Annotated in this window: 57 protein-coding genes (1 of these 57 running past the window's edge); 14 read left to right on the forward strand and 43 right to left on the reverse strand. The window is 42.2% G+C overall.

The features are described 5' to 3' along the window. Positions 1–137: 137 nt before the first annotated feature. Positions 138–965 (reverse strand): spermidine synthase, encoded by an 828-nt coding sequence (gene speE / locus GXK58_RS17495; protein ID WP_160724461.1) that lies wholly within the window; start codon positions 963–965, stop codon positions 138–140. Positions 966–1,335: 370 nt separating this feature from the next. Here speE and GXK58_RS17500 point away from each other — a divergent pair, with 370 nt between their 5' ends. Next, the gene (locus GXK58_RS17500; RefSeq protein WP_160724462.1) at positions 1,336–3,402 is read left to right on the forward strand and encodes a transglycosylase domain-containing protein; all 2,067 of its coding nucleotides are present in this window, start codon (positions 1,336–1,338) and stop codon (positions 3,400–3,402) included. A gap of 144 nt (positions 3,403–3,546) precedes the next feature. On the opposite strand, the gene GXK58_RS17505 is transcribed toward GXK58_RS17500, so the two are convergent. Both GXK58_RS17505 and GXK58_RS17510 read right to left on the reverse strand, forming a co-directional pair. Beyond that, positions 3,547–4,059, reverse strand: a complete 513-nt coding sequence (locus tag GXK58_RS17505) for a YwhD family protein (RefSeq protein WP_160724463.1) — start codon at positions 4,057–4,059, stop codon at positions 3,547–3,549. 15 nt (positions 4,060–4,074) lie between these two features. Next, positions 4,075–4,725, reverse strand: coding sequence for a site-2 protease family protein (locus GXK58_RS17510; protein ID WP_160724464.1), 651 nt, complete (start codon positions 4,723–4,725; stop codon positions 4,075–4,077). Between the two features lie 186 nt (positions 4,726–4,911). On the opposite strand from GXK58_RS17510, the gene GXK58_RS17515 reads away from it, so the two are divergent. Beyond that, positions 4,912–5,097 (forward strand): 2-hydroxymuconate tautomerase, encoded by a 186-nt coding sequence (locus tag GXK58_RS17515; RefSeq protein WP_160724465.1) that lies wholly within the window; start codon positions 4,912–4,914, stop codon positions 5,095–5,097. Between the two features lie 117 nt (positions 5,098–5,214). Here the strand turns inward: GXK58_RS17515 and GXK58_RS17520 are convergent, their stop codons facing one another. From GXK58_RS17520 to GXK58_RS17530, 3 genes are all read right to left on the reverse strand, one after another. Next, complete coding sequence (locus GXK58_RS17520) at positions 5,215–5,718, reverse strand: YwgA family protein (protein WP_160724570.1); 504 nt, start codon at positions 5,716–5,718, stop codon at positions 5,215–5,217. A gap of 103 nt (positions 5,719–5,821) precedes the next feature. Next, positions 5,822–7,117 (reverse strand): HD domain-containing protein, encoded by a 1,296-nt coding sequence (locus tag GXK58_RS17525; RefSeq protein ID WP_160724466.1) that lies wholly within the window; start codon positions 7,115–7,117, stop codon positions 5,822–5,824. Positions 7,118–7,389: 272 nt separating this feature from the next. After that, entirely contained in the window at positions 7,390–7,611 is a 222-nt protein-coding gene (locus tag GXK58_RS17530) for a DUF1450 domain-containing protein (protein WP_160724467.1), read from the reverse strand. Between the two features lie 323 nt (positions 7,612–7,934). Here GXK58_RS17530 and GXK58_RS17535 point away from each other — a divergent pair, with 323 nt between their 5' ends. Beyond that, positions 7,935–8,714 carry an RsfA family transcriptional regulator gene (locus tag GXK58_RS17535; RefSeq protein WP_160724468.1) on the forward strand — a complete coding sequence of 260 codons (780 nt, stop codon included), beginning with the start codon at positions 7,935–7,937 and terminating at the stop codon, positions 8,712–8,714. Positions 8,715–8,979: 265 nt separating this feature from the next. On the opposite strand, the gene GXK58_RS17540 is transcribed toward GXK58_RS17535, so the two are convergent. Together GXK58_RS17540 and pta are read right to left on the reverse strand one after the other, a co-directional pair. After that, entirely contained in the window at positions 8,980–9,825 is an 846-nt protein-coding gene (locus GXK58_RS17540) for a lipoate--protein ligase family protein (protein ID WP_160724469.1), read from the reverse strand. Between the two features lie 101 nt (positions 9,826–9,926). Then, the gene (pta, locus tag GXK58_RS17545) at positions 9,927–10,898 is read right to left on the reverse strand and encodes a phosphate acetyltransferase (RefSeq protein WP_160724470.1); all 972 of its coding nucleotides are present in this window, start codon (positions 10,896–10,898) and stop codon (positions 9,927–9,929) included. A 249-nt stretch (positions 10,899–11,147) separates the two neighbouring features. Here pta and hemQ point away from each other — a divergent pair, with 249 nt between their 5' ends. Both hemQ and gerQ read left to right on the forward strand, forming a co-directional pair. After that, on the forward strand, positions 11,148–11,891 hold the full coding sequence (hemQ, locus tag GXK58_RS17550; RefSeq protein WP_160724571.1) for a hydrogen peroxide-dependent heme synthase: 744 nt from the start codon (positions 11,148–11,150) through the stop codon (positions 11,889–11,891). A 272-nt stretch (positions 11,892–12,163) separates the two neighbouring features. Beyond that, entirely contained in the window at positions 12,164–12,649 is a 486-nt protein-coding gene (gene gerQ / locus GXK58_RS17555) for a spore coat protein GerQ (RefSeq protein WP_160724471.1), read from the forward strand. Between the two features lie 59 nt (positions 12,650–12,708). On the opposite strand, the gene GXK58_RS17560 is transcribed toward gerQ, so the two are convergent. The 13 genes from GXK58_RS17560 to fdhD form a co-directional block, all read right to left on the reverse strand. Beyond that, on the reverse strand, positions 12,709–13,080 hold the full coding sequence (locus GXK58_RS17560) for a DUF423 domain-containing protein (protein ID WP_160724472.1): 372 nt from the start codon (positions 13,078–13,080) through the stop codon (positions 12,709–12,711). Between the two features lie 17 nt (positions 13,081–13,097). Continuing rightward, positions 13,098–13,403, reverse strand: a complete 306-nt coding sequence (locus GXK58_RS17565) for a YwdI family protein (protein ID WP_160724473.1) — start codon at positions 13,401–13,403, stop codon at positions 13,098–13,100. 175 nt (positions 13,404–13,578) lie between these two features. Next, positions 13,579–14,598, reverse strand: coding sequence for a thiazole biosynthesis adenylyltransferase ThiF (locus GXK58_RS17570; protein ID WP_160724474.1), 1,020 nt, complete (start codon positions 14,596–14,598; stop codon positions 13,579–13,581). A 206-nt stretch (positions 14,599–14,804) separates the two neighbouring features. Next, on the reverse strand, positions 14,805–15,038 hold the full coding sequence (gene moaD, locus GXK58_RS17575) for a molybdopterin converting factor subunit 1 (RefSeq protein ID WP_160724475.1): 234 nt from the start codon (positions 15,036–15,038) through the stop codon (positions 14,805–14,807). Then, the gene (locus GXK58_RS17580; protein ID WP_160724476.1) at positions 15,031–15,498 is read right to left on the reverse strand and encodes a molybdenum cofactor biosynthesis protein MoaE; all 468 of its coding nucleotides are present in this window, start codon (positions 15,496–15,498) and stop codon (positions 15,031–15,033) included. The genes moaD and GXK58_RS17580 overlap by 8 nt, the downstream gene beginning before the upstream one ends. Then, a complete protein-coding gene (locus tag GXK58_RS17585) occupies positions 15,495–17,432 on the reverse strand; it encodes a molybdopterin biosynthesis protein (RefSeq protein ID WP_160724477.1) in 1,938 nt (645 codons plus the stop codon). Before GXK58_RS17585 ends, GXK58_RS17580 begins: the two co-directional genes overlap by 4 nt. Before the next feature lie 12 nt (positions 17,433–17,444). Beyond that, the gene (locus tag GXK58_RS17590; RefSeq protein ID WP_160724478.1) at positions 17,445–18,677 is read right to left on the reverse strand and encodes a molybdopterin molybdotransferase MoeA; all 1,233 of its coding nucleotides are present in this window, start codon (positions 18,675–18,677) and stop codon (positions 17,445–17,447) included. Between the two features lie 27 nt (positions 18,678–18,704). Continuing rightward, complete coding sequence (gene mobA / locus GXK58_RS17595; protein WP_160724479.1) at positions 18,705–19,313, reverse strand: molybdenum cofactor guanylyltransferase; 609 nt, start codon at positions 19,311–19,313, stop codon at positions 18,705–18,707. 16 nt (positions 19,314–19,329) lie between these two features. Next, positions 19,330–20,139 (reverse strand): formate dehydrogenase accessory protein FdhE, encoded by an 810-nt coding sequence (locus GXK58_RS17600; RefSeq protein WP_160724480.1) that lies wholly within the window; start codon positions 20,137–20,139, stop codon positions 19,330–19,332. A 167-nt stretch (positions 20,140–20,306) separates the two neighbouring features. Further along, positions 20,307–21,020 carry a formate dehydrogenase subunit gamma gene (locus GXK58_RS17605; protein WP_160724481.1) on the reverse strand — a complete coding sequence of 238 codons (714 nt, stop codon included), beginning with the start codon at positions 21,018–21,020 and terminating at the stop codon, positions 20,307–20,309. Then, on the reverse strand, positions 21,013–21,837 hold the full coding sequence (locus GXK58_RS17610) for a 4Fe-4S dicluster domain-containing protein (protein WP_160724482.1): 825 nt from the start codon (positions 21,835–21,837) through the stop codon (positions 21,013–21,015). The genes GXK58_RS17605 and GXK58_RS17610 overlap by 8 nt, the downstream gene beginning before the upstream one ends. Positions 21,838–21,839: 2 nt before the next feature. After that, on the reverse strand, positions 21,840–24,815 hold the full coding sequence (gene fdnG / locus GXK58_RS17615) for a formate dehydrogenase-N subunit alpha (protein ID WP_160724572.1): 2,976 nt from the start codon (positions 24,813–24,815) through the stop codon (positions 21,840–21,842). A gap of 139 nt (positions 24,816–24,954) precedes the next feature. Further along, positions 24,955–25,716: a formate dehydrogenase accessory sulfurtransferase FdhD gene (gene fdhD / locus GXK58_RS17620; protein WP_160724483.1), complete on the reverse strand. Its 762-nt coding sequence runs from the start codon at positions 25,714–25,716 to the stop codon at positions 24,955–24,957. 246 nt (positions 25,717–25,962) lie between these two features. Between fdhD and pdxK the strand changes: the two genes are divergently transcribed. The 3 genes from pdxK (at position 25,963) to bshB2 (ending at position 28,069) form a co-directional block, all read left to right on the forward strand. Continuing rightward, entirely contained in the window at positions 25,963–26,802 is an 840-nt protein-coding gene (gene pdxK, locus GXK58_RS17625) for a pyridoxine/pyridoxal/pyridoxamine kinase (protein WP_160724484.1), read from the forward strand. A gap of 218 nt (positions 26,803–27,020) precedes the next feature. Then, positions 27,021–27,368, forward strand: a complete 348-nt coding sequence (locus tag GXK58_RS17630; RefSeq protein ID WP_160724485.1) for a YojF family protein — start codon at positions 27,021–27,023, stop codon at positions 27,366–27,368. A gap of 35 nt (positions 27,369–27,403) precedes the next feature. After that, a complete protein-coding gene (bshB2, locus tag GXK58_RS17635; protein WP_160724486.1) occupies positions 27,404–28,069 on the forward strand; it encodes a bacillithiol biosynthesis deacetylase BshB2 in 666 nt (221 codons plus the stop codon). 52 nt (positions 28,070–28,121) lie between these two features. Here the strand turns inward: bshB2 and GXK58_RS17640 are convergent, their stop codons facing one another. Both GXK58_RS17640 and GXK58_RS17645 read right to left on the reverse strand, forming a co-directional pair. Continuing rightward, entirely contained in the window at positions 28,122–28,976 is an 855-nt protein-coding gene (locus GXK58_RS17640) for a Cof-type HAD-IIB family hydrolase (protein ID WP_160724487.1), read from the reverse strand. Between the two features lie 114 nt (positions 28,977–29,090). Then, on the reverse strand, positions 29,091–29,759 hold the full coding sequence (locus GXK58_RS17645; protein ID WP_160724488.1) for a DNA alkylation repair protein: 669 nt from the start codon (positions 29,757–29,759) through the stop codon (positions 29,091–29,093). A 116-nt stretch (positions 29,760–29,875) separates the two neighbouring features. Between GXK58_RS17645 and GXK58_RS27065 the strand changes: the two genes are divergently transcribed. Then, entirely contained in the window at positions 29,876–30,031 is a 156-nt protein-coding gene (locus tag GXK58_RS27065; RefSeq protein ID WP_202171393.1) for a hypothetical protein, read from the forward strand. Positions 30,032–30,064: 33 nt separating this feature from the next. Here GXK58_RS27065 and GXK58_RS17650 read toward each other — a convergent pair whose 3' ends face one another. Then, on the reverse strand, positions 30,065–31,168 hold the full coding sequence (locus GXK58_RS17650; protein ID WP_160724489.1) for a PRK06851 family protein: 1,104 nt from the start codon (positions 31,166–31,168) through the stop codon (positions 30,065–30,067). Between the two features lie 119 nt (positions 31,169–31,287). After that, complete coding sequence (gene ybaK / locus GXK58_RS17655) at positions 31,288–31,800, reverse strand: Cys-tRNA(Pro) deacylase (protein ID WP_160724490.1); 513 nt, start codon at positions 31,798–31,800, stop codon at positions 31,288–31,290. A gap of 325 nt (positions 31,801–32,125) precedes the next feature. Here ybaK and GXK58_RS17660 point away from each other — a divergent pair, with 325 nt between their 5' ends. Then, entirely contained in the window at positions 32,126–33,934 is a 1,809-nt protein-coding gene (locus tag GXK58_RS17660; protein WP_160724491.1) for a TIGR04190 family B12-binding domain/radical SAM domain protein, read from the forward strand. Between the two features lie 423 nt (positions 33,935–34,357). Here the strand turns inward: GXK58_RS17660 and GXK58_RS17665 are convergent, their stop codons facing one another. The 11 genes from GXK58_RS17665 to GXK58_RS17715 all read right to left on the reverse strand — a co-directional run bounded on the left by GXK58_RS17665 (position 34,358) and on the right by GXK58_RS17715 (position 47,700). Further along, on the reverse strand, positions 34,358–35,065 hold the full coding sequence (locus GXK58_RS17665; protein ID WP_160724492.1) for an ABC transporter ATP-binding protein: 708 nt from the start codon (positions 35,063–35,065) through the stop codon (positions 34,358–34,360). Between the two features lies 1 nt (position 35,066). Beyond that, positions 35,067–35,846, reverse strand: coding sequence for an ABC transporter ATP-binding protein (locus GXK58_RS17670; RefSeq protein ID WP_160724493.1), 780 nt, complete (start codon positions 35,844–35,846; stop codon positions 35,067–35,069). Continuing rightward, positions 35,821–36,795: a branched-chain amino acid ABC transporter permease gene (locus tag GXK58_RS17675; RefSeq protein ID WP_160724494.1), complete on the reverse strand. Its 975-nt coding sequence runs from the start codon at positions 36,793–36,795 to the stop codon at positions 35,821–35,823. Before GXK58_RS17675 ends, GXK58_RS17670 begins: the two co-directional genes overlap by 26 nt. Before the next feature lie 17 nt (positions 36,796–36,812). After that, positions 36,813–37,691 carry a branched-chain amino acid ABC transporter permease gene (locus GXK58_RS17680; protein ID WP_160724495.1) on the reverse strand — a complete coding sequence of 293 codons (879 nt, stop codon included), beginning with the start codon at positions 37,689–37,691 and terminating at the stop codon, positions 36,813–36,815. A 351-nt stretch (positions 37,692–38,042) separates the two neighbouring features. Beyond that, on the reverse strand, positions 38,043–39,215 hold the full coding sequence (locus tag GXK58_RS17685) for an ABC transporter substrate-binding protein (RefSeq protein ID WP_160724496.1): 1,173 nt from the start codon (positions 39,213–39,215) through the stop codon (positions 38,043–38,045). 311 nt (positions 39,216–39,526) lie between these two features. Beyond that, entirely contained in the window at positions 39,527–40,732 is a 1,206-nt protein-coding gene (locus GXK58_RS17690) for an MFS transporter (protein ID WP_160724497.1), read from the reverse strand. Between the two features lie 181 nt (positions 40,733–40,913). Continuing rightward, complete coding sequence (locus tag GXK58_RS17695; protein ID WP_160724498.1) at positions 40,914–42,764, reverse strand: ABC transporter ATP-binding protein; 1,851 nt, start codon at positions 42,762–42,764, stop codon at positions 40,914–40,916. Next, on the reverse strand, positions 42,765–44,498 hold the full coding sequence (locus tag GXK58_RS17700) for an ABC transporter ATP-binding protein (protein WP_160724499.1): 1,734 nt from the start codon (positions 44,496–44,498) through the stop codon (positions 42,765–42,767). A gap of 126 nt (positions 44,499–44,624) precedes the next feature. Then, positions 44,625–44,972, reverse strand: a complete 348-nt coding sequence (locus GXK58_RS17705) for an ASCH domain-containing protein (RefSeq protein ID WP_160724500.1) — start codon at positions 44,970–44,972, stop codon at positions 44,625–44,627. A gap of 72 nt (positions 44,973–45,044) precedes the next feature. Next, complete coding sequence (locus tag GXK58_RS17710; RefSeq protein WP_160724501.1) at positions 45,045–46,760, reverse strand: GMC family oxidoreductase; 1,716 nt, start codon at positions 46,758–46,760, stop codon at positions 45,045–45,047. Positions 46,761–46,959: 199 nt separating this feature from the next. Beyond that, positions 46,960–47,700, reverse strand: coding sequence for a gluconate 2-dehydrogenase subunit 3 family protein (locus GXK58_RS17715; RefSeq protein WP_160724502.1), 741 nt, complete (start codon positions 47,698–47,700; stop codon positions 46,960–46,962). Positions 47,701–47,843: 143 nt separating this feature from the next. On the opposite strand from GXK58_RS17715, the gene GXK58_RS17720 reads away from it, so the two are divergent. Continuing rightward, positions 47,844–48,539 (forward strand): hypothetical protein, encoded by a 696-nt coding sequence (locus GXK58_RS17720; RefSeq protein ID WP_160724503.1) that lies wholly within the window; start codon positions 47,844–47,846, stop codon positions 48,537–48,539. Between the two features lie 185 nt (positions 48,540–48,724). On the opposite strand, the gene GXK58_RS17725 is transcribed toward GXK58_RS17720, so the two are convergent. The 4 genes from GXK58_RS17725 to GXK58_RS17740 are packed head-to-tail and all read right to left on the reverse strand — an operon-like array spanning position 48,725 to position 51,865. Further along, positions 48,725–49,522 carry an ABC transporter permease subunit gene (locus GXK58_RS17725; RefSeq protein WP_160724504.1) on the reverse strand — a complete coding sequence of 266 codons (798 nt, stop codon included), beginning with the start codon at positions 49,520–49,522 and terminating at the stop codon, positions 48,725–48,727. Between the two features lie 16 nt (positions 49,523–49,538). Continuing rightward, a complete protein-coding gene (locus tag GXK58_RS17730) occupies positions 49,539–50,336 on the reverse strand; it encodes an ABC transporter permease subunit (RefSeq protein WP_160724505.1) in 798 nt (265 codons plus the stop codon). A 7-nt stretch (positions 50,337–50,343) separates the two neighbouring features. Then, positions 50,344–51,225 (reverse strand): ABC transporter ATP-binding protein, encoded by an 882-nt coding sequence (locus tag GXK58_RS17735; RefSeq protein ID WP_160724506.1) that lies wholly within the window; start codon positions 51,223–51,225, stop codon positions 50,344–50,346. 16 nt (positions 51,226–51,241) lie between these two features. Next, on the reverse strand, positions 51,242–51,865 hold the full coding sequence (locus GXK58_RS17740) for a TetR/AcrR family transcriptional regulator (RefSeq protein WP_160724507.1): 624 nt from the start codon (positions 51,863–51,865) through the stop codon (positions 51,242–51,244). Between the two features lie 207 nt (positions 51,866–52,072). On the opposite strand from GXK58_RS17740, the gene GXK58_RS17745 reads away from it, so the two are divergent. Together GXK58_RS17745 and pepT are read left to right on the forward strand one after the other, a co-directional pair. Next, positions 52,073–52,993 (forward strand): nuclease-related domain-containing protein, encoded by a 921-nt coding sequence (locus GXK58_RS17745; protein ID WP_160724508.1) that lies wholly within the window; start codon positions 52,073–52,075, stop codon positions 52,991–52,993. A gap of 570 nt (positions 52,994–53,563) precedes the next feature. Next, positions 53,564–54,796 (forward strand): peptidase T, encoded by a 1,233-nt coding sequence (pepT, locus tag GXK58_RS17750; RefSeq protein WP_160724509.1) that lies wholly within the window; start codon positions 53,564–53,566, stop codon positions 54,794–54,796. A 40-nt stretch (positions 54,797–54,836) separates the two neighbouring features. On the opposite strand, the gene GXK58_RS17755 is transcribed toward pepT, so the two are convergent. Then, positions 54,837–55,775 carry a phosphotransferase gene (locus GXK58_RS17755; RefSeq protein WP_160724510.1) on the reverse strand — a complete coding sequence of 313 codons (939 nt, stop codon included), beginning with the start codon at positions 55,773–55,775 and terminating at the stop codon, positions 54,837–54,839. Positions 55,776–55,940: 165 nt separating this feature from the next. Here GXK58_RS17755 and GXK58_RS17760 point away from each other — a divergent pair, with 165 nt between their 5' ends. Beyond that, a complete protein-coding gene (locus tag GXK58_RS17760; protein WP_160724511.1) occupies positions 55,941–56,066 on the forward strand; it encodes a DUF4023 domain-containing protein in 126 nt (41 codons plus the stop codon). Between the two features lie 44 nt (positions 56,067–56,110). Here the strand turns inward: GXK58_RS17760 and GXK58_RS17765 are convergent, their stop codons facing one another. Then, the gene (locus GXK58_RS17765) at positions 56,111–56,716 is read right to left on the reverse strand and encodes a hypothetical protein (protein ID WP_160724512.1); all 606 of its coding nucleotides are present in this window, start codon (positions 56,714–56,716) and stop codon (positions 56,111–56,113) included. Positions 56,717–56,724: 8 nt separating this feature from the next. Beyond that, positions 56,725–57,671, reverse strand: the 3' portion of a protein-coding gene (locus GXK58_RS17770) for a ParM/StbA family protein (RefSeq protein ID WP_160724513.1). The gene runs 211 nt beyond the window's last position; only the last 947 of its 1,158 coding nucleotides appear in the window; its start codon lies beyond the right edge, outside the window; its stop codon occupies positions 56,725–56,727.

Here is a 57,671-nt window from a genome sequence, read left to right on the forward strand (position 1 = left end):
AACCTACGCATTTACGAGTAGGAGCTAGTTTCGTTCATGATAACTCGGCGCTTTGCGCCTGCGGGGTCTCCCCAGCCCCTCACTCCCGCAGGAGTAGAGCGCCTTCCGCTCCAATCAACAATAAACTTTACCAGCCATTACTTTAATAAATCGCCAACAAATTTAGGCAAAACAAACGCTGCCTTATGTAATTCTTTTGTGTAGTATTTTGTTTCAATTTCGTGGAAGCGATCTTCACTAACCTCGAGTGGATCATATTTCTTAGAACCGATTGTAAACGCCCATAATCCGCTTGGATAGGTGGGAATATTGGCAACGTACAAACGAGTAATCGGAAAAATTTCTCTCACATCCCGCTGCACATTCCGAATTAAGTCGGCCTTAAACCACGGATTATCCGACTGGGCAACGAAGATGCCGTCTTCCTTTAACGCCTTAGAAATTCCAGCGTAGAAACCTCGTGTAAACAAATTGACCGCTGGGCCTACAGGTTCAGTTGAATCCACCATTATAACATCATATTCATTGTCACTGTTTGCGATATGCATAAAGCCGTCATCGACACGGACATCGACTCGTGGATCGTCGAGCTTGCCGGCAATCTCGGGAAGGAATTTCTTTGAGTACTCGATTACTTTCCCATCAATATCAACTAAGGTGGCTTTTTTAACACTTGGGTGCTTAAGTACTTCACGAATCACTCCGCCATCGCCTCCGCCGACAACTAATACATTCTGAGGCTTGGGATGGGTGAATAATGGCACATGGGCAACCATTTCATGGTAAACAAATTCATCACGGACAGATGTCATCACCATGTCATCTAACAGCAGCATGTTGCCCCATTCTTCGGTTTCAATCATATCAAGCTTTTGAAATTCAGTTTGCTCTGTATGTAAGGTTTTGTTGACTTTCATGGTAATTCCAAAGTTTTCAGTCTGCTTTTCTGTAAACCAAATTGTCATGACCAACTTCCTCCATATGCATAAAGTCCAGCGGCCGCTTCCGCTTTTCCTTGGCCAGCTCCAGCGCCTAGGGGCTCGGGGGCATAAGCCAAACCGTCAAGAAGGCTAAAGAACAGCCTTCTCGCCGGCTCGTCTTATGCCTGTCGCCCCTGGTCAAGCCGCTTCCGCTTTTCTAATATGCTACCCAAACTATTGAATTACAAACACAAGAAAAAGTCTAGCAAAATTTAAAGAATTTTTCCATGAATGTTTAAAATGACTCTATTTTTTCAATACTATTACTATCTAATTTTTAAAAGTGTAAATCTGAAGAATATCTAGCTGCAGCGCTAAGCTCCGAAGCGCTTCCGCTTTTAAGGTGGGTGAACTTATGGAAATCATGACTGATCAAGGGTTTCGAAAGACAATTAAATATCTCCGGGCGTTTATTATCATCAGTTTGATAGGCATGATTTGTATGCTCATTCTCTTTGCCGGCATTCTCGGTTATGCAAAAATACTAGGGGCACCGCCCTTGGCTGTCCCACAATCAACCCTGTTTTTTGCAGATGACGGAAGCTTAATCGGTGAGAGCAACAGCGGCCAAAAACGTTATTGGGTCAATATGAAGGAAATCTCACCCGAATTAGTCAATGCGACGATCTCCGTTGAGGACAAAAATTTTTACGAGCATCATGGCTTTGATTTCAAACGAATTGCCGGCGCTGTGGTCGCTGATATTCAGGCCTTTGCCAAAGTGCAGGGTGCAAGTACAATCACCCAGCAATATGCCCGTAACCTGTTTCTTGAGCACGATAAAACCTGGAAGCGTAAGCTGAATGAAGCTTTTTATACCATCCGGCTTGAAATGAACTATTCCAAAAAAGAGATTCTTGAAGGCTATTTAAATACCATTTATTACGGCAACGGCGCCTACGGGGTCGAGGCTGCCAGCAAATATTATTTTGGAAAAAAGGCTTCTCACTTAACCCTTGCTGAGGCAAGCTTGTTAGCTGGAATCCCAAAAGGGCCGGGAATCTATTCACCGTTTGCCAATCTGGAAAAAGCCAAAGACCGCCAAAAGATTATTCTACAAACGATGGTAGACAACGGCTATATTACTAAAAAAGAAGCTCAAACCGCTGCAGCCGCACCGCTTAGATTAGCAGGTATTCATACCAGCCAAAAAGTAAAAGTAGCACCATATTTTCAGGATGCGGTTCGGAATGCCCTAAAAAACCAGCTTCATTTAGATGAACGCACCATCGCACTTGGCGGGTTAAAAGTCTATACAACCCTTAACTTAAAACAGCAGAAAGCTGCAGAAAGCCAAATCGAAAAAAATGTGGCCAGTTCATCTGAAATTCAAATCGGTCTTGTCGCAATGGATCCAAAAAACGGTAATGTAAAGGCAATGGTCGGCGGACGGGATTATGAAAAAAGTCCATTTAATCGCGCCGTCCAAGCTATAAGGCAGCCGGGCTCAACCATTAAGCCGTTATTATATTATGCGGCCCTGGAACATGGCTTTACCCCATCATCCACCATGCGGAGCGAATATACCACCTTTCATTTTGACGATGGCCAGGCTGATTACACACCGCATAACTTCAATAACAAATATGCCAATGGTGAAATCACACTCGCCCAGGCGCTTGCGGTATCCGACAATATTTTTGCTGTTAAAACACATTTGTTTTTAGGAGAAGACACTTTAATTGAGACAGCTAAGAAATTTGGCCTGTCAACCAAAATGGAAGAGGTCCCATCCCTTGCTTTAGGTACATCAGGAGTCCGCGTGATTGAAATGGCCAATGCCTACAGTATGTTTGCAAATGGCGGAAAACAGGTCCATCCTGTGTTAATTACAAAAGTAGAAGATTATAATGGAAACGTCATTTTTGAAAAGGAAGATTATCACGATAGAGTATTAAACGCTGCTAGAGCTTACGTCATGACACAAATGTTAACAGGTGTGTTTGATTCAAAGTTAAACGGCTATGCCAAGGTAACCGGAAGCACGGTGGCTAAGACGATCACCAGGCCTTATGCCGGGAAGTCCGGCTCAACTGAAACAGACAGCTGGATGATCGGCTATTCGCCGCAGCTGGTTACAGCTGTATGGGCAGGCTATGATGTGGGCAAACCAATTGAAGTGGTAGCCGAGAAAACCTATGCGAAAAAGGTTTGGGCCAGCTTTATGGAAGAAGCCTTAAAAGGGAAACCGGTGAAGGCGTTTAAACAGCCTAAAGACGGAGTTATCGGGTTGTATGTTAACCCGCAAAATGGCAAACTGGCAACAAAGGATTGTCCTGTCCGCCGTTTTACTTACTTTGTCAAAGGAACCGAGCCCACTGAATATTGCACAGATCACTTAAAGAACGCAAACCATGAAGCCAAGAAAAAAGATAATCAGGAAAAGGTACCTTGGTATAAGAAAATCATGCCTTGGGATTAGAATCGAAAGTATAAATAGAAAAGCTCCGGATTGCTCCGGAGCTTTTCTTGTCCTAGTTTTACCAGTGTTATTAACACTGACTATATATTACCTTATTTTTAGAAAAAACTTCAACAAATTAACTTTCATATTTTTCTAAAAAAGTTATTCTCCTAACAGTCCTTGTTTCAGTTCATCAAGAGAGTTCTCCCATAATACCTCATTATGTGCCCGTAAAAAATCAGCCAAAATCTTTTTCGAACGATCATCCATGACATCTACAATAATATGTCGTTTGAGTGATTTGTCCATCCGATTCACATGCTCAGGCAAAGATTTGTATCCGCGGCGGATTTCACGGTCCACGGTCATATAGCAAGCAGTCACACCTGCATAATAAGGACCTTCCTCATTACGGTCAATCGTCACCCAGACAAGCCAATATGGCTTACCGTTTGGCACCTCTTCTTGACTTTTCAGGAATTTAATCCCTTTTTCCACGGCACTGCGGGCATGCATAGCACCGACATCAATCTCAGCTTCCCCCGCTTCCACATCGATGATGACCGGGGAAACATTATCAAGACTCAATGCTCCTTTTCCAAACCCTTTATGGCCAGCCATTGGGTCTGTTTTTTTAATAATATTAAATCCCAACTTTTTCTTATTTTCTTCCATTAAAACAAAGACCTCCTAGAAAAATAGTGAGTAGAAGAAATTACTTAATCCGTCCCTTAACCCTGGGACAACGAAATTAAAAATAGGCTGTATGGTATAACGGTCTAGCGGGGTAATGACCAAAATTAAAAAGATTAACATCCCATACTGTTCGAATTGTGTCATTTTAGCACGTACATGGTTTGGCGCAAGGTCCTCTATTACCCGATAGCCATCGAGCGGAGGCAGCGGCAGCAGATTGAAGATGAACAAGACGATATTTAAATTAATAAAAATCATTAAGAATTCATCAAAATGGACAGAAGATGCTACACCGAAACGCATAAGGCCATAACCAACGATAAAACCAACCGAGGCAAGGATAAGATTGGAGAGCGGTCCTGCTATAGAAACAAGGATACCTGCCAGGCGGGGCTTTTTAAAATAAAAGCGGTTGACAGGCACCGGACGTGCCCAGCCAAATCCGGCAATAAAAATAAGGATCGTTCCGATTGGGTCTAAATGCTGAAGCGGATTTAGTGTTAGGCGGCCTTGATTTTTGGCGGTTTGATCGCCGAATTTATGGGCCACATAAGCGTGGGCAAACTCATGAAATGTAAAGGCAAAGATCAGGGTAATCGCCACATATGGGATTAACCGCAGTGGGTAGGCCAGGAATCCTTCCATTTGATTTCTCCTTCCTTATTATAAACCAATAGGTTTATGAGCTAAACCGTGCTATCTTTCGTTCTTTATTTCTTTTAGTATAACTGATACAGCTTGTAAAAAGAAAATCAAATGTTCTCTTCATATTGCACTTTTCATGGGATTGTGGAACACTACTAGTAGTTAAACTTTAAGGAGGAATCATAGATGCCATACGTAACAGTAAAAATGCTTGAAGGACGCAATGAAGACCAAAAACGTGCGTTAGTGGAAAAAGTAACTGAAGCCGTCAGCGAAACAACTGGCGCACCAAAAGAAAAAGTCGTCGTTTTCATTGAAGAAATGAGCAAAAACCACTACGGGGTAGCCGGCGTCCGCGAAAGCGACAAATAATATAACGGTGACAGGCACCATTTTCCATCTAAAAATAGTAGAAACGGTGCCTGTCACCAACAAAAAAACGCCTTGATTGGGTTTTCAACTCCCTGGCGTTTTTTTTGAACAACGATATTATTGTATTTTACCTTTTAAGGTTTCAATGTATTGATAGGCTTCATCGATTTCCTCAAGAGTATAACGCTGGCTGCTTTTTAGGGTAAAGACCTTATCTGTAACTTCTTCTTTTGAGAGATTATCAAAATACAAAACCGTTGAAACTAGTTCGAGAAATCTAGCATTTTGCTCATTCATATCAATAAAGCAATCCTCTAAACATGGCATCTCCACTTCATTTAAGCTTAAAAACTCTTTCCCCGGCTCCGTCAGTGTATAGTGATATTGGTAGTAACCGCCCTTCTTTTCCTTCACCTCATTTAAGAATCCCATATTACAAAGTTCTTCTACTCTAGTCGTTAGTTCCTCTGAATAGGGTCCATAAAAATGAAACTGAAACCGCTCATGAAAAGGGAAATCTACCTTTTTCGCAATATATATCATCTTCTGCAGCTTTTTCCTTCCAGTTATCTCACCAGAAACCAAAATCGCCTGCATCAGCTTGGCATGATCTTTTAACAACATTCGTCATCTCCTACTCCATCTAAACAGATCTTTTTGGTCACAGGCACCAAATTTCATATTTTCACTATGTTAAGATCTATAACGGTGACAGGCACCAATTCTAATCCAAAAGGGCACGTATTTGCTTTTTTAAGTCACTATGGCTGGAGTTGTCTTCAAGGAAGTCAGCTGGGTAATAGAGTTTGTGGTCCGTTCTTCTCTTTCCTGAAATCGCATCAACAATCTCAGATTCCCGGGATAATTCCCGTAGTTCTCCATTTTTCATTAGCAAGTGAATCGGCAGCCTCTCTTCTTCCTCACCGGGCCTGTAAAAGTCATATGGTAAATCTGAAGAGGAATCTACTACCAAATAATACTCAGGATCAATCCCTGCCTTTTCGAACAGGGTTGTTAATTGTGCAAGCTTCTTATATTCCTTTGCAGGATCAAATTCTGCGTACTTGAATAGATTGCGATTTACAAATCGCCGGCAAAGGTCACTTATAATAGGATCGCTCTCTTCCTGCCATAGTTGAAAATAATACAAAATGACTGACTCATCCAATTTTAAATAGTCTTCTAGTGTCACTTTTTCTTGGAAAAGGGACGTGAAGTGGATTGGTTCCAGTTTAAAAGAATAATTGTTCTCATATAAATATTTGGCACGATGCAAGATTTTTCTTAATATCACTTCCGCACTGCGTGAGACAGGATGAAAATATACTTGCCAGTACATTTGATAACGACTCATGATATAATCCTCAACCGCATGCATGCCGCTTTTCTTGATGACAACTTGCTCTTCCTTAGGCCGCATCACTCGTAAAATTCGTTCCATATCAAATTGACCGTAGCTGACACCAGTAAAATAAGCATCCCGCTGTAAGTAATCCATCCGATCGGCATCGATTTGACTGGAAATCATGCTGACAACCAGCTTTTTCGCCGATGTTTTAGCGATGACCTCAGCAACTTGCGTGGGGAAATCAGGACTTACTTTCAGAAGCACTCTATTGACTTCTGTGTTCCCTAAAATAATTGCTCTTGTTAAGTCTTCGTGGTCAAAATCAAATACCTTTTCAAAAGAGTGGGAAAACGGACCATGACCTAGATCGTGGAGAAGCGCTGCACATAGTGTGAGGAGCCGTTCATCATCATTCCACTCCGGCCTGCCAGCAAAAACATCATCAATGATTCTGCGAACAATCTCATAAACACCGAGTGAATGATTAAATCTGCTGTGTTCTGCCCCATGGAAGGTTAAAAAGGTCGTTCCAAGCTGCTTGATCCGGCGCAGCCGCTGGAACTCTTTTGTTCCAATCAAATCCCATATCACCCGGTCTTGAACATGAACATAGCGATGGACCGGATCTTTAAACACTTTTTCTTCTGCTAACTTTTCAGCCGAATACTGCATGGAATCCCTCTTCCTCTTAACATACCTATCTTCCTACTGCCAATCGGCCAGTAAAATCATTACTCCTATTATATACCAAAATCCACCAAAATTCCGCACGATTTTTCGACACCAGCGGTGTTATTAATGGTGCCTGTCACCATAAACAACACAAACGAATTGCTAACGGTGACAGGCACCGAAAAGGCACCAAGCTACAAAAAGAAAAACCACCTATGTTTAGGAGAACTCAGGTGATTTTCTTTTTTATTATCTATTTTAAAGCCCACGCTTTACTTGATTTTCTTATTAACCTTTTCCATTAATTCCTCTTCCGTTAAGGCAGCAACAGGGCGGTTGTTAACAAAGGCAAAGGTCTTTTTTCTGCCAGGGCCGCAATAAGATTGGCAGCCAATTTTAATTTCGGCATCCGGATCCATTTCTTTCAAACGAGGGATCAATGTCTTCAAATTCACGGCTTGGCAATCATCGCAAACACGAAATTCATTGGACATTTACATCCACCCCTTTCTATCGTCAATCTATTATCTCATCACTATTTTATCCAATTTACACAAATAGTAATTTGGCAAAAATAATTATCTTTCAAACCGTTTAACTCCATAGGTATTTTACAGGTTCTTTTTTTTCAATGCAAGCTGCAATCATTAGCAACTCCTGTCAGTCTCCCTTGAATCTTATAGTTAAAAAATCTACTATCCTTGTATTAATTTTGGTATAAACCTTGAAAAACTTGTCCATCCTAAGATTAGAAATTAAAAAAACGTCAGTCAATGGAACTGACAAATTGGTAAATTTAATCAGGGAGTTGAAAGATATGAAAGTTCGTCAAGATGCATGGACAGATGAAAATGACTTACTATTAGCTGAAACCGTTCTTCGTCATGTTAGAGAAGGAAGCACCCAGCTAAACGCGTTTGAAGAGGTAGGAGATAAACTTAACCGCACCTCCGCAGCCTGTGGCTTTAGATGGAATGCCGTCGTCCGCCACCGCTATGAAAAAGCGCTGCAACTAGCGAAGAAACAAAGAAAACAAAGACAAAGAGTATTAGGGAAAGATCAAGGCGGCAAGAAAAAGCTGCTTTACAATCCGCCGATTCCAGTTGCAGAGGAAATAGACACACTAGCACCACTTAATGTAGAGACGCCAATGGAATCAACCATTAACATTCCTGATATGTCAGAAATACCAGAAATGCCAGAAATGCAGACGGAAATGGCCGTCGAAACCTATGTCAAGCCTGTTGCAGCTGCGGTACAAAACTACCGAAACGCTGCACCTGCAGGTGGATTATCGCTTGATTCCGTTATCTCTTATTTACAAAACTTTCATCATGCCAATCTGCAAAATGAAGCACTAAAAAGTGAGAATGAAAGATTGAAAAGAGAAATTGCCGAGCTAAGAAGGCAAAATGAGGAAATGACTGCAAAAATTGAAGGGCTTGAGCAAAATACCGAGACTATTCAAGAAGACTATGAGACACTCATGAAAATCATGAATCGTGCCCGCAAACTTGTTTTATTTGAAGAAGAGGAAAGACCCGCTACTAAATTCAAAATGGATCGAAACGGAAATCTTGAAAAAGTAGCAGAGTAGGCATCTTTCCAAAGGGAGAAGAGGCAAAGCGTTGCAGCAACTTCATATAGAAAGCCGTAAATCAATCGAAGGATTTACGGCTTTTTTATTATTAACTATGTTGTTAACTTGGGTGTTGATCTCCGCTCCAGGCACACGCTTTCCGCGGGCGTGCCGGGGAGCCTCCTCGGCGCTTTGCACCTGCGGGGTCTCCCCAGCCCCGTACTCCCGCAGGAGTCGAGTGCCCTCCGCTCCAATCACCACATTGCTTAAAAGCAATACTCCGTTAACAATTTGAATTCACCATCTCAGCAATTTTTTCGTTCCGGTCTACCACACGCTGATAATATCCCGGAAACAAGCAGAGCTCATACTCATTCAACTGCCCCGCATACAACAAATCACTATTTGCTTTTAACTGCTTCAATAACCGCAGCATGACATCGGCAATCGAGAGCTCAACCCCGAGTAACTCTGACAGCGAAGCCATGACCTCTGGCACTACGTCTGGATAAACAAATTTCGTTTGGGTATCTTTTTTAGCAAGCCGGTAAAACTCCCGGACTAACTCAGCCCGCTTCCCGCCGCTTCCATTGACACAAAGATAAATCTGCACCGCCACACCGCGTTTTAAACGACGCTGTGAAATCCCGGCAAACTTCCTTCCGCCTATACTCAAATCATAACTTCCCGGGCAATAAGAGCCAACAATTTCCCGTGCCTCAATCAACATAGGAAAATCCGCAAACATCTGCTGAATCAACTGCCACATCACATCATAGCCCCGGTTGATATCAATCCCTTTTTCCACCTCGGGAAAAATCAATGAAATATTGAGCACCCCTTCATCGAGTACAACCGCTAACCCGCCGGAATTCCGTACAATCGGCTGATAACCCTGAGAAGCCAAATATTGAACGCCTTCCTGTAAAAATGGCAATCTCGTATCCTGTATTCCTAACACGATGGTATTATGATGAACCCACGTCCGTGCTGTGGCCGGTGCCTTGCCCGCTCCAACAGACGCACATAAGGTATCATCCGTACCAAATGATTGTAATGCTTGAAAATGAATCCCAACCGCCGACTGATCAATGATCCGCCACTCGGGCTGGCGCAGTAAACCTTCCATTTAAATTACTCCTTAATGGTTAATAGGCTTATTTTATCAAAAAGAAAGCTTGCGTATCCACACAAAAAGAGCCAGCCCTCTTGGACCAGCCTATCTCTCCATTATAAACCTTGTGCTGCCGTAATTAATGCAAGCTTGTACACGTCTTCTTCATTACAGCCGCGTGACAGGTCATTTACCGGTGCATTTAATCCTTGTAAAATCGGGCCAACCGCCTCAAATCCGCCTAAACGCTGCGCAATTTTATAGCCGATGTTTCCTGCTTCAAGGCTAGGGAAAATAAATACATTTGCATCCCCTTGAATGACAGAACCTGGTGCCTTACTCTTTGCCACAGAAGGAACAAACGCTGCATCAAACTGGAATTCACCATCCAAAACTAAAGAAGCATCACGGCGTTTTGCTTCAGCAACTGCCTCTGCTACACGCTCTGTTTCCGGTGATTTAGCTGAACCTTTTGTAGAAAAGCTTAACATCGCAATGCGAGGCTCGATATCAAACATTTCTGCTGTCTTCGCACTTTCGATGGCGATCTCCGCTAAGTCACTGCTGTCCGGTGCAATATTAATTGCACAATCCGCAAACACATATTTCTCATCTTCACGAACCATAATGAATACACCAGATGTCTTCTTCACACCAGCTTTTGTTTTAATAATCTGCAAGGCAGGGCGAACCGTATCCGCTGTAGAATGAGCCGCACCACTTACAAGGCCGTGTGCTTTATTTAAATAAACAAGCATTGTTCCAAAATAGTTTTCATCTAATAAAATTTTACGGGCATCCTCTTCTGTTACTTTCCCTTTGCGGCGGTCAACAAATGCAGCCACCAACTCTTCCATACCTGCATAATTGGCCGGGTCATAGATTTCTGTATTCTCAACAGAAACACCAAGCTCTTGTGCCTTTGCTTGGACTTGTTCAATGTTACCCACCAAAATAGGTGTAACTAATTTTTCCTCAGCCAAACGGCTGGTTGCACGAATAATCCGCTCATCTAATCCTTCTGGAAAAACAATTCGCAGGTCACGTCCAGAGATCTTCTGTTTTAATCCTTCAAATAAATCACTCACGTTTAATATCCTCCTTAATAAATCTACCCCTTCTAGCTTACTTTACCATAGTAAAATTTCAAGCAATGTAAGTCACAGACAGCGGTTACACTAAAAAGTTTTTGTTTTCAAAAAATTCAACACTCTCTTTTACTATTTACCCTTTTTCATAAAAATATCCACTTGATGTGTTATAAAAGTGCAGATTGGTCAAACTATGATATAGTTAAGATTGGTAATAAGAAGACTGATGATTTAGGAGTGATTACAATGAGTGAAGCAGCACAAACGCTTGATGGCTGGTATTGCCTTCATGATTTCCGTACCGTTGATTGGACCACATGGAAGATGCTCCCGAACGATGAACGCGAGGCCGCGATTCACGAGTTTCTAAGTATGGTTGAAAAATGGAACGAAACGCAGGAACGCAAAGAAGGCAGCCATGCTTTATATACAATCGTCGGCCAAAAAGCCGATTTTATGATGATGATCCTTCGTCCTACGATGGAGGAACTAAACGAAATCGAGACCGAATTCAATAAAACAAAATTGGCGGAATTTACGGTCCCTGCTCATTCTTATGTATCAGTGGTAGAGCTGAGCAACTATCTTCCAGCGGGTGAGGACCCTTACCAAAATCCACAAATCCTTGCACGACTTTACCCAACATTGCCAAAAGCGAAGCACGTCTGCTTCTATCCAATGGACAAGCGCCGCCAAGGTGATGATAACTGGTATATGCTGCCGATGGAAGACCGCCGCAGCTTAATGCGCAGCCATGGTATGATCGGCCGTACATACGCTGGTAAAGTGAAACAAATTATCACCGGCTCCGTCGGTTTCGACGACTACGAATGGGGCGTAACCCTGTTCGCCGATGATGTTCTTCAATTCAAGAAACTCATCTATGAAATGCGCTTTGATGAAGTCAGCGCCCGCTACGGTGAATTTGGTGCCTTCTTTGTTGGGAATTTGCTAGAAGAAGAACGCGTACCCGGCTTTTTACATGTTTAAATTCTTTTTTATAAAAAGGTACTCAGGCTTTAGCCTGAGACCTTTTTTTTGTCCCCAATCCTCGTTCTCCAAGTCATATTTCATTCCTTTACCTCATACTATTTAAACAGCGAGTCTAAAGAAAAAGCTCCAAAAGTCTCATCAAAAAGAGGTGAGAAAAGAGCTGAAAAAACTGTCACCATTTTGGCTTTACAGGAGTATGAATAGAATTGTTAGGTCATTCGTCTAGCTGCTTTCATAATGATTTTAGTTTTTTACAGGAGGGAAATAAAATGAGCCAATATTACAATCCTCAAGGTTTTCAGCCTTACACAGGCGCTGCGGGCCAGCAAGGCGCGGGCGTACCATCATTTCCAGGCCAACAAGGGTTCCCAGGAGGCCAGCCAGGCTTTCAACAGCAATTTCCACCAGCAGGTGGTGGTGGAGGAATGCCAACAGCTCCGTCACAAGGGGGGGCATCTGTTCCTGGCATGCTGCCAATTGAACAATCATACATCGAAAACATTCTTCGCTTAAACAAAGGTAAATTAGTAAGCGTATTTGCTACTTTCGAAGGAAACAATCAATGGAATGCCAAAGAATTTAGAGGAATTATTGAAGCGGCCGGCCGCGACCACGTCATCTTAAGCGACCCGCAAGTCGGCACACGCTTCCTCATTCCAATGGTTGCCGTCGATTATATTACGTTCTCTGAAGAGATTGAGTATGAATATCCTTTTGGTGCAGGGCCTCAATTAGGAACCTTCCCGCCAAGATAAGAAGAACGCAACTTAAAAATAAAGAGGCATTGGGGAATATCCCCAATGCCTTTTTCACATTAAAAATTCTTGACTGCTCCAACAATGATTAACACCCAGGCTGCCAAAAAGCACACTCCCCCAATTGGTGTAATCGCCCCTAAAACCCCAACTTTCGTTAAACTCAAAAGATACAAGCTGCCACTAAAGAAAATAATTCCGACCAGCATTAACCATCCTGACCATGTAAAAAGAGAGCTCATTGGCACTTTTCCAAGAAGCAGGCCGATTATCAATATCCCAGTGGCATGAAACATTTGATAGGTTACCCCTGTTTTCCAAATGTCCAGATAGTAAGCATCAAGCCTGTCTTTAAGTCCGTGTGCACCAAACGCTCCCAGTGCTACTGCTATAAATGCGTTGATCGCACCTACAATAATAAATGCTTTCATATAAATTTTCCCCCATCTTAAAAATCGAGTAGTGAATCCCCATTTGCTTCATCGTCCATCTCTACCTTTTTAGGCTGTTGTAATGACGGACCTTGTTGAAATACTGGTTGATTTATTAAAGGCTGCTGATAGACTTGCTGTGTTACGCTTGGCTGTACAGGTGCGGCCTTTTTCACGCCCGTCTGGCCCTCGTCTAGGACGAGTTCGCATAATATTTTAATAGAGTAAATCTTTTCCCGCAAGTTTTCTTCCTTTGTACTATTTTTTGCTAACCTTAATTCCTCTTCTATTTTTAAAAGTAATTTATCAACGGATATATTCATTGTGGCACCTCTACATTCAATCTCGTTATTATTCTACATGATTATAGACAAATTTACGATCATATACACCTTATCCGATTTTCGACATGTTTCACGTGGAACATGTCGATTTAGGTTCAGGCCATTCAACTGATAAAGAAAAAAACCCGCACCATTCTCTGGTACGGGTTCCTTCTTAACCTAATATCCGTTGATAGATCGTCTTGGCATGGGTTAAATCCTTCGTTCCATGGATCAACGCACGGCCATCTTGAAAAATAACCATCCGTTCCCCGCCCATTTCTACTGATATCAAGTATGGGTTCCCTTTCACTTCGTAACCTAACGAACTAAGCTGAGCTGCTAATTTTTCAAGAGAAATCTCTCCTTGCTTGGATGGACGGATTTGCACCGTATCGCGGCCGCACAGCACAGTTGTTTTCGTCGTATTTTCATGATCTAAATAAGGATACGTTCGTTCCTCACCACAGGACAAGCACCCAGCAAACTTGGCTTTGGACATTTTTAAGCTTGTGTACTGATTGCGCCATAAATCAAAGCTGACAAAGGTGGTCCTTACCGCCTCCCAATCCTCAACCAGCATCTTTAAGGCCTCAGCCGTTTGGTGGGCAATCACCATTTGGACCGCCGGCGAGATGATTCCACCCGTATCACAGGTCATTCCCTGGAGCGGGATCGTCCGCAACAAGCAATTTAAACACGGCGTTCTCCCGGGAATAATTGAAAAACTCATCCCATAGCTGCCGACGCAGGCACCATAAATCCAGGGGAGATTGTGTTTCTGTGAAATGTCATTCATCACCATCCGGGTTTCAAAATTATCGGTCGCATCCATCATAAGATCGACATCAACTGCCAGTTCTTCCAGCAGCTCTGCGTTCGCATCCCCAATGATTGCCTGTATCTCAATATCGGAATTTATTGCCCGCAGGCGTTTTTCTGCTGCTGCAGCTTTAGGGAGTTTCTCCGCAACATCTTCTTCTGTATATAGCTGCTGGCGCTGCAGGTTGCTGGCCTCCACATAATCCCTGTCGACAATCGTAACTTTACCGACACCAGCCCTTGTCAGTACCTCGGCACTCCCAGAGCCCAGGGCACCGGCTCCGATGATGAGGACATGTTTTTTGGAGATCTTTTCTTGCCCTTCCTTGCCGATTCCTTGAAAAAGGACTTGTCTTGAATAACGTTCGTTCATTCTATCCCCCCTAATCGATAAAAACCCGCCAAATAGGCGAGTTTTTTTCATCATCGAGTCCTTTACCTGGCATAATTAGTTGTTATTGGCACTTTTCTCGAATTTATCGGCACTTTTGCCGTTGTTATCGGCACTTTTTTGACCTTTATCGGCACTTTCCACCTATTTATCGGCCCTTCTTAAAGGTATCCATAAAAAGCACCGTTTCACCCACCACTAACAGGAGGAATGAACGCAATCTCATCGCCTTCACCGATTACCTCTTCATTAGAGGCAAACTCCTCATTAATCGCAGTCATCACAGTGTCCATCCGCGGCAGATCATATGTTGCCGCCAGTTCCGTCTTCAATTCTAGCACCGTTTTACCGGCTGCTTCTAATGACAAAAACTCTTCGCCTACAGAATCGCGTAAATGAGCAAAAAACAAGACCTTATTCATCTAAATCACCTGCCTCCGGCTTACCTGATGGATAAGCAACCGTTTCAAGCTGGTTCCCCATCCATTCCTCTCCATCTTCCCAATGCTCTTTCTTCCAGATAGGGACAATTTCCTTAATTCGTTCAATTGCATAACGGTTTGCTTCATAGGCGTCGGCACGGTGCGGCGTTGACACGGCAATCACGACTGCCACATCGGTAATATCCAAACGGCCGACACGGTGCGTGATGGCAGTCATCGAACCTTCCCAGCGTTCTTCAATTTCGCGGCCAATCTGTTCGAGCTTTTTCACTGCCATCGCTTCATAGGCATCATAAATTAAAAATAAGGTCTTCTTTCCCTTTGTTAATTCCCGGACCGTTCCAATAAACGTGGTAATTGCCCCCGCATTCCGTTGAACGACTTTATCGATCACCGCTTGGATATCAATCGGCTCCTTGGAGATTTCATACATGTTCATTCTGTCACCTCTTCTGTCAGACGCTTTGGTACGGCATTATCTACCACTTGGTAGCCGCCAATTTTCTCGACCTGCTCTTTAAAAGCAGGAGATTGGATGATTTCAATCAGCTGCCGCCCGCTGTCACTATCATAAAACTGGCGTGTCATGACTAAATCATATTCTTCATCAGCAATCGGAATAAAATCTAATCCCATGGCCTTTGCTGCCGGGTAAATTCCAAGAGCTGCACTATGGTTATCACCTTTCACTTCCGCTGCTACGGCTAAATGGGAGAACATCTCACGGTCGTAGCCATTTATTTCTTCAGCCGTAAGCCCCGCTTCATCGAGCAATAAATCAAACAAGATGCGGGTGCCGGCTCCCTTTTGGCGGTTAACAAAGTCTGCGCCCGAGCGGACTAAGTCCGTGACATCCCTAATTCCAAGGGGATTTCCCTGTGGCAGGATCCAGCCCTGCTTCCTTTTTAAAAAAGGATAGAGGATCACGTCTTGACCGGCCAAAAGTTTATTAACATAGGATATATTGTACTGTTTTGTACTTGGGTCTAGCAAATGAATCCCCGCTACATGGGCCTCGCCTTTTCTAATCGCCATAATGCCAGCCATACTGCCGACATGGGAGGAGACAATCTTCATCTCGGTCCGTGCTTGCTTCAGCTGTGATGATAACAAGTCTATCGTCATATCGTGGCTGCCGCTGAACACGATTGCATTCTTGATCTCCTCAAGAGGCCGTAATAGCTCCACTTCAGCTGTATCGCCCTGCTCATACCCACTGATATGAGGCGGTATAATCAACAGGCCGTCTGCCCGGACATAGGACATGGTTACCCCTGCTGCCCGGGTGAGCGGATTGGCGACAAATTGACCATTCACATAGCCGATATTCATTCGGATAAAATCCTCTGCCCCCATAGAGGAAACGATGCGGCGGCCAAGTTTGACCGAAATCGTTTGCCGCTTGGGAACAGGAATCCCCAAATACTTGCAGATTAATGGCTGGACAAACCATTCGAGTGCTAAGTACGCTGACACAGGATAGCCCGGAACACCGACAACAATTTTACCGTTTATTTTCCCTAAGATAACCGGTTTGCCTGGCCGTGCGGCGACCCCATGGGTAAATACCTCGCCAATCTCAGCGATGATGTGGACGGTAAAATCCTTTCGCCCGGCTGATGATCCGGCGTTAATCACGATGATATCGGAGGTTTCCGCTGCCGCAAGCAAAACTTCTTTAATCTTCTCAGGCTCGTCCTTAACTATTGTTTGTAGGCGCGGCTCACCGCCCCATTCCCTCACAAATCCAGAAAAGACTGTCCCATTAAATTCAATAATTTTTCCTGGAGATAAATCAGTATGTGCCTCAACTAGTTCATTTCCAGTTGGAATAATGGCGACAACTGGTTTCTTCACCACAGGTACCACCAGTTGCTGTGCGGCCAATAACACGCCTAAATCAGCCGGTCTAAGCGCATGGCCCTGCGGAAACAGCATTTCCTCTTGCACAATATCCTCACCGATTGGGCGGATGTGCTGCCAAGGGGTAGCCGGTTCAATAATTTCAATTGTTTCATCATCAACCATATGAACATGCTCAATCATTATCACCGCATTAAAAGGAGAAGGGATGGCATTTCCCGTATCGACAAAACAAAACTGTTCACCCAGCTTAAGGTAGAGTGGATTTTGTTCGTGAGCTTGGTATGTCCTCTCAGCGACGACCGCAATTCCATCCATGGCAGAGGCGTGATAGTGCGGCATTGAAACAGCAGCAAAAATCGGCTGAGCCGTCACACGGCCTAAGGCATCCACCACTGGAATTCTTTCTATTTCAGAGGCCTCCGTAAAGGCCGCAAGAATTTCTTCCTTTGCTTCGGCCCGGGGTTTATCTTCTAAATAAATTTTCCGTTTATACTGTTTCTGTTCCATACTCTAGACCCCTTACCTTGATGGAATCACAGGTACAAATTCGCCCTGTGAAACTCCTTCTTTTTCTGAACTAATCTCAACAATACCATCACTTTTAACCAATGTAGTGATTAAGCCCGATTTTCCAATGATCGGCTCAGCCCACCACTCACCTTCCTGTTCAAACAGACGAACGCGGATATAATCGGCCCGGCCCATGGAGGATGGGATGTTCTTCGTGATTTTTGCAAAAATCCGCTCAGGTTTCCGGTTCCTTTGTTCACCTTTTAAGTTACGAAGAACCCGCTCACCGAACAGTTGAAAGATGATCATTGCACTGGCAGGATGTCCCGGAAGACCAATGACCGGTTTTCCATTTGCTAGTGCCAAAATTGTAGGTTTTCCCGGCTTGATGCTAATCCCGTGGACGAATACCCCCGGTTCTCCTAAAGATTGGATCACCTCTGTGGTATAGTCCTTTGCCCCTACTGAGCTGCCGCCGGAAAGTATTAAACAATCTACTTGGTCATAGAGGACCTTTGCCTTGCTGCGGAACTCTTCTAAGTCATCACGGACAATCCCTCCGTACGTGACATCCACATTCCATCCTTGGGCTAGTCCTGCGATTGTTAGGTAATTAATATCGCGGATTTCCCCTTCTTTTAGTGTTTCAGTTTGGTAGGGGACAATTTCATCGCCTGATGATAAATAGCCGACCTTTAATTTTCGATAGACCGTCACATGGGTAACGCCCAACGCGGCAAGGGCACCTAATTCTTGCGGCCTAAGCTTTGTCCCATGCTCGAGCAGGATTTCCCCTTCTCTAATATCCTCACCCGCACGAATGACATTCTCTCCGGGTGCGATCTGCCTGTAGGTATTGAGGAGAGTATCAACATCCTCACAGTGCTCAATCATAATCACACTGTCACTGCCCTTAGGCAGCATCCCGCCCGTTGGGACATAGACAGCGGTCCCTTGGATGACCTCAGCAGAGGGGACCTCGCCCATTTTCACTTCTCCGGCAATTGTTAAAAAGCCTGGCATGGATTCAGAGGAACCATACGTATCTTTCGCCCGAACGGCATATCCATCCACAGTTGATCGATCAAAACCCGGTACATTTTCTTTAGCAACAATGGGGCCTGCTAAAATATAATAGAGCGCTTCTCGGAGCTCCTTAACCTCTGTTTGCTCGATGGGACAGATATTTTTATCTATTAAAGCAAATGTTTCTTCTACCGTTTTTACTTTGAAAAATTGCATGGTCCCCTTACTCCCCCTTGAATATTCCTATAGGTTTGGAAATTTTGATTCAGCCCAGCTTTTGGCCTCTTCATATTCCTCTGGATAATTCATATTATAAAAGACCTTTTCTAGCTCGATTGGAGTATAGGCCCCTAGTTCTCTTTCGGTTAGATACAGTACGTTTAATTCATCAAGCAGCTGTTTCATTCTCAGCTGGCCTGCTTGAATGGACTGTTCCACTTTAGCAGCTGTTTGCTTTTGAAACATAGCGAATAATGGATGCTGTTTCCCATTGATTACAGGTACAACTGCATCATAATGCAAGGCATTTGAGATTAGGACTTCGGCCAGCTCCCCGGACACGAATGGCATATCACAGGCTACAACGAAATTGACATCGTATTCAGAAGCGGTCAGACCTGCGTGCACCCCGGCAAGCGGTCCCATTCCAGGATATTGATCCGGCACTATTCGTACACCTAAAGATTCATATTGTTCAGAATCATTTGTAACTAGAATTATATCATCAAATAGAAGTTTTAACTTATCTATTGTTCTTTCGATATTCGGCTTTTCATTTATTTTCAGCAGTGCTTTGTTTGTGCCCATCCGGCTTGATTTTCCGCCTGCTAATATAATTGCCGCAGCTTTCATTTATCAAAGCACCCTCTTAATTGGTCTCATTCTTATTTCCGCCGCAGGTATACCCATGTTCCTGGGCAACCATGTCGAGATGGATCGAGTTAAGATCTAGTAATGTGACCTGCGGTTTTGTAATATATTGCCTGATATCTATTATTTTAATATAGCCATTACATTCCTCGCAAACTTGAATTTTGGAGGTGACATCGCCCTCGATTTCTAAGAAATAAATGGTTTGATGATCCTCATTCCCACAGTGCGAGCATTCTAATCTTCGTGCAGACCAATGGACAAGACAGCGTGGACAATGGATCATCTTTTTCCCATCCTCTTCCACGGCAGCTAATCTTGCCGGCTCGCCGCAAACTGGACACCCTGCTCCTGGTACCGCTCGATGGATTTCAGGCTGGACTTTTTCTGCTATTTGTCTTAAGTAAGGGCGAAGAGCCGTTTCAGCCAGGAATTGCGGAATCCATTCTTCTAGACCATGTTCCTCTGCAAATGCAATAAAGTACAGTTGATTGAATGCAAAGGCTTCTTCCATCCAAAGAATAGCTGTTTCTTTGTTTAACAGGCTTCCAATCTCTGAGAGCTTTGGCTTTAATGGAGGATTATTTTTTATAAGAAGATCAATCACTTCATCTACCCACTGTAAGAATAGGAGAATTTCAAAATCAATTGCCGTTAATGCAGCTATAGGAACTCCAGCTTCCATTGCTGACTTTTCATGGTTCAGTCTGATCCTTTCAGGATCGAGCTGAAGCATCCACTTTTCCTGTAGTTCGGCAATCTCCCTTTGCAGTTCCTGATATTCTTTTGAAACAACGGATTTTATCATCACAGGCACTCCTCTTAAATTACATAGTTTTTATGATAAGAAATGGCTGTCATTTTTCGACAGCCATTCCTTTTTTATTTTGCACTTAGCTGCATGTCCAACTAAAGCACTTTGAGGTTTGGGATCAACGGCCTTATGTTCTGATTAAGGCACTTTCGATGCTCAAATCAAGCACCCTTTTTATGCTTTGGATCATCCAGGTCAGGAAAATTGCCTTTTTTCGCTTCTTCATCATACCAGTCCTCATAATGGCCTTTTGCCCACCAAGCAGGCACTTTACCTGTTATTACACCAGAATAACCAGGTCTTGAGTGCCTATGAACAACTGAGAGATAGACGTGACCGACAATTACGGCAATACCTAAACCGAAACCAACATTATGCAGGAAGTAGCCCCATTGCACAATCGCTCTTGGGAAAAATTCCGGGAACCACATCGTGAAACCTGAAGCAATAACTAAGATTGTACAGAAAATCTGGATGACCGAGTTGATTTTTTCCCCTGCATTAAAGAAGGTTTGTCTTACATGACCAAACTTGAGGCCAAATAATTCTTTAACGAATTCTCCAAAAAAGGCAAGATCTCGCTTTTTCCAAGTCACTAATTCCTTCATCCATTTGAAGAAAAACTTCGGGCTAAAAATTAATAAGATAAAGGTCGGCAGGATGAAAATAACAGCGAAAATCCGGTGCAGCAACCGTGCCATTTCCGGGCCGCCAAGAACCGGATACAGCCAGTCAAAAAATTCCGTATACATCGGGAGGGCCGTGATGTAAAGAGCAAAGAAGGCGATCCCATTGATGGAATGAGCCCAAACAAATGCTTTTGGGAAACGTCGTACTTTTACATTCGCATTTGGATGCTTCTGATAATTACTCATGACTCTCACCACCATCTTCATGTTCTTTTGATCTTCTACTGATAATATTATTGGTAATAAATGCTCCCACTACCGCCATTGTCGTCGCACCAATCATCATTTTGCCGATTGGCTGCGCATAATCCTTCCATAGTACAGCAGAGGTTGGAAGCTTTGGATTTTCTGGCAGACCGTACACACTAGGTTTTTCAGCTAACAGGTAAATGGTATGTGTTCCGCCAACACTTTTTGGATTATAAATGTTGGCATTAGGAAAGCGGTCTTTAATTTCACTTAAACGCTTCTCTGCTTTTGCAATCATTTCATCCTTTTTACCAAATTGCATCGCATCTGTATGGCAGGTTGTTACACAGGCAGGCTGCAGGCCCTCTTCTAGACGGTCGGTACACATCGTGCACTTTTGAGATTTTTTGTATTCTTTACCGTTCTTATCTTTGTAAGTCTTTAATGAAATCACTTCAAATGGACAGTTTTGTACACAATAGCCGCAGCCCACACACTTTTCATGGTCAATCACAACTGACCCAAATTTAGAATAGCTGATGGCATTTTCAGGGCAGACCTTTTCACAGGCAGCCGTATCACAATGGAAACAGGAAGAATGGCGGAATAGGTATTCTAAGTCGCCCTTTCCATTTTCGTGCTCGACATATTGAAGCACATTCCATGTGTCCGCACTTGTTTTCGGATGTGATTGTGCACTTCCTTGAAATGAGGTTACCTCTGCCGGAAGATCATTCCAGTTCTTACAAGCAACCATACAGGCTTTACATCCATCACATCTGGTAACGTCCACGTATTTTACGTATTCAGCCATCCTTAAGCCCTCCTTATGTCACAAAGGAATGCTTTATATTCCGGAATCATCGTGTTCGCATCCCCGATATGTGGTGTAAGGCGATTAGCAGTAGCACCTGTTGCATATCCTTTGTATCCAAAATTCCATGGCATTCCGATTTGATGCACTTTTTTGCCCTTTACCGTAAACGGTTTGTAGCGTTTGGTTACCAATGCATAGGCTTCAATTTGACCGCGGGCAGAAGTAACAATCACTTTGTCTTTATTATTAATGCCTTTTTCCTTAGCCAGTTCTTCACTTATTTCTACATACATATATCTAGCAATCTCTGCAAGCCACTCCTGGTTACGGGTCATCGATCCTGATTGCCAATGGGCTTCAACCCTGTAGGTTGTTGCTACAATCGGGTAGTCCACCTTGAATCCCCGCTTGTTAAAGTCTCCGTCATTAATAACGATTGCAGGGTTATACTCTACGGATGAAAAAGCATTAGGCACAGGGCTCTCATATGGTTCGTAGTGTTCAGGGAATGGCCCGTCATTCATGGTTGGAGCAAACAATAAAGCAACTCCATCTTTATTCATCATGAATGCACCTGTTCCCCCTGGATCAGTAGGAGCCGTCACAGGTTTGAAGTCTGGGACATCATTTCCAACCCACTTCTTCTGTCCTGCATCCCACCAGATCACTGCTTTTTCCTTACTCCATGGCTTGCCGCTTGGATCGGCTGAAGCACGGTTGTAAAGAATCCTGCGGTTAGCAGGCCACGCGAAGGACCAGTTTAGGAAATTTCCTCCGCCTGTATCTTTATTATCACGGTTCTTTGATCTATTTTTTCCTTCTTCAGGGTAGAAGCCGGAATAAATCCAGTTACCGCTTGAGGTTGAACCATCATCTTTTAAATCACCAAAGGTTGCCAGCAGCTTACCTGTTTTAAGATCGTAGCCATTAATTTCCCTTGCCACAAGGTCAATATCCGGTATTTCACCTGTTCCATAATTCCACTCCAACGCAAGGAATGGCTGATCAGCAGACTTTAGGCTGTTTGTGTATAAGTTTTTGAGTTTTAAGGCTAACTCATGAACGATATCAAGATCTGGCCGTGCTTCTCCTCTTGAATCAATCGCCTTCCAACGGTATTGCATCCAGCGGGAACTGTTTGAAATACTTCCTTCTTTTTCAAAAGAAGCAGATGCAGGAAGCAGGAATACCTCTGTTTTAATGGACGCAGGATCGCTGCCGGCCTCTTTTTGCCAGAATGCAGATGTCTCTGTTTCCCAAAGGTCAACCGCTACCATCCATTTTAAATTGCCAAGGGCTTCTTTTTCTTTACCGGCATTTGGCCCGCCGACAACCGGGTTTGTCCCCCAAAGGAAGGCACCTTCAATTTCATTGTTGTACATGGCTTTGAACAAGTTGATGTGTGAATAATTTTTATTTCCTTTTGGCAGGAAATGATAACCGAATTCATTATCTTTTGTGGCATTTTTTCCATACCAGGATTTAAGAAGGCTGACAACAAACTTCGGTTTGTTGCTCCAATAACCGGTTTTTGGTGTCTCTTTGTCTAAATATCCCTTCAATGTGGCATGCTCGGGCACGGTTGCTTTCGGCACACCAAGATATCCGGTTAAGTTATCCCATAATAAACCAAAGTCAGTCGACCCTTGAACGTTGGATTCCCCGCGCATTGCGTTGATTCCACCGCCAGGAAGGCCGATATTACCTAATAGCAGCTGAAGGATCGCAAAGGCACGGACGTTTTGTGAGCCGACTGTATGCTGAGTGGTTCCCATGGCATACAGAATCGTTCCTGATTTTCCTACTTTACTTGTTTCGCAGAAAGTCTTACAAACGTTTAAGTAATCTTCTTTAGGTGTCCCTGTTACAGCAGTTACGGTATCGACATCATAACGGGAATAATGCTTTTTCATTAATTGGAACACGGTACGAGGATTCGTTAATGTTTCATCCTTGACAGGTTTTCCATCTGGGGTCGTTTCGATTGCCCATTTTGTTTTATCGTATGTCCGGGTTGTTTCGTCATATCCGGAGAAAAGGCCGTCCTTAAAGTCATAGCCTTCCTTTACGATAAAGGAAGCATTTGTATATTTAACTACATACTCTTTGTGAATGAGGTTGTTATCAATTGCATATTTAATCATTCCACCCAGAAACGGAATGTCTGTACCAGAACGAAGCGGGGCATATAGATCAGAAACCGCTGAAGTCCGTGTGTAACGCGGATCTACGCTGATAATTTTCCCGCCCTTTTCCTTCGCCTTTGTCAGCCATCTAAAACTGATTGGGTGGTTTTCTGCAGGGTTTGCCCCCATAATGAGAGCACAATCGGTCCACTGAAGGTCATTCCAATGGTTCGTCATTGCTCCTCGGCCAAATGTAGGTGCCAGACCGGCAACCGTAGAACTGTGTCATATTCGTGCCTGGTGCTCTAAATAGGTCACACCAAGCCCTCTCATTAATTTCGATACTAGGTAGGTTTCTTCATTATCAAGTGCCGCACCGCCTAGGCTGGCAATCTTTTCTGTTTTATTTACAGTGATCCCATTTTCCTTTTCAACAAATGATTGATCACGAGTTTCCTTAGTCCGCTTGGCAATGGTTTCAATCATCCATTCCCAATCCTTTTCCTCCCACTTATTTGAGCCAGGTGCCCGATAAAGTGGTTTGGTTAAACGCTTTTCAGAAGTATATAACTGTCTTAATGTTGTTCCCTTACTACAAAGTTTACCTTCATTAATCGGGTTATCCGGATCCCCTTCCGTATAAACCACGGTATTGTTTTTGGTGTGGACAAGAATTCCGCAGCCAACACCACAATAACAGCAAATGGTTGGTGTTACAGAAGATTCGGCAATCTTGAAATCTTTTGTTTTTGCATAGGCACGTTTTTCATTAAAGCCCAGTTCTACAACTGCCAGCGTAGCTGCAGTCGCTCCCGATAGCTTTAAAAACTGCCGGCGATTTAAGTTCATTTCAACCATCACTATTCTCCTTCCCATAAATGATTAGAACATCCCTCTTTAGGTGTAGTGCCCGCCAAAAGTTCTAAAAGCTAAACACTAACTTCTCTCTCTATTTTCAATCCGTTTCTTCTGTGGTTCATTCCCCCCTTCAATGTTTCTCAAAAACTAGTTCTTGGCTCATATCATTATTGACTCTGCCTGCTGAAGTATAGATCATCGCCATCTTCCCTCTTAAGTAGCCGATTACCTCGATATTCAAGAATTTTGCCAGTTGAACAGCCTGTTTAGTGGCTGCCGTCCGTGAACCAATGACAGGAAAGCCAAATTTGGCTGCCTTTGAGAGCATTTCATATGAGACCCTTCCAGTTGTCAGTAAAATCAACCGTTCAGGAGGTAACCCTCTGCGCAGCGCATGTCCGATAATTTTATCAACGGCATTATGGCGCCCAATATCTTCGCGAATCGTCATGGTGCCATCTTCCTCCACAATGCAGGCACCATGCATTCCGCCTGTTTCCAGGTATAATAAAGATTCTTTAGCAAATTCACTTCTTTTCTTTAGCAGATAGCTTAGTTGATAGGTTCTGCTTGAAGTAACTTTTGCAAAGTTTTTCACATCCGTCATGGAGAAGAAGGTAACCCCTCTGCCGCAGCCAGCCGTGTAATGTTTCTTTTTAGAGAAAAACTGATCTTCTTCAAACTCTGAGTGAAGTAAGACGTGGATTTCTCCCATTTCTTCATCTATGGTTATTTGCTCAATGCCTTTAGCATCGTGAATAAATCCTTCGGAAAACAAATACCCATATGCCCAATCTTCCAGATCGTATTTGGTCAATTGAAAAACAGCTATTTCGCTGCCATTTATAATTAAGGTAATTGGATATTCATCGGGACAGCTTTTTCTGTTCATACCAATTCCTCCTTTGATCATCAAGAAAACGATTACATGAATAATAGACACATTCATCGTACTTCCATGCAAATATTTTGAAAGTAATTTTTATCACTATGAATGGGTCTTCAATGGTACTATTGGTCTATTTGTCATTTTTTTGTAACTATTATTTGTCCCTGTCTGCAAATGTCGATATCTGTTATATTTTTTATTTTGTTTTATAATAAGAAAGGAGTTATTTATCTAAAGGAGGTATGCATAATGGCAATTAAAAAAGTACTAACAATCGCAGGATCCGATTCAAGCGGCGGAGCGGGACTTCAGGCTGATTTAAAAACCTTTCAAGAGCTTGGTGTATATGGGATGACCGGAATCACCTGCATCGTTACTATGGACCCGAAAGGCTGGCACCATAACGTGTTCCCAATTGATGTTACGATCCTGGAAAAGCAGCTGGATACGATTCTTTCTGTTGGAATTGACGGCATGAAAACAGGAATGCTAGGAACAGTTGAAATTATTGAGCTAGTAGCAAGAAAAATTGACGAACATCAATTAAAGAATGTGGTCATTGACCCTGTCATGGTTTGTAAGGGAGAAGATGAGGTTTTAAATCCGGAAACGACTGATGCAATGAGGGAATTGCTTCTTCCACGTGCCCATGTGATCACGCCAAACCTGTTTGAAGCTGGTCAGCTGGCAGGAATGAAGACACCAAAAACAATGGAAGAAATGAAAGAAGCCGCTGTAAAAATTCACGACCAAGGTGCAAAGTTCGTGTTAATTAAAGGCGGCAGCAAGCTTCAAACGGAAGAAAAGTCACTCGATCTTCTTTATGATGGGAAGGAATTCCACATTTACGAATCTGAGAAGATTGAAACAAACTTTACCCATGGTGCAGGCTGCACGAACTCTGCTGCAGTCGCTGCCGAAGTCGCTAAAGGAAATTCCGTTTATGATGCAGTCGATGTTGCGAAGAGATTTGTCTCTGCAGGAATTCAGCAAGGTTTCCCGTTAAACCAGTATGTGGGTCCTACTTGGCATGGCGCCTACCGCAGCACAAAAGCAGTGACCGAGTACTGTGAAGATTGCGAGGAATAATTAACCCTTTACAAGGCCGAACAAAACGTTCGGCCTTTTTTATTTATGAAAAATATCCGGCACCAGCACTAAAGTGTATAGTGTCCTTTGCGCTTCCGCTTTTCTAATAAGCATGGATTTCGCATTTTTTAAATGATTTTAGTATGATAAATACATTATTAACAACAATACTGATTAGTTATAATTCTTTACTTTTAAAAGGGAAAGGAGGCAGTAATTTGGAAGCCATTGATGTTAAAAAAGTACAAGAAGCTATTAATCGTTTTGCCCATAAGGATGTTTATATCCACCTTGAAACGACCAACGGTGCGTACGCAACCCATAATGACCAATCCTTCTTTTCTGCCGGAGCATATATTCGCAATGCCCTTGTTCGTTATGAATTAGGAAAGATTACAGGAAACGGCCCCTTCCGGGTAGGTCTTAAAATAAACCTCGGCTGGATTTATGCAGAAGGTATTACTCACTTTGAAATTGATGAAGAAAACCATCTATTATTAGCCGGGCATGACTTTGACGGAAAGCTTGCAGTAGCATTGGAAATCGGTCTCACACCATTTGAATAAATTTGTCCTGAAAGACCCGAAAGGAGAATCATCTTATGAAAAAAGAGCGCCATCTATTAGTCGTTTTTCCTCACCCGGATGACGAGGCGTTTGGGGTATCTGGCACGATCGCCACACATATAGAAAACGGTACAACTGTCACTTATGCCTGTTTGACCTTAGGGGAAATGGGACGCAATATGGGGAACCCTCCGTTTACGAATCGAGAAGAACTTCCTAAGATAAGAAAAGAAGAATTAAAGGCAGCTGCCAAAGCGATTGGGATTCAGGATTTGCGTATGCTTGGTTACCGCGACAAAACGATTGAATTCGAAGATGATGAGAAATTGACCAATCATATGGCTGAAATCATTGATGAAGTAAATCCTTCCTTAATCATCACTTTCTATCCTGGTTATTCGGTTCATCCAGACCATGACGCCACCGGTGCAGCGGTCGTAAGGGCTGTTGAAAGAATGCCTGCAGCCGCACGGCCAACCTTACACTGTGTCGCTTTCTCCAAAAATTGTATCGAGGAGATTGGCGAGGCTGATATCATCAATAATATTACGCCTGTTGCCGATAAAAAACTGGATGCAATCAAGGCGCACCGCTCGCAAACAGAGCATTCGTTCAAAGATACAATGGAAAAGCTTAAAAATCAGGACCCACAGCTAATGGTTTGGCTCAACAACGAACGGTTCTGGACATATAAATTCTAAGAAAAAAAGCCCTTCAAATGCGAAGGGCTTTTTTTCTTTAGAATGATGGTCTTTATAAAACTTCAAGAATCGCCTCTGCTACACCATGTTGGTCATTCGTTTCAGTTAAACAATCACATAGTGCTTTAATTTCATAGCTGGCATTTCCCATTGCTACTGAACGGCCCGCTCTCTCAAACATGGAAACATCATTGAAATTATCGCCTATGGCCATTGTTTCAGCCATATCAATTCCCTTAGCTGACACAAATGCCTCTAGCGCTAAGCCTTTTTGTGCTTGTTTATTGGTAATTTCAAGATTTTCGTGGCCGGAAGAAGTCACATCCAAGTCCGAAAAATCGTGAAGGTCTTCACCAGCAGCTTTGAGTTGATCCTTATCAAAACAAAATGCTAATACTTTATAAATGAGATAATTATCATCTGAGAAAAGAAGTTCATAATCATCAATTTGATGAATTAAGCCATCACGGATTCTTGCCCCGGCTGCATGTCTAATCTCCTCAGGATCAACCTCTGGATTTGCGCTCACCACAATGTCTATCAAGATCGACACAGCTTTATCAGGGTCAATCGTATACGCACCCTTATCTGTGTAAACCTCATAATAGACTTCATGCTCCTTTAATTTAGCTGCAACTTCCCTTGCACGAGATTTATCGATAGGGGTAGAAGAAAGCACTTCTCCTTCCTTAGAACGAACCTCTGCTCCATTTACACAAATGACAGGGCACTTTAATCCAGCCTCTGATAATACATAAACAGCCTCTTGATATGACCGGCCTGTAGCCACCACAAATTCTACGCCCTCTGACTGTGCCTTTAAAATAGCTTGTTTATTTTCCTCACTAATCTGTTGCATGGAATTTAATAATGTTCCATCCATGTCTGATGCGATACATTTAATCATGATGTCCACCTTTTCCATTTTTTTCTGCAGGATCCAGCCTCAGCGTCAAGACGCTTCTGCCTTTCTTTTTATTGCCATTCTAACATGAACCCTCTCAACATTAACACAGTTTGCTCACCCTAAATACTTGCCGCCTTCCCGGACACTTAGCGGGGCTAACTTATTGTTCTCGATAAATCCCTTCACCGAGGCTGGATTCGTTTTGGAATACTCCCTTAATGCCCAGCCAATAGCCTTTTGTAAAAAAAACTCCTTACTATCTGCATTTTTCAGTATGTATCGATAAAGAAGGTCCTCATTCGTTTTTTCCTTATATTTAAGTTGAAAAAGAATCGAAGCCCTCCGCAGCCACATATCTGGATGAACCGACCAATCCTCAATGGTTTCCTCGATTACTTCCGGAAAAGCTGAAGCAATTTTTCCGACTGGTTTTGGGGCGATGGCGTCAACTGTATCCCACCAGGATTTGGTCGTAATCAGCTGTTCCATTAACTGTAAATCCTGTTTTTGAAGTTTTTTAAGTGATTTTTCTATGTAAGAAAGGCCGGTATACTGATATTCCCTTTCGTCCTTATTCCAAAGCTCTTTGACGAATTCTTTGTTAAAAGGCTCATTTAATACTCCTGTTTCTTGAAAAAATTGCTTCTCTAGCACTCTTCGTAACGGAGTTTTTATTCCCAGGAAAGGAAAATGGCCTTTCATATATTTTTGCATTGGCCGTGCATTGTCCTCATTCTGATTTTCCACAAATAGCTTGGTTAATAAATCAATCCTCGAAAGCATCCGATCATCCCTCCCTAATCCTTAATAGTTCTCCTATTACCCAATTTTTCCTTTATTTTATGAGATTAAACCATTCAAACGATGGCACACTATTACAGAAAAGGGGGGATACTTAGATGACAAAGAAGTTTAATAAAGGCAGCCGTAATCAAAATTCACCACAGGCAGGTCACGCTGAAGCTGAGTTTGCCTCAGAATTTGTCAGCGGCGATAACAGCAAGGGGAATAAACGCAATAAAGGACAGCAAAGCAAGACAAATCCTCATAAATAAAGTGCCGGGGGACTCCCAGGCACTTTTTTCTATTCATTGAACTTTACTGGCTGCCAGGTCATTTATTTCCTGCGCAATTCTTTCATGAATTTTTTCAACAACTGAGAAATCCATTGCTGCGACATAAATTTCTTCCAGCTCATCATGCAGAGATTTGGCTTTAGCCAAATAACTAGTGGCCTCCGTCATTTTGTTTTTATAGCGTTCAGCGATATTTTTAATAAAATCGGCAAAGAGCTCGTCGGTCCCTGGCTCAATCAAAATCTCATACATATCAATGATCTCATCGCCGTCTCTGCTTGGGAAATATTCGTGTGGAGCAGTACTGTCAAAGATGGCAATCCCCAGCTCTCTGCAGATGACCATATCAAGGCTGTGCGGGTCAAAGCCGCAATGATAAATCTCAACATCAATCCCGCGTTCTTCTGCTGCGGCAGCAATCTTTTTCAGCATGGTAGATTTCCCTGAACCTGGCCGCCCCTTGATAAAGTAGCGTTTCTGTATATCCTCTGTTAAATTCGGAACAAAATCCACCGCTCCATTCGGCGTGGCCGCCCCTAAGTAGCGATGACGAACATCCGGGGTCTTATTTAACTTTATTTTCCCGAAAAAGGAATCAACTAATTTGATTGTTAATTGGTCTGCTTTAATAAAATCCATACTGTTAATATAAATTTTTTCCCAATCATCATGAATTTCCAATGCTTCCTTAAACGTTGCATAGGCCTTCTGAAAAGATTGGCTTATTTGGTTTGTCAGTTTCTGTATAACCGCTTTTTGAATATTAAGGGTTTTGGAGTTCCAAGCCTCGCCAAGGTTAATATACTCCTCAACTGCACCCGGTGCTTTAGGTTCAATCACGTGCGGGGCGGTACCATCGACTAGACCAACCTTTAACGCCGGAATGATGACTCCATCAATCGATTGATTGTCAGATGAACAATGTAAGAGCTCTATATCATAGCCCTTTTCAAGCCACTCCTGGCCAATTTTCTTCATCAAAGAGGATTTTCCCGTTCCTGGACCGCCTTTTAAAATAAACAATCTCTCTAAACCTTGTAAATTAGAGTCATAAAGGCTATGGAAGCCTCTTGCAGTATTACCGCCGGCATAATAATTTTTAATTTTCCCTGCCACTTCTAAACACTCCCTTTTTAACAAAATCCACTTCGTATAAACTAAATGGAAGAGATATTAAAATAGTCACCATATCTTATGCCTTATTGTTGATTAGGTGAGTGCCTATAAAAATTATCTTACATGAATTCACTGGCAGGATTGTTAGTCCGTTCATTTTTTGTCACAGGAATAAACTCTGCCTTTGTTACCTCTTGTAATTTCCCTGGGGCAATAACCATTTGGATGCCAATTTTTCCTGCACTTACGACCATTGTTTCCAAGTTTCTGCTGCTTTCATCGAGGAATGTTTTATATTCCTTTTTCATGCCGACCGGTGAGCAGCCGCCGCGGATATAACCTGTCCATTTTTGAATGTCCTTCATTGGAAGCATCTCAATCGCTTTTTCTCCAGCCGCTTTTGCTGCCTTTTTTAAATCCAATTCCGCCTCGACAGGAATGACAAATACAAAAATACTTTTGCTTGTTCCTTGAGCCACAAGGGTCTTATAAACTTCCTTTGGATCTTTTCCAACTTTTTCAGCCACCGATACACCGTCTATTTTTCCATCCTTATTGTCATATGTAAGCATTTCATACTCGATTTTTCTGGCATCCAGGATCCTCATTGCATTTGTTTTTATCTGTGCCATTTCCATCATCCTTTAAATTTTGTTTAAGCCATTATAACATCAATAAATTCTATCGAACAAAAGCAGATTTTTTATAAGAGAAGGCCAAAAGACCCAGAACATACACAAAATCACCCAAAATCTGTCACCCGTTTGTCACTCTATTGATCCATTATTATAGTAAACTAAATCTAACAAACTGGTATTACTATGATGAGAAAGGGCAGATGCCCCGTTATCATTGGATAAACTTTTGTGAAAACCCTCACATTTTAGTTTTGATATCATGTTCATTTTTTATATGAAAATAGAAAAACTCCTTATATTATCCTTGAGGTGAACTCAAATGAAATACGATTTAGTCTTACTGCACGCTCCAAGTGTATATGATTTCCGGAAAAATTCTTTACTAGCCGGTCCCATAAGTGATGTGGTTCCATCCTCACCTGTCTTTGAAATGTACCCGATTGGCTTGACAAGTATTGCCGACTATTTAGAGAGGTATGGCCTTAGGGTAAAAATTATCAATATAGCAAACAGGATGCTGATGAGTGAAAAATTTGATGTAGAAGCCAAACTTCGAAAAATTAACACAAAGGCATTCGGAATTGACTTGCACTGGCTTCCGCATGCACACGGCAGTATTGAACTCGCTAAGGTAGTTAAACATCTTCATCCTGAGACGCCGATCATCTTTGGCGGATTATCCGCTACCTATTATCATAAAGAACTAATTGAATATCCATTTATCGATTTTGTGATGCGGGGTGACTCGACCGAAAAGCTTATGCTTTTACTAATGAACAAGATTGAGTCAGGTAATACCCACTATGCTGACATACCAAACCTTACTTGGAAAAAGAGAACTAACTATGGATATAATCCAATTACCTATGTTCCTAAGGATTTAGATGATATTGACGTCCCAGGCTACCGCTACACGATCCGTTCCGTATTTAAATATCGGAATTTCCTTGATCCGCTGCCATACAACGGCTGGCTGCAATATCCCAACACGGCCCTTTTGACCGCTAGAGGATGTACGCAGAACTGTTTAATTTGCGGAGGCTCAAGGGAAGCCTATGACCAAAACTGTAATCGGAATTCTCTCGCCTTACGTTCGCCAAAAAAGCTTGTCGAGGACATTCAATTTATCTCACGCTTCAGCCGGGCACCCATCTTTATTTTGCACGACTTACGCCAAGGCGGGCGGGAATATGTAAAAGAGTTTTTCAGCCGGTTAAAAGAATTGAATTTAAAAAATGAAATTGTCTTTGAATTATTCCAATATGCGGATGAAGAATTCTTTCAAATGATGAACGAAAGTGTTCCAAAATATAGTATTGAAATTACCTTGGAAGCGCATGATGAGAAAATCAGACGCTATAATGGCAAATTTAGCTGCACCAATGAGAAGGTGATCGAGACCCTTAATTTTGCCTTGAAAAATGGCTGTAAAAAGATTGATCTGTTCTTTATGGTAGGAATTCCCGGTCAAACCTACTTAAGCGCAGTAGAAAATATTGACTTCTGTGAAACGATTCATTTAGCCTGCCATAAGGATCCAAGAATCTTTTATTTTGTGGCACCATTGGCACCATTCCTTGATCCAGCCAGTCCGGCCTTTGAACATCCGGAAATTCATGGCTATAAAAAACACTGCCACACTCTTGAGGATCATCGGAAAGCCATCACACAGCCATCCTGGAAGCATATGCTCAGTTATGAAACCAAGGATATGACAAGGGATGATATTGTCAATTCGACTTATGAAGCAGCTGAACGGCTTAATGACTTTAAATTAGAATACGATTTAATCAGTAAAGAAGATTACTTTGACATCAAAGAGAAAATTGAAAAGTCAAAGGAATATATCACCAAGATCGATCATGTGCTTTCCCTTCCATTAGAAGAGCAGGCAGTCGAATTAGCAAAAATCCAAGAAGAAATTGAGGAGTTGAATAAGTATAGTATCTGCGGCAAAAATGAATTGAAGTGGGAAGTACAAAAGAATTATGCCAACTTCTTTTCTCTGGCCTTAGTTGGAATGGAGCAGTTATATGAGGATTATGCAAACAAGATCAGACATTTCTTCAGTCCTGAGCGCCGCCATCAATTTAAAATCGATACAGAATATCGAAAAATAAAGGGATAATGCCGTTGGATAAAAGGCTGCTGATTCACGCATCTAGAATCAAGAGGGTACGCAATTTATCTGTTGGGGAATAAGGGTAAGCACCCGATCTGATTAATAGACGGAGGAATTCCGCTTAACTAGTAATTTTTATTAAAAAAGGCTTAAATAGACGGAGAAATTCCGCCTATTGACTAGATAAATCCGAAAATGGGGGAATTTTGCTTGCATAACCGGAAAATCGACCCTTAAATACCCCAAAATGAGCTCCATTCTTCATATAGTCGGAAGTTCTCCGCTTATTTTACTTTGCTGGTTGCTCGATATGAATAAGGTTTTTGTATTCCTAATAAAGAAACTCGTCAATTATGACGAGTTTCACTTTTAATATACCAATAACGATGCCAACAATGCTATCATTTCGGCACGCAGACTCTTTTTAAATTAATGCCCGCCAAGGTAAGCCGCTCTAATCTGGTCGCTTTGGCTCAGTTCATCTGCGGATCCTGAAGCAACAATTTTTCCTGTTTCAATCACATACGCACGATCCGCAATCGATAATGCCATGTTAGCATTTTGTTCAACAAGCAGAATCGTAGTTCCCGTTTTGTTGATTTCCTCAATAATATTGAAGATCGTTTTTACTAATAGCGGCGCAAGACCCATGGAAGGCTCGTCCAACAATAATAAACGAGGTCTTGCCATTAAAGCACGGCCCATGGCAAGCATTTGCTGCTCTCCGCCAGATAAAGTACCAGATAACTGCTTACGGCGTTCCTCGAGGCGAGGGAAGAGCTGATAGACCTTTTCAAAGTCTTCCTTGATTCCCTTTTTATCCTTTCGCAGGTAAGCACCCAATTCAAGATTTTCTTCTACTGACATATTAGCGAAGACACGACGGCCTTCTGGAACATGTGAGATCCCTCGTTTTACGATCGATTGAGCCACTTTTCCTGCTACATGTTCATTCTCAAAGATGATCTCACCTTTTTTTGGTTTCAATAATCCAGAGATCGTCTGTAACAGCGTACTTTTTCCCGCACCATTTGCCCCAATCAAAGTAACGATTTCCCCTTGATTAATCTCAAGAGAAACTCCCTTCAAGGCGTGGATATTCCCATAATAAACATTGATGTCATTAATTTTAAGCATTTTAAGAGACCTCCTCGCCAAGATACGCTTCGATGACTTTTGGATTACTTCTGATTTGTTCTGGTGTACCATTGGCGATCAATTGACCATGGTCTAGGACATAAATTCGTTCACAAACGCCCATAACAAGGAGCATATCGTGTTCAATCAGCAGAATCGTAAGATCAAATTTTTCACGGATTAACGCGATTAAGTTCATCAATTCTTCTGTTTCCTGCGGATTCATCCCGGCTGCCGGCTCGTCAAGCAGCAAAAGCTTTGGATTCGCCGCTAAGGCACGGGCAATTTCTAAACGGCGCTGCTGGCCGTATGGTAAGTTCTTTGCCTTTTCATGTAATACATTATCAAGTTTAAAGATTTTCAAAAATTCAATTGCCTTTTCTTCCATTTCCTTTTCTCCTGAAAAATGGGAAGGAAGACGTAAAATTGAACTAAAAATGGAGTGCTTAGCATGTGAATGGTAAGCTACTTTAACATTATCCAAAACAGATAACTCGTTGAATAAGCGAATGTTTTGGAATGTCCGGCTGATTCCCTTTTTTGTTATTTTATAAGGAGCTTGTCCATTTAGTTTTTCTCCATCAAGAGAGATACTCCCCTCTGTTGGTACATAAACCCCTGTCAGCAGGTTGAAAAATGTGGTTTTCCCCGCGCCGTTCGGTCCAATTAAACCGACAAGCTCTCCTTTTTTCAATTCCAAATTGACATCTGAAACAGCCTTTAAACCGCCAAATCGGATACCGGCATTTTCTACTTTAAGCAACTGGTTTTTTTCTGTCATGCTGGATTCCTCCTTTATCCGATTTACCCAATTTAAAGAATGAGGTAATTTCTTTAGTGCCCAGTAACCCTTGTGGACGATAAAGCATCATAACAATTAATACTAAACTATAAATAACCATTCTGATTTCTGGATAGCTTTGCAGATAAGTTGAAATAATCGTTAACAGAATTGCAGCGATTACCGCACCTGACAAACTTCCCAAGCCGCCAAGAACAACAAAGATTAAGATATCAAATGATTTCAAGAACCCGAAGTTGGTTGGCTGGATAATATAAAAGTTGTGCGCATATAAGGCACCAGCGATACCTGCAAAAAAGGCACCAAGCGCAAAAGCTGTTACTTTGTAATAAGTCGTATTGATTCCCATCGCATCAGCCGCAATCTCATTCTCTCTAATTGAAATACATGCTCTTCCATGTGAAGAGTTAGTAAAGTTAACTATGACTAGGATTGTTACAATCACACAGCCAATCAGCCATGGCCATGTGGTTAAATGAGACACGGTCATACCGCTTGCTCCGCCGACATAATCCATATTTAAAAAGACAATCCGAACAATCTCCCCGAAACCTAGTGTAGCAATAGCAAGATAATCGCCTCGTAATCTTAAACTTGGAATCCCAATAATAAGACCTGCCAATGCCGCAACTACTCCGCCAGTTACAAGCGCTACCGGGAATGGCATGCTTAATTTCATTGTCATAATTGCAGATGCATAAGCACCAACTGCCAGGAATCCGGCATGTCCAATCGAGAACTGCCCTGTAATACCGATAATCAAATGTAAACTAACTGCAAGAATGATATTAATACCGATGAAAAATAATGTATTCACATAAAATTGGTTGATCGAACCACCGACAATTAAAAATTGCATAACCACTGCAAAAACAACGGCTAAAACGATGGAGGTCCAGAAAAACTTTGCTTGTCTTAAAATGTTCATCGCTCTCGAGCCTCCCCCTAAACCTTTTCCCTGACATTTTTACCAAATAAACCTGCCGGGCGGAAAATTAAGATTAAAATTAATACAACAAACGCGACACCATCACGCCATAAGGAGTAACCTGCCGCACTTACAAGTGCTTCAATAACGCCTAAAAGTAATCCGCCAGTCATCGCGCCAGGGATAATTCCAATTCCGCCTAAAACGGCAGCAACGAAGGCTTTCAGACCTGGGATAATTCCCATCAACGGCTCAATTTTTGTATAATACATTCCAAAAATAACACCGGCAGCACCAGCAAGGGCAGAGCCGATAGCAAAGGTAGCTGAAATTGTATTATTTACATTAATCCCCATTAGTCTAGCTGCATCCATATCATGTGACACGGCACGCATAGCCTTCCCAATCTTGGTTTTATGAACAATGAATTGAAGAAGAATCATCAGGACGATCGATGTTCCTAGAATCAGGATTGACTGTCCACTAATTTTGACACCTAAGATCTCAATGCTCTTTAAAGGTACTAATCCGCTTGGATAGGCTTCAGGCTGTGCCCCGCGGACATATATGGTTCCATATTCGATAAACAGTGATACGCCAATCGCTGTAATAAGGGCAGCGATTCTCGTTGCATTCCTAAGCGGCTTGTACGCAATCCGCTCAATTAATACACCAAAGATGGCACATACCACCATAGATATTAGTAAAGCCGGGAAAAATCCTACATGTAGAACAGTAATAGAATAAAATCCAATAAATGCACCGACCATGAAGACATCTCCATGGGCAAAATTAATTAATTTAACAATACCGTAGACCATTGTGTATCCTAAAGCAATCAATGCATAAATACTGCCTAAGGATATTCCATTCACAAGCTGCTGTATTAACTCCATTGTTTACACTCCTTCTGATGAACTCCTATGTTTCTTTTTCTAAGAGCTGTGTTTAAATTGCTGTTGATTTCCACTCCAGGCGCTTCGCTTTCCGCGGGCGGTCCGGGAAGCCTCCTCGGCGCTTTGCGCCTGCGGGGTCTTCCCTGCTCCGTACTCCCGCAGGAGTCTCGCGCCTTCCGTTCCAATCAACTTCATTAGAATTCAAATATTCTATTTTATACAGCCTCTGTGATTAACTTATAATCCTCTAATAAATTGGAATAGGGAACGTCAACGCTCCCTATCCCTTGGCAAACTATGATTTGTCCAAATTTGTCCAGCTTCAGCGCCTAGGCGCCTCCGCTTTTCTTGTTACGGGTTAACCTTTGTTTTATATTGTTGTTGGCCATTTACATATTCCAAAATAACGGCCGCTTTAATTGGATCGTGATTCTTATCAAGCTTCACTTTCCCTGATACAAGCTCGAGGCCATCTGTTTCTTCTAGCGCCTTTTGAATTTTCTTAGGGTCGCTGCTTCCCGCACGCTTTATCGCATCTGCAAGGAAGTAGACTGTATCATATCCCAGGGCACTGAAGGCATCCGGTGATTTATCATCATACTTTGCTTTGAATGCTGAGACAAAATCTTGAACCTTTTTGTCACTATCACCTGAAGAATAGTGGTTAGTTATAAAGGTATTCTTCAGCGGGTCAGTTCCGGCAATTTCTACTAGTTTAGGAGAGTCCCAGCCGTCGCCGCCCATAAATGGTGCAGTTATACCAAGCTCACGAGCCTGTTTAACAATCAAACCAACCTCTTCATAGAATCCAGGCAGGAATACGTAATCAGGATTTGCCGCTTTAATGCGTGTCAGGGTAGCATGGAAGTCTGTATCTTTTGCCACATACGCCTCTTCAGCGACAATTTTTCCGCCATTATCCTTAAATGCCTTTTTAAAAGCAGACGCAAGACCTTTCGAGTAGTCACTTGAACTGTCAATAAGAACAGCAGCCGTTTTTACCTTTAAATCATTCGTCGCAAAGTTTGCTGCAACCGTTCCTTGGAATGGATCTATAAAACATGTACGGAAGACAAAGTCATTTAATTTCCCATCTTTAAACGTGATTGTAGCATTGGTCGCCGTTGGTGTAATTAAAGGAATGTTATTATCTTGGGCAATTTGTACTTGTGCAAGGGTGTTTGTACTTGTTGCAGCGCCAATCATAGCCACTACTTTATCCTGTGTAGCCAATTTTAGGGCACCGCTTGTTGCTTCGGCTGCATCAGATTTGTTGTCGACTGTCACTAATTCTAGTTTTTTGCCATCGATGCCTTCTTTGTTTATTTCCTCAATCGCGAGTTCAATACCTTCTTTTGCTGACTGGCCATATGAGGCAACTCCACCAGAGAGTTCCAAGTTAGCACCGATTTTAATGGTGCCTTCTTTTTCATCGCTTCCGCTAGTACTTGAATTACAACCTGCCAACACACCTGCTGCTACCATAAAGGACATAAAGATTCCGGCTAACTTCTTTTTCCTCATTCAACTACCCCCTAGTTTAAAATGCCCAAGACCCTTTGCCTATACGTCTAAAATTCTATAATATTCTGAAAACATTGTACATAATATTTAGGGGTTCGTCTAGTCCTATTATACAGTTATTTTAAAATAATTTAAAGAGTAAGAAAATTAAAACGCTTTTTTATCCAAAAACGCTTTATTACAATACAGTGATGATGTCTATCTTTTCTTTCTCGAAAGTAAACTGTTATTAATATTTTCGTTAAATACATTTATTTGTTCGTTAAGGCGAAAAAAGGATTCCTTATTTTGGAACCCCTTGTCGAAGATTATTATACTAATTCCTTATTTTTCGTCTCTTTTCCTAAAATAAAGACGGCAAACGCACCAATTAAGATCGAAATACAGAAAATCATGAATATGGTTGAAATCGGTACGTTCCTGGCTACTAGACTACCAACTAACAACGGTCCAAGCACCCCGCCGATCCGGCCAAAGGAAGCCGCCATGCCTGTACCTGTTCCACGGATTATGGTTGGGTACTGCTCTGGAGAGTATGCATATAAACCGCCCCAAGCACCAAGATTAAAGAATGATAGCAAAATGCCAGCAATCATTAAGGTTGCCGTCGTGTCTGCTGAGCCAAAGAGATAAGCACTGATTGCCGTTCCTACTAAATAAATGACTAACACAAATTTCCGGCCTAATTTTTCAATAAACCATGCAGCTGTGAAATAACCTGGCAGCTGCGCTAAGGTCATGATCAATACATACTGAAAACTCTTAATTAAGCTGAATCCCTTCATAACCATCACACTTGGCAGCCATAAAAACATGCCATAATAGGAGAAGACCACACAAAACCAGACAATCCAAAGCATGGCCGTTTGGCGTCCGTATTCCTTCGAAAATAATTTCTTCAAACTTTCAAACGCAGAGACCTTTTGCTTTTCCTTAACTGCAGTAAAGCGAGGTGAATCGGGGAGTCCCATACGTAGATATAAAGCATAGAACGCCGGAATAGCACTGATGATTAAAGCGATTTGCCAGCCAAATTTCGGAATAATAAAGTAGGATATGACCGCAGCGATCAACCAGCCTCCAGCCCAAAAACTTTCTAGTAAGACGACGATCCTGCCGCGCTTATCAGCTGAAACGCTCTCTGAAACCAGGGTTGAAGCAACCGGAAGCTCCCCGCCTAAACCAGCTCCAATAAAGAATCTAAAGATTAAAAAGGCCGTTAGTGACGTAGTAAACGCCGATGCACCGCTCCCTATAGAAAATAACAGCAGGGTAATTATAAAAATATTTTTCCGGCCGATCCGGTCTGCCATTATACCAAAGATAAGTGCACCAACAGCCATCCCGATCGAATTAACACTGCCGATCCAGCCCATTTCTCCCGGAGTCAGATTCCATTCTACTTTTAACGCCGCGATAATAAAACTGAGCATCCCCACATCCATGGCGTCAAACATCCAGCCCATTCCGGCAATTCCCAGAAGTTTCCCTGTGGACATTTCTTTCTGATTTTTCATGTAGAACCCCCTATATGCAACAAGTATTTACATTATTCCCCAACCACCGCTGATTTAGGTATTGGTTTTTATATAACTAAACATAGGTATTCTATCAGTTGTCATGACACTTGTCATTAGTTATATAAAAAAAAGAGAATGCTTATGTCCTGCATTCTCAAGTCTCCTGCCAACTGGCACTCTACAAATGAAGAGCACCTTCGACATTTTTAAATTGATTAAAAAACATCTGATAGTATCGGCCCTCGGCGTTTATTAACTCTTCATGGCTTCCTTTTTCAATGATATGTCCATTGTCAATCACCATAATTGTATCAGCATCACGAATCGTATTTAAGCGGTGGGCAATGATAAAGCTCGTTCGCTGCTCCATCAATTTAAGTAATGCCTCCTGAATATGAAGCTCTGTTCTCGTATCAATGCTGCTCGTTGCCTCATCTAGGATCAGCAGTGCCGGTCTTGCTAAAATGACCCTGGCAATGGCTAACAACTGACGCTGTCCCTGACTAAGGTTTCCGCCGTTTTCCGATAACACGGTTTCATATTTGTCTGGCAGGCGATTAATAAATACATCAGCATTCGCCATCTTCGCTGCCTGTACTACTTCCTTATCTGAAGCTCCAGGATTTCCATATTTAATATTCTCCTTGATCGTCCCGGAAAATAAATACGTATCTTGAAGGACAAAGCCAAAGCATCTCCTGAGACTATCTCTTGTGTAGTCACGGATATCCCGGCCGTCGAGCAGGATCCGCCCCTCAGTTACATCGTAAAATCTAGTCAGCAGATTGACTACTGTTGTTTTACCGGCACCTGTCGGACCAACCAGGGCAATACTTGTACCGACCCTTGCTTCAAAGCTGACATTTTTTATAATTGAAACATCCGGCCGATAGCCGAAGCTGACATTCTCAAAGACCACATGTCCTTTTGGATTCTTAAGTTCAACCGATCCGGGGCTGTCGGCTGGTTCTTCTTTTTCATCAATAATTTCAAAGACCCGCTCAGCTCCTGCTACACCGGACTGTAAGACATTAAATATATTGGCAATGTCATTCATCGGTCTGACAAACTGCCTTGAATATGTAATGAAACTAGCAATCGCTCCAACCGTAACCAGCCCTTTTACCGCGAGGATCCCGCCAATAACTGCCACGATCGCAAAGCCAAGATTATTAATGACATTCATAATCGGCATTAAAAAACCGGACCATATTTGTGCCTTAAGGCCGACATCACGAAGCTTGGTATTGACTGTTTCGAACTCTTCAATCACTTGTCTTTCATGATTGAAGGCCTTTACGACCTCAATCCCGGAGATGGTTTCTTCAATATGCCCATTTAATTGGCCAAGCTGAACCTGCTGATTTTTAAATAATACACTCGTCCGCTTAGCAATGGTCTTGGTTAATAAAAAAACAAGCGGTACAGTTATAAGACTTGCTGCCGTTAACAAAGGACTTAAGTAAACCATCATAATCAAAGACCCGACTAAGACAATCAATCCGGACATTAATTGCGTCGTCGACTGGGAGATGGAATTACTGACGTTATCTACATCGTTTGAAAGCCGGCTCATCAGTTCCCCATGTGTTCTAGAGTCAAAAAAGGCAACGGGCAGCTTTTGCAGTTTTTGAAAAATAGCCCCGCGCAGACGTTTTACCACACGCTGCGCCACACCAGCCATCAGCCAGCCCTGTAAAAAGGTAAGTCCTGCATCAGCCACATAAGCAAAAGACAAGACCAGAATCATGATTTCTAGCAGATTGAAATCAACCTTCCCTGATTGAAGACTCATAGCATCCACAGCCTTACCAATCAAAAATGGGGCAATCAGCATAAGGACTGCATCAACGATAATAAAGGCAAAAATAACACTCAGCATTTTCCGCTCATTACCGAAGTACTGCCATAAACGTTTTAATGTACCCTTAAAGTTTTTGGGTTTAACCTTAGGACCGCGGAGATGATGAGCTCCACCAGGCCTTAGGGGAGGAGGAGTATTTTGAGTTTGTTCATTTCCCTTTGCCATTTACAAAACCTCCTTGCCCATCTGTGATTGATAAATTTCCTGATAGACTTGGCATTGCTCCAAGAGTTCACGATGCGTTCCCACACCGGCAAGTTCGCCGTGGTCTAAGACTACAATTTTATCTGCATCAATAATTGAGGTAATCCGCTGAGCAATCAATAAACATGTAAGACCCTGGGCGTATTTTTTCAGGGCGGCTTTAATCTTGGCTTCCGTGGCGACGTCGACTGCACTCGTACTATCATCTAAGATTAATATACTAGGTTTTTTTACTAAGGCCCGGGCAATTGAAATCCTCTGTTTTTGTCCTCCTGAAAAATTAACCCCGCCTTGCCCGATTTTTGTTTCATAGCCTTCTGGCGATGCGGCAATAAAGTCATCGGCACCGGCAATCGCTGCGGCCGACCTTACTTCTTCGTCCGTTGCATCTTCTTTTCCCCAGCGGATATTCTCTCCAACCGTACCGGTAAAGAGAATATTTTTTTGCGGAACAATCGCAATTTTATCCCTAAGCTTCTCTGGATCCTGAAGAGCGATATCTTGGCCATCCACTTTTATCGTTCCGCTCGTCACATCATAAAAACGGGGAATTAACCCGACAAGTGTACTCTTTCCTGATCCGGTCGAACCAATAATCCCAACCGTTTCCCCTGGAAGAATCGTTAAATTTATATGTTTTAAGATTGGTTCTCCTTGTGTTCCTTCATAGGAAAAGGTGACATCTTCAAAGTCAATTCTCCCTGTCTCTTGGCCGTGCGGCGGCAGTACAGCACCCGACTTTTCTATAGAACCATCCTCTTGTAAAAAAACTTCATTAATGCGGACCGCAGATGCCTTTGCCCTGACAAACATATTAAAAACCATCGAAATCATCATAAGAGAAAATAAAATTTGCGTCATATAATTAATAAAGGCGATTATATGGCCTACTTGAATCTGGCCTGATTCCACCCCTAAGCCGCCAATCCAAAGGACGGCCACAATTCCCAGATTCACCGTCAGCATGATCAGCGGACTGAATGTAGCCATCAGGCGCCCTGCGGCGATCGATTGCTCTTTAAAATGGTCATTGGCACTATTAAACTTATTCATTTCAACATCAAAACGGTTAAAGGCCTTAACGACACGGACACCTGATAAATATTCCCTCAATGAGGAGTTCACCCGGTCTAAAGCCTGCTGCACTTTAGAAAAGAGGGGAAAGCCGAAACGCAAGTTAAGCACAATTAATAGTGCGACTATGGGCACAACCACAGCTAGGACAACTGATAAGTGCAGATTTAGACGTACGGCCATCACAAGGCCGCCAATTGCTACAAGCGGGGCCTTAACGAAGATCCGCATTAATCCATTTACAAACACTTGCACTTGTGTCACATCGTTGGTTAAACGTGTGATCAACGAAGCACGGTTAAACTTATCAAGATTTTTAAAGGAAAGCGTTTGAATTTTTTTAAACAGATCACTTCTAAGTTCTGTTCCAAAGTTCTGTGACACAATGCTGGCCATTATACTGCGTGTTGAGGCACTAATCGCACCAAAGAAGGTGATCAAGAGCATCAAACCGCCCATTTTCAACACATAATGAATATCTCGGTTTGCCACACCTTCATCGATGATTTTTGCCATGATCGTCGGCTGCATCAAATCACTTATTGCTTCGAAGGTGAGGAATAGGACAGCAATGCTAAAAGACTTCCAATATTTTTTTGCGTATTTTGATAAAAACTTCATTGCTATCACCTAATCCTTAGCAGCATTATTAAACCTATTATAATTTCGATTACCGGATTAAAACAATTAATAAGGTGTGCTGCATAAAAAAATGGTCCATTTCTAAGAAAATGGACCAAATTACTATTAATCTAAAGGGCGGAATTCATGGGCCCAGACACGCATCTGCGGCAGCCATGGCATCCCTGGATGGTAGGCAAGAATGGATTGTTTATATTCTTCCACCGTGTTAAAGCCCTCGCGGCGGGCATCATCATCTGTTAACTCGCCAAGGCTCTGTGAATATACTTTATCCACTACAAACTGACGGCCTTCAAGGGTCATGATTTCACCTGGATCGGCATAGCGTCCGTTCCGTCTTGTTGCTGTCTTTTCACCAGCCAATACCTTTTTTACATCTTCTTCCATGGTTACTAACCGTTCAATTGAACAGGTTTTCGGCGGTAATGCAGCGTTTTCATTTTGGTTTGTCATTTCAATTTCTCTCCCTTTGTTTTATTTTCCATATTAACACTTTCTTTAAAGTTAAATCCACTAAGAGCACTGTTAAACTACTTGTCCGCCTTTATCTCGATATTTCAAGATTCCTTCGGCCGCACGGTAGGCTAAGGCTCCGACAGTATCTGTTGGATTATAGCCGGAATTATGCGGGAATGCAGAGGCACCAATGACAAATAGGTTATCAACATCCCACATTTGCAAGTAGTTATTTACTGCCGATGTCGCTGGGTCCGCTCCCATGATTACACCGCCCGTATTATGGGTGGATTGATAAGTAGTTATATCATAAGGACCTAAATCCTTCATTGAATCAATATGATCTGCACCCATTTCCTTTAAGATATCAGCACATTTATCTGCAAGAAATTTAGACATTTGCCGGTCTTGTTCCTCAAAATCAAACGTGATGCGGATGAGCGGATCGCCAAAGGCATCTTTATAGGTTGGGTCCAAATCAAGAAAATGACGCTTAAACGGCATCGAAGAACCTTGAGAAGCAACAGATAAAAAGCGGTTCGCATATTTAACGGAATTGGCCTTGAATTCTTTGCCCCAAGTCGGCTTACCACTTGGAACAGGATTGTTTTGAATCGGCCTTAAACCAGTCTGCGCTAATGAAATCATCCCGCCATGGATGAAATTCACATTACTATGGTCAAAATTATCGCCATTGTAATCGTCACAAACCATTCCCAGTGATCCAGCACCTGCAAAGGTACTAAATTCTTTATCATCAAAAAAGCCAATCGCATTCCCTTTAATAACTTGATAGGCATAGTTTTTCCCAATCACACCCGTTCCTGTATTCGGGTCATACGGCTTGCCGATTCCAGACATTAATAGAAGGCGAATATTATTAAATACATAGCTAGTCATCACCACAATATCTGCAGGCTGCTCAATTTCCTCACCAGTCGTCACATCTGTGTACAGGACCCCTGTTACTTTGTTACCTGTTTTTAAGATCCTTCTTACATTGGAATGGGTTCTGATTTCAAAGTTTCCTGTTTTGTTAGCAACAGGGATGACCGTCACAACCGGATCTGCCTTTGCACCGTACTCACAGCCAAACCGTTCACAATAACCGCAATATTGACAGGCTGCCCTCTGAATACCATCGGGATTTTTATAAGACTCCGACAGGTTCGCTGATGGCATCATATAGGGATGGAGCTTCATATTTTTCGCGGCCTTCTCAAACATCTGAATCGCAGGTGTCTTTTTCATTGGCGGGGTCGGATATTTATCCGAGCGTTTTCCAGCGAGTGGATTTTCCTCCCCCGAAATGCCTGCCGTTTTTTCAAATCGGTCGTAATATGGCTCCAATTGATCGTATGTAATACCCCAATCTTGAAGATTCATATCGGCAGGAATTTTCTTTTTCCCATACCGTTCAACGGTTTTACTGTAGATTTCAAAGTCGTAAGGCAAAAAGCGGAACGTTTGCCCGTTCCAGTGGACCCCAGACCCGCCCAAGCCATCGCCAAGCAAAAACGAACCATATTGCCGCATCGGCAGGGCACGAATTTTTTCATTGCCTCTAAACGTTATCGTTTCTCTAGACAGGTCCTGCATAAGCTCATAGCGAAGGGCATAGCGTAATTCATCATGGATCATAAAGTAATCTTCTGTTTTCCGTTCTTTTCCTCTTTCTAATCCGACAACCTTTAATCCCTTTTTTGTCAATTCTTTGGCAATGATTCCTCCTGCCCAACCAACACCCACGATTACAACATCAACTTTTGGCAGCTTTCTGGCCATATTTCCACCTTCTTTTTTAAAAATAAATGCATTCCTCTATTAGATGCCACCCCTGGGCAAGGCGCTTCCGCTTTTCTAGTGTCTGGCTGCAGCGCCTAGGGGCTCGGGTCATAAGCCAATCCGTCAAGAAGACTAAAGAACAGCCTTCTCACCGGCTCGTCTTATGCCGGTCGCCCCTGGGCAAGGCGCTTCCGCCTTTCTAGTGATTCATATGGCTTTTTAGGCTTTGCGGGGCAATTTTTTTAAAATCCTTATCAATTATGTCTGTATATGCCATCTGACTGCCTGGGTAATTCTTCATCTTCCAGCCATCCATGTTCAAATTTCCTCCGTATAACGGATCACTATATGCACCTTCTAAAGTGGCACTTCGAAGCATTTGGAAAAAACCGCTCGGAGAAATAGTGGTTACATTCACTTTATCCTCTTCAAAGTCTTTTAAGATTGCATCTTGTTCTTCATCCTTAAGCTCCGTGAAGTTTTTCTTGTAGACAGTGTTACTATGATTTTGGATTTCACGAATCGCTATATCAAATATTTCCCTTCGCTTTAACCTGCCTTGATATCCCTGGACTTTTTCACCTGGATAAAACGGGGCCTGCATGTATTCGCGGCCATTAAACCCCCAATATCCTGCTAATTGGTGATCAATAAAATAGGCAACCCCAAGGGACTTTGCACCAGGCCCTTGATCATCTTCTGGAAAAATTCGTTCTGTTGCAGCTTCAATAACAAGGAATTGCTCTTTTGTAAAATACATAAGCGCTTGATTCAAATCTTCGCTTTTCGTCTCTGTAACCTTTGTCGTTTCATTTTTATCCCGGGGGAATAGACTGCCAATACTTCCCCCCACAACGAGTCCGCCAACTGTTAAACCCGCGTTTCGAAGAAAGGATCTTCTAGATACTGAATCTGGATTTTCTTTATTTTTTTCAACCAAGATGTACACCTCCAGAGTATTGTTTGTACGTCAACCCAAAAATTACAGCAATATCCTTGCTTTGCCATTATTATGTTCCAAAATAAACCATTCATACTTATAAAAGGAAAGGAGAAAATGATAAAAAAAGGAGGGCAAAAAAAATGAAAAGAATTTGGACTGTTTGCTGCGGAACCATGTGTTTGACTTTCCTCATACTCACTGGATGCTCCGCAACTCAAGGGGAAAATCAGGTGGATGCCGCAAACCTGCATAGTCAGTCATTAAACACGAAAGGTAATGGTCATGTCCATGGTTCAACTGACAATCCAGACGTGATTCCAAGTGTTGACCGGGATAAAAAAGTAACGACCAACGCAAATGGCAAAACGACCGCCGGGCTTGGGACAAATGTTTATAGTTTGATTGGCAGCTCCAGCCTGCATGATGGAGGAATTTCTTCACATTTAGAATCAAGGCTATCTGCGGCAGGAATACCAGGGATTAAAGTATTTGTCCTAGACGACACCGTTATCCTGGCGAGAGCCTCGGCACAAACGACTTCCACACGCTACGATGAAATGCAGCAAAAAGTGTTAACCAACACTTCAGGTTCATCTGGAAAAGGAAACCTTGATGGAGTAGACATGTCGAAACTAAATACTGATGACAACTTGGACCGTGCCAAAGACTTAATGAACAAAGCATTTGATGGCCAGGTCCAAACATTAACGATCACCAATGCAAAAGCCATGCCGCTCATTGATGGAATAAAAGCCAATATTAAAGCAGACCAGACGAACTATACAAAACTTTCAAGTGACATTAATACACTTATTAAAATGGCAAGGGAAAAGTAGGAAAAGCGCAAGCGCCTTGGTAAGCCCCGACTAGCGCAAGCCAAGCCGGCCGGAAGGTTGCCTTTTAACCTTTTGGACGGCTTGGCTTGTGACCTCGAGGGGCTAGGCGCTGGAGCTGGACAATTCTCAAAGACGATTTTTACTTCTTAATTCATAGCAAAAGACCGGAGGAAATCCCCCGGTCTTTAAACATTTAAATCTCTTTTTTTATAAAAAATATAGGTCATACTTGTAAAAGCGGCGATAAACAAGCAAGAGATTATGACAAAGACTGGCTCGAATCCGCCGCCATACATCACATTTTTTGCTTCAAAATATTTAAACGGGCTTAAATACTTAAACCCTTTCATGTAATGATTTAAATCGATTGCCACTGACAAAATGAAAGTTAGCAGCAGAACACCTGCCGACAAAGCAGCCGACTTCTTCGATTTCTTCTTCACAGCCGAAATCGCACTGCCCATTACGAGAAACAACAGCTGCAAAATAAACATCGCCGCCATCAAGATGGCAATATCACTATTTACATCTTCACCCTTGCTGTATTGGGCCAAAAGAACAATGGATGAGACAAGCGTTACAAGATTGAATACAATTATGTTGAATAAAGCCGCCAGTAATTTGGCCGTAATCACTTTAACTCTCGAAACCGGCTTCACGAATAAAAACTCTGAGGTTTTATCCTGTTCCTCCTTCGCGATAATCCCCGCCCCGAGCATCGCCGCATGAATGGTTGCCATTAATAATAAATACACAAACAGCATGCCATAATAGCCGCTTGCCTTTGACAAGTCTAAGCTGCCGACTCCCATAATCACCTGCATTGATTTGGGCATATCGGCCATCAAATCATTCATGGATTGCTCAGAAGAATACAAGTTCGAGTACTTATTCATTCCGGATAACACCATCAAGAACACACCAATACTCCAAAAAATGAGCGATTTACGATAAGACTTTAATTCTTTTAAAAATATATTCATTAGCGAATCCCTCCAGCTAAACGGCATGAATATCCCTTTTGGCATAGATCAAATAACTACCTGCAATAGCGGCTATTACAATAACCAATCCTGCAATGAGAAACGGCCCCTCATAGCCGGAGTGCTTTATAATGTATGTGTTATCAAAGTACTTAAATGGAGAGATATACCGTTTTACATCATCACTTGCTGAATCACTGATCACACCCAAAAAGTAAAATGCGAAGACCGTTGCTAATGATACCGTCAGGACAGACTTAATTTTTGGAATAATACAAGAGAAAATAAACCCGATTGCCAGAAAAATGAATTGGATAAAAAGGATGGTCAGGGAGAGCAGCAGGAACGTTTTCACACTATAGTCCTCAGTTTTGACCTGCAAGGCAATAGAATTTACTGCAATGAGATAAACTGCATTGGTAATTAAGAGTGACGTAAAGGCAGCCAACAGTTTACCTGTAAGGACTTGCTTCCGCGTGACCGGCTTTGTTAATAGAAAATCAGCCGTTTTTTCCCGCACTTCTTTACTGACAATTCCTGTCCCGAGATTCATTGCCTGTATAGCCGCGCACAGGGTAATGAAGGTCAAAGCATAACTATAGAAGCCTAATAGGGTAAAAAGAGTCTCCAAATTAAGTCCAATTGCCTTCCTCATTGCCAGCGGGTAGCCTGCTAATAAATTCTTAAACTCTTCTGCATCTTTTGCAAACGAAGGAAACATCGATAAGAACAACCATGCCACCATAATTAACGAAAAGGTCCAAATGATCGTTGATTTCCGATAGGCCTTTAACTCATGAAAAAATACATTCATCGTCTACCTACTCCTTTTCGTAATAGTGCATAAAGATCTCCTCAAGATCGGGCTCCTCAATCCATAGATTAACAATTTCAATTTCTGCTATTTTTTTGAGCACAGTGTTGATGTTTCCTCTGAAGAGAAAACTTACTTGATTTCCCTTGGCCTTTAGATTATTGACACCTCTGATGTTAAAATGCTGCGGATCCAGATCAGATGGGGCCTCGACCTTAAATTTTTTGTAATTATTTTCTTGCAAGGTACTTATCTTTTCTACTGTAACAATCCTGCCCTCTTTGATAATCGCTACTCGATTGCATAGCCTTTGTACTTCGCTCAAAATGTGTGATGAAAAAAGGATCGTGGCACCCTTACGATTTTCTTCCTCCAGCAATTCAAAAAACTTCTGCTGCATTAAGGGATCGAGACCGCTTGTTGGTTCATCAAGAATGATTAGTTTTGGTTCATGAAGCAGGCCTTGCACGATGCCAACTTTCTTTTTATTTCCCAGGGAGAGATCGTCAATTCTTTTATTAAGATCCAAATCCATGATTTCTGCTAATTCTTTCATTCTCTTACTGCAGTCTTTTTTATAAAAGCTAGCTGAATATTTTAAGAGATCTTTGACTTTCATATTGTCATAGTAAAAGACCTCGGAAGGGAGGTAGCCAATTTCCTTTTTAATTTCCGGGGCAAACTTTATGCAGTCTTTACCAAAAATAGCCGCACTGCCGCTTGTTGGGTAAATTAAGGAAAGCAGCGTACGGATGGTTGTCGATTTACCAGCCCCGTTTGGCCCGATGAGCCCGAAAATTTCTCCTTGTTCCACATGAAAGCTGATATCCGTAATCCCTCTTGACTTGCCATAAGTCTTAGTTAGATTGTTAATTTCAATCACATTCATGGTTTTTGCCCCCTGTTTATTTATAAAAGACTTTGGTTAAGAGTTGGAAGTATTCTTCTGCTTCCAGCTGAATGGCTGAGTAGTCGACTTCATGGTTCGGTAACAGCTTTGCTTTGTTAAGCTCTTCTTCACTTAATTTTTCAAAGGTCCAGGTGATAATTTTCAAGATTTTTTGAATGTCAATATCGTCTCTGAATTTTGAAAGATCAATACCTTCATACACTTTTCCGAAGTTAATCTCATTTAGTTCTTTCACCTTTTGGGCTATCTCCCCTTTGATATTTGCGGAATCATCCATATAGGCCCCTTCAATGAACTTAAAGATGTCGGGATATTTGGTGAGGAGATCCATTTTGATGATGATAGCAGCACGAATTCTTTTAAAAAAATCCGTCTCAGATAGGTCAACTTTTTTGTAAAAGTCTTCAGTTATGACTTGGATACAATAGTCAAACAGGAATAAGAACAACTGCTTTTTGTTTTTAAAATAATGGAAAAGGATCCCTTTTGAGATTTCGGCTTCTTTCACGATTTCGTTGGTTGAGGCCTTATCATATCCTTTCTGGGCAAATTCTTTTATGGATGCATTTATGATTCTGTCTTGTTTGTCTGTATCTAAGTTGAAAAATTTCGTGAACACGGGCTCAGCCCTCCTTGATTTTGCATTGACCATATCAGTCAATGGAGTCATTATATTCCTGTTGACTACTTTGGTCAATGGGTGACAATCTATATTTTTTACAAAAATGTGAAAATGATGTAAGGGGAGAGGAGGGTATGCTACGATGCAAGTGATTGTAACTTTTGGGAGGTGCTTACTATTTGTATCAAGAGCCGTGATCCATCCTTGAAGCTAGAAGGTTTACTAGCTGCTCAAAGCCGGCTTCCTGCCGGGCATTCTGCTTTACCGTTTCTGGCTGCTAAACAGGCTTCGATTGAGGCTGGTATTGGCGGGGAGGAACGGGTTGCTGAGGTTCTCCGCAAGGTCTCCTTTTCATTTGACCACCATATCCTTCATGATTTGTCTCCTGCTTCTAATGACTATTTTCAAATGGATACGTTTACGTTGAGCCCCTGGTTTGGGGTTGTTTTGGAGGTGAAAAATATTGGCGGTACGCTGGAGTTTAGGGATAATCCACCACAGTTGGTTAGGACGAGGGAGGATGGGCATAAAGATGGGTTTGAGAGTCCGGTAGTTCAGTTGAGGCGTAATTGTGATTTACTTCTTAATTGGCTGAAGGCCCGCGGACTGCAGCTGCCTGTTTATGGGGCAGTTGTTTTGGCTTATCCGAAGCAAATTGTGGCTGTTCCCCCGGTAAAAACCAAGCTATTGTTCCCCAGCATGATTTCCTCGTTTATTAAGAACATCCCACGACAAGAACGAAAGTTAAATTCCTCTGCATTTCAGCACCTGACTGATGAGTTGCTGATTAGTCACCAGCCTTTTATTCCAAAACCAGTTTGTGAGTCTTTTAAGCTTCCTTTTAGTGATTTTCAAAATGGAGTGAGGTGTATGTTTTGCGGCAGGATTGGAATGATTAAGCTGCCACGCACCTGGGTTTGTCCTTGTTGCGATGCCAAGGATCATGTAGCCCATGAGCGGGCATTACGGGAGTGGTTTTTGATTTATAAGAGGAGTATTACTAATAGGGAGTGTCGGGAGTTTTTGGGGGTGGATGATATTCATACAGCTACTAGGATATTAAAGAGTATGGATATGAGGTCGGAGGGGTTATTCAAGGACCGGAAGTATTATATGTTTGAGTAGTTTTTTTATTAAAGGGTAATTTTACTTTTTATCTAAAATGAAAGCAGGCTCTTTAATTTGGGTAATTATGTTCCCCCATGAATCAAGAGTTAGTCAGCTATATCAGAGAGTTTTGCTCTTTTATCCGAGAGTAAACTCTCTTCATCCAAGAGTTATTTCTCTTCTCGAGAGTATTCTCTCTTATGCGAGAGTTTTGCTCTTTTATCCGAGAGTATGCTTACCTCATCCGAGAGTTATTTCTCCTCTCGAGAGTATTTCTCCCTTATGCGAGAGTTTTGTTCCTTTATCCGAGAGTATGCTTACCTCATCCGAGAGTTATTTCTCTTCTCGAAAGTATTTCTCCCTTATGCGAGAGTTTTGCCCCTTTATCCGAGAGTATGCTTACCTCATCCGAGAGTTATTTCTCTTCTCGAGAGTATTTCTCCCTTATGCGAGAGTTTTGCCCCTTTATCCGAGAGTATGCTTACCTCATCCAAGAGTATGCAACTCTTATCCAAGAGTTATCTTTTCAAACCCAAAGTGATATGATATTCATGATATACATACACAAAAAAAGGGAGTGCAGCCCAATTGAAAAACGAACTAATCGAAAGATTTACTTCCTATGTAAAAGTAGACACACAATCCAATGAAAACAGCGAAACATGCCCATCCACAGAAGGGCAGTGGACCTTGCTCCACATGCTCGAGGCAGAACTAAAACAGATTGGCATGGAAGAAGTCACACTTGACGAAAACGGCTACCTCATGGCCACCCTGCCTGCCAACACCGACAAAGAAGCCCCAGTCATCGGTTTCCTTGCCCACGTTGACACCGCAACCGACTTCACCGGCAAAAACGTCAACCCGCAAATCACTGAAAACTATGACGGCGGTGAAATCATCTTAAACGAGTCCCTTAAAGTGATCTTGTCACCAAAAGACTTCCCAAGCCTGCCAGAATACACAGGGCACACCTTAATCACAACAGACGGCACCACACTGCTTGGCGCTGACAACAAAGCAGGCGTCACCGAGATCATGACCGCAATGGCCTACCTGATTCAGCACCCAGAAATCAAACACGGTAAGGTCCGCATTGCGTTCACGCCAGATGAAGAAATCGGCAGAGGCCCGCATAAGTTTGACGTTGCGGCCTTCCATGCGAAATATGCCTACACCGTTGATGGCGGCCCACTTGGAGAATTAGAATTCGAAAGCTTTAACGCCGCAGCGGCCAAAATCACCATCAAAGGCAGCAACATTCATCCGGGTTCAGCCAAAGACAAAATGATCAACTCAATCAAAATCGGTATGGAACTCCAAAGCAAACTTCCGGCCCAAGAAGCACCGGAACACACGGAAGGATACGAAGGCTTTTATCATCTGCTGTCCTTCAATGGTGATGTCGAGCAAACCAATCTCCACTATATCATCCGGGACCATGACCGGGAAAAATTCAATGACCGCAAGGCGGCCGTACAAGCAATTGTCAGCGAACTGCAAGCCAAATATGGCAGCGACAAAATCCTGCTAGAATTGAATGATCAATACTATAACATGCGAGAAAAAATTGAACCAGTCATGGAAATCGTCGACATTGCTCACGAAGCCATGGTTAGCTTGGGAATTAAGCCGATCACCAAGCCAATCCGTGGCGGTACAGACGGCTCACAACTGTCATACATGGGTCTTCCGACACCAAACATTTTTACCGGTGGAGAAAATTTCCATGGAAAATTTGAATTTATCTCCGTTGAAAATATGGTTAAAGCAACCGAAACCATCATTGAAATTATTAAACTAACCGAGCAAAAGGCATAAAAATAGAAAAAGCTAACCCCCGTGGTTAGCTTTTTTTACCTTAACAAAGTGCCTCTGCACATTCCTTCAGACTTAAAATTGTTTCCTTCAGCTGCCTCTCCAGTTGTTCCTCCGGCCATCTCCGGTCACTTGCTCTAAGGTCCTTCTTAATCAGCCCAATCATCCAAATAGAAAAGACAGCTGAAAATAAATGATACTCCCTTAAAAACAAGCCCCTGTCTATTTCGAATGCCACTTGTTCCACATAGGCCTTCAGCATTTGCTGCCGAAGCCTTACTGTTACCTTTTTAGGAAAAAGAGGATGGGACATATCAATCAAATGGTACAAATCCCAATATGGCACATTGTAATGGGTATGTTCCCAGTCCAAAATCTTCAACTTATTGCCAACGAGAGCAAAGTTACCTACATGTAAATCTCCGTGCGACAATACCAAGCGGTTAGAAAATTGGTGATCCTTTAGAAATCCATACACCCGTTCAACGGTTTCCCTTTCTATATCCAAACAGGGCAACTTTTCGAAAAATTCATCCCTCAAACTGTTGACTTCAGCGACAATCTCACTGATTTGCGGCTTTAATCCTGTTGTCGGTACACCTCGATATTCTTCAATCGGCAGCGAATGCCACCAGGACATCATTTTAATCACTTCTAAAGCACTAGCTTCATTAAACCCATGGGTCAGTGGTCCAAGGTCCTCTACTATCATCCAATTCAATTCAGGATTTTCACTTATTTTGCAGGAAATAATCTTGGGGTATATTGCAGGGAACTGCGGGAGAATATGTTCGTTGACCCATACTTCTTTACCTAATTGTTCATTGTTGGTTAATGGTTTAAAAATAAAGCTTTTTGAGGGTGAAAGAAAAAAACGTTCAACATATCGTCCATTCATGCCTTTATACAAAATTTCTCTCTTTTGAATTAATGCATCATTAAGGATACCGCTATCAAGAACAATATTAGCAGGCAGCTCCATCAGCCCACCACCTATCCATATTAATCAGCCTACTACTTTCCTAGTCAAAAAGACCTTATCTAATATGTATGAGATGTTCACGAGTTTATATCTAATCCATTTACATATTTATCTACATTTTGCAAAGAATAACTATGGTTCATTTTTTAAAGGAGGTTAGCTTAAGTGGAAGAGAATACTACACACGAATTTGTTGAAAAACTCCATGAAAGACAAGAAAAAGATAAGGACAATAAGGAACGCCAAAGCAAGGGTCACCAAAGTCAAGTATTACCGAATAAACAGCATTAAACAGAAGGAGCCCCACAAGCGCTATATGTTTGGGGCTCCACTTTTTATTTATTCATATTAGCTAAAAACCCGCCAAGCAGGTCATCCGCATCAAGTTCTTCTTCCTTCACTTCTTCTTCAGGCAGATCTTTTTTCTTGGCCGTTTCCCAATTAAATGAATCTAAATCATCATCCAAGTCATCTAAACCTGCCGCTAGCTCCTCCAAAGAATCAGTTTGAATCGGTAAATCCGTGCGGCTATCAGGTACCTGCAGAGGAACAGACGACAGTTCTTCCTGAAGGTATAATGCCTCGTCAATATCCAATGAATTGCTATTTAACGAAGCAAGTAAAGAAGTGGCTCTAACAGGATTCGAAATCAACTGATGAAGAATACTTCCCAGCATGGCCTCTGAGTGTTCATGCTTTAACCAATCGCGCTGTGCCTTTGTTAACTTCTTAGGGAGGGGAATGGTAATCGTTTCTTTTTCACGGGAAAACGATTGACTTACCCCTTGGATGACAAATTCAGCAATGGTGCTGGAGAAATTTCTCCGCTCTGTCTCTTTTAACCTTTGCAGATGTTTCACAATATGGTCAGGCGTATCAGAAGGGATGCGAAAAGAGATCGCTTGGCCTCGCTTGATATCATTTGAAGAAGATTTTTTCATACGATCACCTAGTTCGCTTTAATTGGTTCTTTAGGCTTCTCCGTTTTTCTCACAAAATCCATGATGAGTTTATAGTAAGCATTGGCCATCATCCAGATGCTTTCTTTTTCATCCTCAAAGAATTCAATGTTATAACCATCTAAATTATTATTTAAAGTTTTTAGATAATCTTTTAAAACATGGGATCCGCCGCCAACAAAATAGCAGATTTCAGTTTGTGAGTTCTTTTGCCAAACATTGCGCAGCAAACGATATTGCTTTTTAGCTAAATCAAGCAAAATACGGTCTGTAATATCATGGACGCTTGTCCGGCTTCCCTTAACCATAATATGGTTGCGGTCATTTTTTCTAGTGATTATTTCAACCACATCACGGCGGCTGTCTAATTCCACACCGTGCTTTTTGCGAATTTCTTCACGAATGGCTTCTAATGATTCTGAAACCCCAAGGTTAAAGCCTTGCGCTTTATCATCATCAACATTGCGGTTTTTAATCACAGCGATATCGGTTGATAAACCGCCAATATCCTGAATGAGGATTCGCTTATCAATTAAATCCTTATTAATGATTTTTAGACTATTGTCCATGACTAAGTTAATAAAAGCGGCAAAGCCTTCCGGATAAACTTTTACTTCATTAAATTTCAAATTAATCTTTAAACCTTGGTATTTTGGCGTTACTAAAAATTCAACCTGATGGACATTGCCGATTAATCTTGAACGATAGCCCGCATCCTTACCTTCCTTCACTTCACGAAGAGGAAGTCCAGTTCCTAATGTGTAAGTAGCTTCAATTACATTCTTAGCTTTTGGAAAACCATCTTGTTTTACTGCATCCAATGCTAATGTTGCAAAAAGCATGATTAGTGTTTGGTCTTCTTCAGACTTGCTGCTTCCTGGGTCCAATTCAGTAGCATTATCCGTCTTTGTTGCTAGATTACCTACACGGTAAATGG

Source organism: Bacillus sp. USDA818B3_A (assembly GCF_009928415.1).
Taxonomy (GTDB): domain Bacteria; phylum Bacillota; class Bacilli; order Bacillales; family Cytobacillaceae; genus Neobacillus.

Excerpts from the sequence above, each read along its gene's own strand:
- speE (WP_160724461.1), bottom strand. The coding sequence starts at position 965 with ATGACAATTTGGTTTACAGAAAAGCAGACTGAAAACTTTGGAATTACC.
- GXK58_RS17500 (WP_160724462.1), top strand. The coding sequence starts at position 1,336 with ATGGAAATCATGACTGATCAAGGGTTTCGAAAGACAATTAAATATCTC.
- GXK58_RS17505 (WP_160724463.1), bottom strand. The coding sequence starts at position 4,059 with ATGGAAGAAAATAAGAAAAAGTTGGGATTTAATATTATTAAAAAAACA.
- GXK58_RS17510 (WP_160724464.1), bottom strand. The coding sequence starts at position 4,725 with ATGGAAGGATTCCTGGCCTACCCACTGCGGTTAATCCCATATGTGGCG.
- GXK58_RS17515 (WP_160724465.1), top strand. The coding sequence starts at position 4,912 with ATGCCATACGTAACAGTAAAAATGCTTGAAGGACGCAATGAAGACCAA.
- GXK58_RS17525 (WP_160724466.1), bottom strand. The coding sequence starts at position 7,117 with ATGCAGTATTCGGCTGAAAAGTTAGCAGAAGAAAAAGTGTTTAAAGAT.
- GXK58_RS17530 (WP_160724467.1), bottom strand. The coding sequence starts at position 7,611 with ATGTCCAATGAATTTCGTGTTTGCGATGATTGCCAAGCCGTGAATTTG.
- GXK58_RS17535 (WP_160724468.1), top strand. The coding sequence starts at position 7,935 with ATGAAAGTTCGTCAAGATGCATGGACAGATGAAAATGACTTACTATTA.
- GXK58_RS17540 (WP_160724469.1), bottom strand. The coding sequence starts at position 9,825 with ATGGAAGGTTTACTGCGCCAGCCCGAGTGGCGGATCATTGATCAGTCG.
- hemQ (WP_160724571.1), top strand. The coding sequence starts at position 11,148 with ATGAGTGAAGCAGCACAAACGCTTGATGGCTGGTATTGCCTTCATGAT.
- gerQ (WP_160724471.1), top strand. The coding sequence starts at position 12,164 with ATGAGCCAATATTACAATCCTCAAGGTTTTCAGCCTTACACAGGCGCT.
- GXK58_RS17560 (WP_160724472.1), bottom strand. The coding sequence starts at position 13,080 with ATGAAAGCATTTATTATTGTAGGTGCGATCAACGCATTTATAGCAGTA.
- GXK58_RS17565 (WP_160724473.1), bottom strand. The coding sequence starts at position 13,403 with ATGAATATATCCGTTGATAAATTACTTTTAAAAATAGAAGAGGAATTA.
- GXK58_RS17570 (WP_160724474.1), bottom strand. The coding sequence starts at position 14,598 with ATGAACGAACGTTATTCAAGACAAGTCCTTTTTCAAGGAATCGGCAAG.
- moaD (WP_160724475.1), bottom strand. The coding sequence starts at position 15,038 with ATGAATAAGGTCTTGTTTTTTGCTCATTTACGCGATTCTGTAGGCGAA.
- GXK58_RS17580 (WP_160724476.1), bottom strand. The coding sequence starts at position 15,498 with ATGAACATGTATGAAATCTCCAAGGAGCCGATTGATATCCAAGCGGTG.
- GXK58_RS17585 (WP_160724477.1), bottom strand. The coding sequence starts at position 17,432 with ATGGAACAGAAACAGTATAAACGGAAAATTTATTTAGAAGATAAACCC.
- GXK58_RS17590 (WP_160724478.1), bottom strand. The coding sequence starts at position 18,677 with ATGCAATTTTTCAAAGTAAAAACGGTAGAAGAAACATTTGCTTTAATA.
- mobA (WP_160724479.1), bottom strand. The coding sequence starts at position 19,313 with ATGAAAGCTGCGGCAATTATATTAGCAGGCGGAAAATCAAGCCGGATG.
- GXK58_RS17600 (WP_160724480.1), bottom strand. The coding sequence starts at position 20,139 with ATGATAAAATCCGTTGTTTCAAAAGAATATCAGGAACTGCAAAGGGAG.
- GXK58_RS17605 (WP_160724481.1), bottom strand. The coding sequence starts at position 21,020 with ATGAGTAATTATCAGAAGCATCCAAATGCGAATGTAAAAGTACGACGT.
- GXK58_RS17610 (WP_160724482.1), bottom strand. The coding sequence starts at position 21,837 with ATGGCTGAATACGTAAAATACGTGGACGTTACCAGATGTGATGGATGT.
- fdhD (WP_160724483.1), bottom strand. The coding sequence starts at position 25,716 with ATGAACAGAAAAAGCTGTCCCGATGAATATCCAATTACCTTAATTATA.
- pdxK (WP_160724484.1), top strand. The coding sequence starts at position 25,963 with ATGGCAATTAAAAAAGTACTAACAATCGCAGGATCCGATTCAAGCGGC.
- bshB2 (WP_160724486.1), top strand. The coding sequence starts at position 27,404 with ATGAAAAAAGAGCGCCATCTATTAGTCGTTTTTCCTCACCCGGATGAC.
- GXK58_RS17640 (WP_160724487.1), bottom strand. The coding sequence starts at position 28,976 with ATGATTAAATGTATCGCATCAGACATGGATGGAACATTATTAAATTCC.
- GXK58_RS17645 (WP_160724488.1), bottom strand. The coding sequence starts at position 29,759 with ATGCTTTCGAGGATTGATTTATTAACCAAGCTATTTGTGGAAAATCAG.
- GXK58_RS27065 (WP_202171393.1), top strand. The coding sequence starts at position 29,876 with ATGACAAAGAAGTTTAATAAAGGCAGCCGTAATCAAAATTCACCACAG.
- ybaK (WP_160724490.1), bottom strand. The coding sequence starts at position 31,800 with ATGGCACAGATAAAAACAAATGCAATGAGGATCCTGGATGCCAGAAAA.
- GXK58_RS17660 (WP_160724491.1), top strand. The coding sequence starts at position 32,126 with ATGAAATACGATTTAGTCTTACTGCACGCTCCAAGTGTATATGATTTC.
- GXK58_RS17665 (WP_160724492.1), bottom strand. The coding sequence starts at position 35,065 with ATGCTTAAAATTAATGACATCAATGTTTATTATGGGAATATCCACGCC.
- GXK58_RS17670 (WP_160724493.1), bottom strand. The coding sequence starts at position 35,846 with ATGACAGAAAAAAACCAGTTGCTTAAAGTAGAAAATGCCGGTATCCGA.
- GXK58_RS17675 (WP_160724494.1), bottom strand. The coding sequence starts at position 36,795 with ATGAACATTTTAAGACAAGCAAAGTTTTTCTGGACCTCCATCGTTTTA.
- GXK58_RS17680 (WP_160724495.1), bottom strand. The coding sequence starts at position 37,691 with ATGGAGTTAATACAGCAGCTTGTGAATGGAATATCCTTAGGCAGTATT.
- GXK58_RS17685 (WP_160724496.1), bottom strand. The coding sequence starts at position 39,215 with ATGAGGAAAAAGAAGTTAGCCGGAATCTTTATGTCCTTTATGGTAGCA.
- GXK58_RS17690 (WP_160724497.1), bottom strand. The coding sequence starts at position 40,732 with ATGAAAAATCAGAAAGAAATGTCCACAGGGAAACTTCTGGGAATTGCC.
- GXK58_RS17695 (WP_160724498.1), bottom strand. The coding sequence starts at position 42,764 with ATGGCAAAGGGAAATGAACAAACTCAAAATACTCCTCCTCCCCTAAGG.
- GXK58_RS17700 (WP_160724499.1), bottom strand. The coding sequence starts at position 44,498 with ATGAAGTTTTTATCAAAATACGCAAAAAAATATTGGAAGTCTTTTAGC.
- GXK58_RS17705 (WP_160724500.1), bottom strand. The coding sequence starts at position 44,972 with ATGACAAACCAAAATGAAAACGCTGCATTACCGCCGAAAACCTGTTCA.
- GXK58_RS17710 (WP_160724501.1), bottom strand. The coding sequence starts at position 46,760 with ATGGCCAGAAAGCTGCCAAAAGTTGATGTTGTAATCGTGGGTGTTGGT.
- GXK58_RS17720 (WP_160724503.1), top strand. The coding sequence starts at position 47,844 with ATGAAAAGAATTTGGACTGTTTGCTGCGGAACCATGTGTTTGACTTTC.
- GXK58_RS17725 (WP_160724504.1), bottom strand. The coding sequence starts at position 49,522 with ATGAATATATTTTTAAAAGAATTAAAGTCTTATCGTAAATCGCTCATT.
- GXK58_RS17730 (WP_160724505.1), bottom strand. The coding sequence starts at position 50,336 with ATGAATGTATTTTTTCATGAGTTAAAGGCCTATCGGAAATCAACGATC.
- GXK58_RS17735 (WP_160724506.1), bottom strand. The coding sequence starts at position 51,225 with ATGAATGTGATTGAAATTAACAATCTAACTAAGACTTATGGCAAGTCA.
- GXK58_RS17755 (WP_160724510.1), bottom strand. The coding sequence starts at position 55,775 with ATGGAGCTGCCTGCTAATATTGTTCTTGATAGCGGTATCCTTAATGAT.
- GXK58_RS17765 (WP_160724512.1), bottom strand. The coding sequence starts at position 56,716 with ATGAAAAAATCTTCTTCAAATGATATCAAGCGAGGCCAAGCGATCTCT.